The following is a 57,671-nucleotide window of genomic DNA, read 5'->3' as shown; positions in this document are numbered from 1 at the left end:
ATCCACCACGATCAAACCGGTCACACAAACGGCGCTGGTCGAGGTAAAGAGCGCATCCAGGAAAGAAATTCCATCGTGAGTCGCTTTGGGTAACATGAGCAGGCACGCGCCTAATAAAATAATACTTAAAAAACTGATAATGAAAAGCTGGGCGGGATTCAGGTGTTCGTTCCGGAATTTGAATTCCACGGTTGAAAATTCCCTGATAAAGAAGATGAAAAGTGCCAAATAGAGGTAGAACATCTTGTTCAACACTTCGAGAAAGAAAAAGCTTTCCCTAATAAAGTCAATTTTTACCAGGATGAGAATGAAAAAAAGCGCCCCGAGAATCGTGTCAAAAATGCGAACCTTCAACCGAAATTTGATCTTAAAAAAGGCATATCTCAGGATGATCGCCACCACGCCGGTAATGAGCGTGAAGAAATAAAGATGGTTCAGTTGTTCTTCTTCGTATCGCTGATGCCGGAAACCAAGATCGTACACGGCAACAAGAATGGTCACCAGGCTAAGGAAAAAAGCGAATTTATTCAGGAAATCTAAGAATCGCTCGTTCTGTAGCCAGCTTCTGAATCCAGAAAATTTCACAGCAAAGTAGTTTTAAGCATACGCTTTTTTCTTCCGAAGAAATCTTCAAATTTCTCCAATTTAAGGCTACAAAGTTATCCAAATTAAACTGAAGACTGCTAAAATTTCCCTAAAGTCTCTTTACATCTCCTGACCAAAAAAAATGGCATTCATCAGTAACTTGTTGGTTCCAAACCAGAAGGCACGAAAATTAGTATCATCGGTGAACAATAAAATTTCGCCGCGCCCATTTCCAATCTTTTTAAAAGCAACCGTTCCTGCCAGTGCCTCCAGATTCGGTTTGCTGATGTAACCGCTTAACAGCGGATTTTCGGTATACTGCAGCGGGTTGTTGTAACTTTCCTCTTCGGCTTCCATAAAAATGGTATTATCCCTGAAAAGTGGGATGCGGTCACCGGAATAGCCAAAGCCTATTGGGTGCGAACGGTCCAGACGTGCCTCAAAAATAGCGCCGCCAATGACCTGCGCACCCCGGAAATCACCACGCTGTTCAAAACTGATATTTTTGGCGGGTACGTTCGTGCTCTTTAATTTGATATCAACCAGTTTTTGTCGTTGCAGCCAGTTGATGGCCCTTCCGTAGGCGATAAGTGTCCCCCCGTTTTTGGTCCATTCGTCCAGTTTCTTGGCCACATTTTCGTCCAGGCCACCCCAGAGCGGCGGTAAAATAATATCGGTATAATTGGCAAGATTTGCCCTGTTGAGATTACGCGTATCGAGTTTGGTGATCTTCATGTTATAACGCTGGTCGAATAAATGCCAGATTTCTCCCGCATCATAAGAACTGATACCCTCACCAACAACCAGTGCCACTTTTTGAGCTTGCAGCGGCCTGAATTCCCCGCTTCCGAGGTTAATGCCTCCAGACATTCCCGTATTCACCCCGGTGATCTGAACCTTGGTCTCTTCGGAAAGTTTTACCAAAAATTCGTGAATTTCTGAAGGAGTGAGTTGCTGGTTCACGACCGGGATCATGATGCTGCCATAAGTAAATTCTGAAGCGCCAAAACGGAAAGGCTGCATCGCGACTTTTGCCCGCAGGCCTTTTGCCAGAATCTGGTTAAGGGCTTTGGGTGCATAATAGTTGTTCCAGTCTAAAAGGTAGGCATAGGAACTCTTTTCGGGAGCTGAAGGGGAAGGCATTTCAAAATTGGAAATTTCCTTGCCGGCTACCGAAGCGGAGGCGTTTTCCTCGTAATCCAGATTGAAGGCTAGGGGAAAGGTCCAGGCCGAAATGTCGTAAAACAGGCTGTCCTGGAAGCTGGTTCTTTTCTCGAACATGGCTGTTACCAGTCTTTGCTGGCGCTGATTCTTAGGAATGACGAAGGCGGTGCCTTTTTCAAATTTTTTCCCGTTAGAGCTGAAGTCTTCTTTGAGCTCATGGACCTTTATCTGATGTTGCCGCATGATCTTTGCCAGTTCCCAGGCTCTCGCGGGATCGCTGCTACTGCCAAAAACATACGCCCCGTTTCCGGCTGATTTTCGGGATTCCCTATAAAAGTCACGTTGATAATTCAGCAATTTGCTGCGCATTTTTGTAGCTGCTTCGAGCGTGGAAAGGGCAGCTGTAAACTGGTTCCTGATGGTAAATGGGAAAGTCAGGACGCCATTATCGGTTTCCTGTGCATGTCCCCGGGAACTGGCCTGCTCGAATAGGATTCCAATACTTCCATTGATATCGGGGAAAGTGGATCCTTTTCCGTAGTAAAAATCATCATAATTCTCTTCGGTAAAATAGAGAGAGCCAATTTTGTCAAAAGCTTTGGCGTGGTAAGTCCCGATCTCTTTGGTAAGATCCTGGTTCAGTTGAGGCGTAAGGGGATGCGTCCTGGAAGGTATCCCCGGCTGAAAAAAGAAAGTGGAATTTGATCCCATTTCATGATGATCTGTGAGGATATTCGGGTACCACTTATGAAAAGTTTCGATCCGGGCCTGGGATTCAGGCAATTGTACCGGCAGCCAGTCGCGGTTCATGTCGAACCAGTAATGATTGGTGCGGCCGCCCGGCCAGATCTCGTCATATTCGCGGTCCTGGGGATCGGTATTGATGTTGCTGCTTTTATTGGTATTGGCCCAGTAGGCAAATCGTTGTAACCCATCGGGGTTAAATGAGGGATCGAGGAGAATGATCGTGTTCTTCAGTTTTTCTTCGATTGCCGGACCCTGTGCTGCAGCCAGGTAGTAGGCGTAAAGCAGGGCAGCGTTGGAACCACTGGGTTCATTTCCATGAATGGAAAATCCCTGGTTGATCACCACCGGCATATTTTCGGTATCGTTCTGCTTGGATTGGGTCTCCAGCAGCTGCAGGTGTTCCTGCCTGATATTTTCCAGGTTCTGAATATTTTCTTCGGAAGAGATGCGCAGTAATATCAATGGCCGGCCTTCGTAGGTAAAACCTCTTTCTTCCAGACTGATCCTCGGTGATACTTCAGCCAGTTTGCGCATGTACTGCACGAGCCTGTCATGGCTTACATGCCATTCGCCGGGAATGAAACCGATCACTTCCTGAGGTGTAGGAATATTTTGATTGTAGGAGATATCCTGCGGAAGATAATATTTCAGGCTCAGGCTGTCATTTTGGGAATGGCTAAGAAAGCTGATTAGCAGGCAGCAGAGGAAGAGTTTTTTCATGTCCAGAGATTTTCGAAAGTCTAAATATAAAAAAACCGCCCTTTTTTGGAGGACGGTCTTTTCAATATACTAAGATCAAAATTTAAATATCGTCAAAGCTAACATCGGTAAACTTATCAGGATTAGAGCCGGTAACAGCAGCTTCCTGCTCGAAATCGTTCTCATATTCCTTCTTAAAATCTTTTTGATGGCGCTCACTGATCACTTCCTCACCTTTTTCATTGATGATGTAGTTGGTCATTTCTTCCAGAATTTCTCTAAATCCGTCAAAATCTTCTTTGTACAAATAGATCTTGTGCTTTTTGTAATAGAAAGAACCGTCGTCATTTGTGAACTTCTTACTTTCCGTAATGGTTAAGTAATAATCGTCGGCACGGGTTGATCGCACATCAAAAAAATAGGTTCTTCTTCCCGCTCTTAAAACTTTAGAGAATATTTCTTCTTTCTCCATCATTCCCTTGTCGCTCATAAAATTGATTCTTTAATGGTTTGTTTTGTTGAGCTCAAAAATCTAAAAATTTTTAACATCTAACAAAAAATTTTCACATTTCTTTTTCATTTAACTGTTTTGCATAGAGCTCCTTGTAATATCCATCTTGTTTCAATAATTGCAGGTGAGTGCCCTGTTGAATGATCTTTCCGTCTTCGAGAATGATGATTTTATCGGCATTTTTAGCGGAAGAAATTCGGTGACTAACAATAATGGTCGTTTTATTCCTGGTGATCTCGAACAGGTTGTTCAGGATCTCTTCTTCAGTTTCGGTATCTACCGCGGAAAGGCAGTCGTCAAAAAGCAAAATTTCAGGGTCATGAATGATAGCCCTGGCAATGCTTACTCGCTGCTTCTGTCCTCCGGAAAGTGTGATCCCACGTTCCCCCAACACCGTATCATAAGCTTTGCTGAAATTCATGATATTCTTATGTACCGACGCATTTTTCGCAGCCTGTATGATCTCTTCTTCCGTGGCATCGGTTTTTCCGAAGTTGATATTGTTACGGATGGAATCGCTAAAAAGGAAGGCATCCTGCGGAACATACCCAATACTTTGACGGAGGCTTTCCAGGTTCAGCTGCTGGATATTGGTTTGATCAATCAGGATCTCACCCTGTTCAATATCGTATAATCTTCCGATCAATTCCAGGATCGTGGATTTTCCAGATCCGGTTTTCCCAATTATGGCCAAAGTTTCTCCTTTTTTGACGTCGAAGGAAACGTCTTTCAAAGCAGTAATATTCGTGTCGTCGTACGTGAAAGTAACATGCTTAAAGCTGATTTCACCGTTAATTGTATCCGGTTCCTGTTTAGGGCTCGTAATCTCCGGTTGGACACTCAGAAACTCATTGATACGTTCCTGTGAGGCTTCAGCCTGTTGTACCAGCGAAGTTACCCAACCAATGGAAGCCACTGGCCACGTGAGCATGTTCACATACAAAATGAACTCCACCAGGACATCAATATTGGCGATCTCTCCAGAAATAATCCTTCTTCCTCCTATATATATAACGAGAATATTGCTTATCCCGATTAACAGAACCATCAGCGGGAAGAAAAAGGCCTGAACTTTCACGAGGTCAATATTCTTATCACGGCTTCCATTACTCAGTTCGTGGAAATTGTGGTTGGTGTGCGATTCGAGTCCGTAGGATTTGATCACCGCGATCCCGCTGAAACTTTCCTGGGTAAAGGTGTTGAGTTTGGAAAGATATTGTTGAACGACCGTACTGCGTTTATGGATCGCCACACTGAGTTTATAGATCGAAAAGGCCAGAATCGGCAATGGAATTACCGTATATAAGGTCAGGATGGGTGCCGAACGGATCATGAAGATCAGTGTAATGGCGGTAGAGGCAAAGGTTGTGACGCTATACATGATCGCCGGGCCCAGGTACATTCGTACTTTGGAAACATCCTCGCTGATCCTGTTCATAAGGTCTCCCGTCCGGTTCTTTTTATAAAAATTCAGCGAGAGATTTTGATAATGTTCATAAACCTCGTTTTTCAGGTCATATTCCATATGCCTGGAAACCACGATAAATGTCTGTCTCATCAAAAATGTAAAAAAAGCAGCTACCAGCGTGGTTCCAACGATGAGCAGGATATTCCACATCAGCTGGTTTTTCACATAATCCAGGTCTGTAATTTTTCCATTCAGGTATTTTTCAATGATGACAGTGCTTTTCCCGATCAGCGGAACATAATAAATGGCAAAGATCCGGGCAGCGATCGTGATGACGAGTCCCAGCAATAATTTCCATTTATATTTTAAAAAAAGCTTATTGAGATGGCGAAGGTTTTTCATATTTGAAAAGGCAATTTTTTGAGGATCTTTTAATTTAACACCTTTTAAATGCTAATTTTTAAATATTTACTATTTTTGCGCCAGATTTTTGAAGGTTTTCAAAATCTAAAAAACTTTAAATTTCAACAATTATGCAAGTTGACGTTTTAAACGCAAACGAATTAAAAAAATCAGCTCCTGTATTTGGTCAGGTGTCTTTTGATGATCACGAGCAAATCGTTTTTTGCAACGACAAAGATACAGGTTTAAAGGCAATAATCGGTATTCATAATACGGTTTTAGGGCCTGCTCTGGGCGGTACCAGAATGTGGAATTATACCAGCGAATGGGAGGCATTGAACGATGTGCTGAGGTTATCGCGAGGGATGACTTTCAAAAGTGCCATCACCGGTTTGAACCTTGGTGGGGGGAAAGCCGTAATTATTGGTGATGCCAAGAAAGACAAGACTCCGGAGTTGATGAAGAAATTTGGAGAATTCGTGCATTCTCTTGGCGGGAAATACATTACTGCGGAAGATGTAGGAATGGAAACTGCCGATATGGATACGGTTCGCGAAGTGACACCTTATGTTACCGGAATTTCCGAATCAAAGGGTGGTGCAGGAAACCCTTCCCCGATCACGGCTTATGGTGTTTTTATGGGAATGAAAGCTTCGGCTAAATTCAAATACGGAAGCGATGATCTGGAAGGCAAGAAAGTACTGGTGCAGGGAATTGGCCATGTTGGGGAAACCCTGGTAGAATATCTTCGGGAAGATGGAGCTGAAGTTTTTATTACCGATATCAACGAAGATCGCCTGGAAGAAGTAAGTAAGAAGTATGGTGCAAAAATCTTCGATCAGGGTGATATTTACGCAGCTGATGTGGATATTTACGCTCCATGTGCTTTAGGTGCTACCATTAATGACAATACTATCGATCGTTTGCAGGTTGATATTATTGCTGGAGCTGCCAATAACCAGCTTTCCAATGAACTGGCTCATGGGGAAACGCTTCAGAAGAGAGGAATTGTTTACGCTCCGGATTTTCTGATCAACGCCGGTGGGATCATTAATGTGTATGCCGAACTGGAAAATTATGATCGTCAGGAGATCATGAGAAAGACCGAAAATATTTACAATACAACTTTGCGCATTCTGGAAAAGGCCAAAACTGATGATATTACGACTCATTTTGCTGCCTTGCAGATCGCCAAGCAACGAATTTCGGATAGAAAAAATCAGAATTTGAACTAGGCAGTTCTAATTTATTAGATATTTTTGCAGGGCGGAAGTTTAGTACTTTCGCCCTTAATTTTTCAAAAGTTCTTTTACAGCTATGTTGACACGAAGACATATCAGGGTTAAAGCAATGCAGTCTTTATATGCATTCAACCAAAGCCAGAATGATAATCTGAATACCGAGGAGAAATTCCTGATGAAAAGCATGGAAGAAATGTATGATCTGTTTCTTCTGCAATTAAGTCTAATTACCGAGATCAGGGAACATGCTGTAGAATACCTGGAAAAATCCCAGAAAAAACACCTTGCGACCAGCGAGGAAAAAAATCCGAACAGGAAATTTATTGATAATGCGATTTTTGAGATTCTCAATGAAAATGAGAGTTTACAAAATGCGTTAGAAAAGCACAAGGTCAACCAGTGGAAGCAGGATGACGAATATGTGGCGATCATCTGGAACGAGATTCGAAGCAGCCTGCTTTACGAAGACTATATGAGCACCAGGGAGAATGATTTCAAGGAAGATAAGAACTTTATCATCGATATTTTCAAGGAGATCATTGCACCGAACGATAAACTCTATGATTATCTGGAGGATCGAAAATTAACCTGGGTAGACGACCTTCCTTTGGTCAATACTGCAATTCTGAAATTACTTCAGAAGCTCAAGGAAAAGACCGGAAAGGAAAAGAAGATCGCGAAACTTTTTAAGAGTGAGGATGACAAGGAATTTGCCAAGAAACTTTTCAGAAAAACATACCTGAACGACGAGGAACTTTCCGAAGAAATGCTGGGGAAAACACCGAACTGGGATAAAGATCGTATCGCAGAGGTTGACATGATCCTCATTAAAATGGCGATCTGTGAATTTCTTAATTTCCCGAGTATTCCCGTAAAGGTGACCATCAACGAATACCTTGAGATCGCGAAGGAATACAGCACTCCAAAAAGTAGCATTTTTATCAATGGAGTACTGGATAAACTCTCTAAGGAATACCAAACGGAGAATAAATTAAATAAAATGGGCCGGGGCCTGATGTAGTAAAGAAAATTTAGTAATTTTAACCTTTAAAATTCAAAAAACAACTTCACCATGAAAAAAGCAATTTTAATGTTTGCGGCAGTAGGGGCAATGCTGTTTACCGGATGTAAGGATAATGCCTCAGATAAAGTAAAAGCTGAAAACGTGGAAACCGCGGCTGAACGTGATGCGCAGGCAACCGTTTATCCAGAGATCCAATTTGACGAAACTGAATTTGACTTCGGAGAGATCGAAAAAGGAACTGCGGTTGAGCATACTTTCAAATTCACCAACACCGGGAAAGCGCCATTGGTTATCACCAACGCGACCAGTTCTTGTGGTTGTACCATTCCTACATATCCTAAGAATGAAACCATTCAGCCAGGTGATTCAGGAGAATTGCTAGTGAAGTACAATGGTTCAGGAAACGGCCAGGTTACCAAAACCGTAACTGTTACTGCCAATACGGAAACTGGAAAAGAACAAATTCGAATTAAAGCCAACGTAAAGGCTACTGAAGATACAAACAGCTAAATTTATTTATGGAACAACTCACGCAGTTTGCGCCAATTATTTTAATGTTTGTGGTCGTGTATTTTTTTATGATACGCCCGCAAATGAAAAAAGCTAAACAGGAAAAACAGTTTGCCAGTGAGCTGAAAAGAGGGGATCGCGTGATCACCAAAAGCGGAATGCACGGTAAGATTGTGGACTTTAGCGAAAAAAACAATTCAGTAATCATTGAAACCGGAGCAGGGAAAATCACTTTTGATCGTTCTTCCATTTCTATGGAAATGAGCCAGAAGCTGAATGAGCCTGTCAAGGCAAAATAATTTAACAGGCATTTATGTCTAAAAAAAGCAGCCATTTGGCTGCTTTTTTTATTTAACAATTCTTGTATTTATCGTGGAGTCCGCCGCCAGCCTTGATCATGGGGATAATCTTTTCCAGCCGGGAGAGTTTGGTCTTTTCCTGCTTGGCTTCGGAAATATAATCGGCATATTCCCGCTGTTTTCCCCGAGTGAGCTTTTCGAAAGCCTGTTTGAGCTCGTCGTCTACCCGTAACATTTTTCCGAATTCTTCCGGGATGACTAGTTTCTTACTGGTATTGGCTTTGATCTCCTTACCTTCTTTCTGGTTCTGGATCGCTTCCCGGACATAGGGTAAAAGCCGGGAAGTATTCAGTTCGTCCTCTGCTGTAAGCCTGATCTGTCTCATCGCTTTGGTCTTTCCTTCCTGGGCGTTCACGAGCATGGCGGTATGCTCTTTCAGCAACGCGCCATTGAAGAACCAGAGACCGTAGTGATTTTTGAATCCGCTGAGTCCTACCACATTTTTACCATTGAGGGCGTAAACCGGTGAGCCCCATTTAATAGTGGGTTCCAGCTCTGTGGTCAGCATCATTTCATGGAGTTCAAGCAGTTCTTTTTCCCATTTTGTGTGTTTTTGAATATACTCTTCAACGGTCTTGACAGGCATTATTCGTATTTTTTAGCGGTTAATTCAGCTAATTTAACGATTACTTCGGTAGCTTTCTGCATGCTTTCCACCGGTACATATTCATATTTTCCGTGGAAGTTATGCCCGCCAGCGAAGATATTAGGGCATGGCAAACCTTTGAAGCTAAGCTGGGCTCCGTCTGTTCCGCCGCGAATCGGTTTGATGATAGGTTTTACATGAACGGCTTCCATCGCTTCTTTGGCAAGTTCAACGATGTGCATGACCGGTTCCACCTTTTCCCGCATGTTGAAATACTGGTCTTTGATCTCTACCTGGATGCAATCACGATCGTATTGCGAGCAGATCTCACTGGCTAGGTCTTTCATCATCTGCTTGCGCGCTTCAAAATGCGTTTTATCGTGATCCCTGATAATGTATTGTAATTTGGTTTCCTCCACATCACCCTCAATAGAGGTTAAATGGAAAAATCCCTGACGGCCTTCTGTATGTTCCGGTGTTTCCAAACGTGGCAGACTGTTGATGAAATCCTGAGCAATGTACATGCTGTTTATCATCTTATCTTTCGCATAGCCCGGGTGGACGCTTTTTCCTTGAACTTTTACCACGGCACCGGCGGCGTTGAAATTCTCGTACTCCAGCTCGCCAATCTGGCTGCCATCCATAGTGTAAGCCCATTCGGCTCCAAATTTCTGAACATCGAATTGATGCGCCCCGCGACCAATTTCTTCATCGGGAGTGAAGCAGATACGAATTTTGCCATGCGGAATATCCGGATTATTGATCAGGTATTCCATGGCGGTCATAATTTCCGTGATCCCGGCTTTATCATCGGCGCCCAATAAGGTATTCCCATCCGTAGTAATAATGGTCTGGCCTTTATACTGAAGGAGGTCATCAAAATAATCAGGAGACAGGACGATGTCCTTTTCCGCATTCAGCACAATATCTTTTCCGTCGTAATCTTCGATGATCTGAGGATTGACGTTGGTTCCGGAAAAATCTGGAGTCGTATCAAAATGAGAAACAAAACCGATCACCGGTACCTTATGCGGGACATTTGCCGGAAGCGTGGCCATCACATACGCGTGCTCGTCTATCGTCACATCTTCCATCCCGATCTGCTTCAGTTCTTCCACGAGCCTGTTGGCAAGATCCCATTGCTTGGGGGTACTTGGCGTCGTCTCGCTTTCAGGATCACTTTGAGTATCGATCTTCACGTAACCGATGAACCGGTCCATGATATGCTGTTTATTAGTCATTGTTAGTTAGGTTTGCTTCAAAAGTACCTATTTAGGTTGCTGCCTCAAAACCTTTTAAGTTTTCATATAGTTTTTAGCCATAAGCTTTTACTTTTGCAAAAACACAACGGAAATGTACAAATCCCTTATCAGGCCCTTGCTTTTTAAATTTGATCCCGAAAAGGTCCATTATTTCACTTTTGATTTTTTAAGAAACATTTTTCAAATTCCTGGAGCGGCGAAACTGCTGGAGAAGCAATTTCAGCTGAATGATCCCAGGCTGGAAAGAGAAGTTTTTGGGTTGACATTCAAAAATCCGGTTGGCCTGGCAGCAGGTTTCGATAAGGATGCCAAATTATACAGGGAATTGTCTTCTTTAGGATTCGGTTTTATTGAAGTTGGAACCGTGACGCCAAAACCCCAGCCGGGAAATGACAAAAAGCGATTGTTCAGATTAAAAGAAGACCAGGCGATCATCAATAGGATGGGTTTTAATAATGAAGGCGTGGAAAAGACCGTGGAACGACTTCGGAAGAATAACGGCGTCCTGGTAGGAGGTAATATTGGTAAAAATAAGATCACGCCAAATGAGCGCGCGGTCGAGGATTATGTCTTCAGCTTCAACGCGCTTTTTGAACTGGTAGATTATTTTGTGGTAAATGTGAGTTCGCCCAATACGCCAAATCTTCGGGAACTTCAGGATAAAGAACCTTTGACCAGATTGCTGAACACCCTTCAACAGGAAAATCAAAAAAGGCCAAAAAGCAAACCTGTTCTGCTGAAAATCGCACCAGATCTAACCGATACTCAGTTATTAGACATTATCGAGATCGTGCAGGAAACCAGGATCGCCGGGGTGATCGCGACCAATACGACCATTAGTCGGGAAGGTTTGAAATCAGAAAACAAGAATGAAACTGGCGGACTCAGCGGCAAGCCTCTAACCAAAAGGGCCACGGAAGTGATTCGGTTTCTTTCAGAAAAAAGTAACAAGGCATTTCCAATAATTGGGGTGGGAGGGATTCATTCAGCTGAGGATGCGCTGGAAAAACTGGATGCCGGCGCAAGCCTGGTTCAGCTATATACCGGTTTTATCTATGAAGGTCCGGCACTGATCAAAAAGATCAACCAGGCGATTCTGGAAAAAGCTGAAAGCTTTAAACAATAAGCAGGTATTCGGGTGAAACAATTTTTGTTACCAGTTTTCATCACCCTGAACCTGATCCAGGAAGTAGTGAAATTTTAAAATCCTGATAGATCGCGTTTTGGTTGAAGAATGAAATTAATGCCTATTTGTGCGGAAAATTTATAATGATGTCTAAACTATAAATTCTCAAATCTAATCTCTCATATCCTTCATGCTCGAACAATTACTGCCATTTCTTACTGCCTCGATCCTGCTCACCTTAGCTCCCGGCCCTGATATTATATATGTGCTGGTTCGATCGATCGCTTACGGGGCCAAACAGGGAATTGTAACCGCGTTGGGACTGGTTAGTGGTATTATTGTTCATACTACGCTGGTGGCGTTCGGAGTTTCGGCGGTCATCAAACAATCTGAAAATTTATTTCTCATCATAAAGATCTTTGGAGCAGTCTATTTATTATACCTCGCCTGGCAGGTGTATAAAAGCGATGCGAAAATTGCCTTTTCTGCGGAAGGTGTGGCGAATAAAAAACTAGGTTCTCTTTATCGGCAGGGATTTATCATGAACGTGCTTAATCCGAAAGTGGGAATTTTTTTCCTGGCATTTTTCCCGGGTTTTTTATGGAGTAGCGAGCTGGATACCGTCTGGCAATTCTATATTCTTGGTTTAGTTTTTATGTTCCAGGCACTGCTTATTTTCATTTTCGTTTCACTTCTTGCTGATAAGATTTCAGTCTATATCAAATCGCATCCAAAATCTGGTCATTTTCTGAAGTGGATGCAGGTAGTGGTTTTTATGCTGATCGCGCTGCTCATCTTCATTTAATTGAAGAATCTACAGAGAATCAGGGATTTTTAAATCACAGATTTCAGGATTTATAAAGAAAACATAATCTTTTTAGAAGTTCTCTAAAATAGTATCTTTGGTCGTATGGCAGAAATTAAGCTTATCGAATGTCCGCGGGACGCTATGCAGGGAATCAGGGAATTCATTCCCACGGAAAAAAAGGTCCAGTATATCCAGTCTCTTTTGCGTTGCGGCTTCGATACGATCGACTTCGGAAGTTTTGTTTCTCCCAAGGCCATTCCGCAAATGCGTGATACGGCTGAAGTTCTCTCGAAGCTAGATCTTTCTGCTACCCAAAGTAAATTGCTTGCGATCGTGGCCAATACCCGGGGCGCAGAAGATGCTTCCAAATTTGAGGAAATTGACTATTTAGGTTATCCTTTTTCCATTTCTGAAAACTTTCAGATGCGGAATACGCACAAAACCATCGCAGAATCGGTCGAAGTGCTGAAGGAGATCCTGGATATTGCCAATAACAGCGATAAAGAGGTGGTCGCTTATCTCAGTATGGGCTTCGGAAATCCCTATGGAGACCCATGGAACGTGGAGATCGTAGGGGAGTGGACAGAAAAACTGGCAGAAATGGGCGTCACGATCCTGTCACTTTCAGATACCGTGGGAACTTCCACGCCAGATATTATCGATTATCTTTTCTCCAATCTTATTCCGAAGTATCCGAATGTGGAATTTGGTGCGCACCTTCATACCACTCCGTCCAAATGGCATGAAAAGATCCACGCGGCCTACACTGCCGGTTGCCGCAGGTTTGACGGGGCGATCCAGGGTTTTGGTGGTTGCCCGATGGCTAAAGACGAACTCACCGGGAATATGCCTTCCGAAAAAATGCTGTCTTACTTCACACAGGCTAAGGCCGATACGAATATCAAAATGACCAGTTTTGAATCGGCTTACAATGAAGCTTCCAAAATCTTCGGGCAGTACCATTAAGAGAGTTTATGATTTTCCGCAGCAGTATCAATAAATATTATTTAAATTAAATCTAAATAAACTTGCGTCAGCTGAATGTGGATTCTATATTTGCGTCGTTATTTTAAACAAGTCTAAATAAAATATTCGATGAAAAAATCTTTTCTACTACTATTTACCGCAGGATCTTTTATTCTTACTTCCTGTTCAAACGATGACGATACGATCATCGATGAGCAAAGCGAGGTGGAGGTACCTGCTAACTATACTTTTGAAAGAAACGGTGAAACTACCGTAGATTATAACGGGCAAACTACCAGGTTGCAAATGTCTGCTGAAATGCTTTCGGTTTTCAATGATTTTGATAACACTACTGAAGAGCAGCTAATGAATATGTTCGCGAACGAAAATGCTCCTTTCTCGAACGCCGCTTTAAATGAGTCTACAAAAAGTGTAAAGTCCAAAGTTGCCGCTTCGAACCTGTATTTTTCTAATAATTCAGTAGAAAGCGCCGAGATCAAGGCAGATTTTGAGTCTTATATTTCCGGGCAGATGAACGAAGTAAAAGATAATAAAGACCAATTGGCAGAAGCCGGTGTTGCCGGGCAGATCGCGCAGGGAGAAAGAACTCGCTACGTGAGCGGCAAAGGTCTAGAATATAACCAGGCATTTGCCAAAAGTCTTATCGGTGGATTGCTGTTAGACCAGATGGTGAACAATTACCTTTCTCAACCAGTTCTGGATGAAGGTGATAACCAGGTGAATAACGATGATATGGTAACTGAAGATGGGAAGTCTTACACGACCATGGAACATAAGTGGGATGAGGCTTACGGGTACCTTTTCGGCGATCCATCCATTCCAACAGCCGATCCGCTGTCAGTTCTTGGGGAAAGTGATGATCATTTACTGTTCAGTTATTTGGGACAGGTGGCCGCAGATGACGATTTTGACGGACTTGCTGAAAGCACTTACGAAGCATTTAAAACCGGTCGTGCTGCGATCGTTGCGGGAGACTATGATCTTCGTGACGAGCAGGTGGCCATCATTCGTGAAAACCTTTCCAAAGTAATTGGTGTTCGCGCCGTACACTACCTGCAGGGAGGAAAATCGGCATTGGAAGAAGAAAATTACGGTGCTGCTTTTCACGAACTTTCCGAAGGATTTGGTTTCGTGTATAGCTTAAGATTTACTCACAATCCTGCTACCGGAGCACCATATGTTTCTAAAGAAAGCATCGATTCCTATAAAGAGGCTTTGTTGAGCGGGAACGGTTTCTGGGATGTGAACCCGGCAACCCTGGACAGCATTTCTGAAGAGATTGCCGCTGCTTATGGCTTCAGCGTTTCTCAGGCTGCTGAATAAGTAAAAATATAATGACACCGGGAGTGCTTGGAGGGCGTTCCCGGCTTTTTTAATAAATACTGTTATGAAGAAAATTTCAATAATCATGTTACTGGCACTGCTGAGTTTTGCCGCTTGTTCTACGGAAGATGATGGAAGTGGCGACCAAAATGGTGGCCAGACCGATAGTTTTGATCGCGGAGCGATGCTTTCTCACTGGGCAGATGATTTTATCGTTCCTGCTTTTCAGAATTTCAGCACAGCTACCAACAGTCTCAACCAGGCAACTGAAACATTCGCTGCAAACCCTTCGGCGGAAAATCTTACAGCCCTGAGAGCTGCTTACCGTTCGGCTTATATAGATTTTCAAAGTGTTTCCATGTTTGAGATCGGGAAAGCCGAGGAACTGAATTATAGAAATTTCCTGAATACCTACCCTGCAAATACCGAAAATATCCAGAGCAAGATTGCTTCAGGTTCCTATAACCTGGAATTGCCGTCTTCTTTTGCTGAACAGGGCTTCCCTGCGATCGATTACCTTCTTTATGGTTTGGCTGAAGATGATACCACACTCCTGGAATATTATACTTCTGGTGAAAATGCTGAAAATTACCGGGCATATTTAAGCGATGCGGCGGCTAGGATCAATGATCTTACTGCTGAAGTTACTGCGAGTTGGACCGGAAGCTATCGCGATACTTTTGTGGAAAATACCAGTTCTTCCAGCACCGGTTCAGTAGACCGGTTTACCAATGACTTTGTGATGTATTTTGAAAAATTTCTGCGCAGCGGTAAAATTGGCTATCCTGCCGGCGTGTTCTCCGGAACTCCGTCTCCGGTGAATGTGGAAGCGCTATATGCTGGTGATCTTTCCAAAGAATTGTACCAGGAAGCGGTGAACGCTTATAGCGACTTTTATGAAGGTGAAGGCTTCGGAAGTGCGGCTTCAGGCAAAAGCTACAAGCAATATTTGCAATATCTGGATAGCATGAAAGACGGGCAGGACCTGGCCGCTTTGATCAGCACTCAGTTTGCTGCCATTAGTAATCAGTCTGCAGCTTTAGATGCCAACCTGAAAAACCAGGTGGAAACAGATAATTCAGTAATGCTTGCTGCTTACGATGAACTGCAAAAAGCCGTAGTTTTGCTCAAATTAGACATGATGCAGGCTCTTTCAATCAGCGTGGATTATGTAGATTCTGACGGTGACTAAAATTTTTCAATGAATTCAAAGATCTCCAAATATCTGAATTCCTACACGGAAGCCGCCCCTTTGGCGGTTTTTCGTTTGTTATTCGGTATCATGATGTTTGTGAGTATCCTGCGTTTCTGGCTCAATGGCTGGATCGAAAAATTATACCTGCTCCCAAAATTTCATTTTTCCTATTACGGCTTTGCATGGGTCAAACCGCTGGGCAATTTTACCTACGTGATCTTTGCCATTTGCGGCCTCGCAGCATTGCTGGTGGCTGCCGGATTTAAATACCGACTGGCGATCATCACGTTTTTCCTCAGTTTTACCTATATCGAGCTGATGGATAAAACCACTTACCTGAATCATTATTATTTCATTAGTGTGCTGAGCTTCCTGATGATCTTTCTTCCTGCCGGAAATTATTTCTCAGTCGATGCGTGGAGAAATGCCCGTTCAAGGTTTCAGAAGATCCCACGATGGTGTGTAGATGCCATCAAACTGATGCTGGGGATCGTTTATTTCTACGCCGGCTTGGCAAAGCTTAATTCAGACTGGCTTTTTCGTGCCATGCCACTCAAGATCTGGCTTCCGTCGAAGTATGATTTGCCTTTTCTCGGGGACCTGATGCAGCAGGAATGGGTGCATTATGCCTTCAGCTGGAGCGGGATGCTCTACGATCTTTTTATTCCGTTTTTATTGCTTTGGAAGCGCACTCGGATTTTGGCCTTCGCCATGGTCGTCATTTTTCACGTTCTCACGCGAGTGTTGTTCCCAATCGGCATGTTTCCGTACATCATGATCGTGAGCGCATTGATCTTCTTTAGTCCGCAATTTCACCATCGGCTGCTTCAGTGGTTTTCGAATGTATTCGGAATTAAAAAACCAATTTTTGATACAGGCCGGCTGTATTTTCCGAAGCCTCAAAAGCGGAAGATTTTTAGAGGAATAGTTGCCGTTTTTTTTATGATTCAATTGCTATTTCCGTGGCGATACCTGTTATATCCCGGCGAATTGTTCTGGACAGAAGAAGGTTTTCGGTTTTCCTGGCGCGTGATGCTGATGGAGAAGGCCGGTTACGCCCAATTCAAGATCGTGGATGGCAAAACCGGAAAAAGATTTTATGTGGATAATTCTGATTTTCTGACGCCCTTTCAGGAGAAACAAATGAGCTTTCAGCCAGATTTCATACTGGAATATGCCCATTATCTGGCCAGGCATTTTGCCAAAGACGGGCATCAGAACATTGAAGTTTACGTGGAAAATTACGTGGCGCTAAACGGCAGAAAGAGTGCGCCATATATTTCGCCCGACGTAAATTTGCTTAATTTCGCCGACTCGTTCGAACACAAAACATTCATTTTACCATTTAATGATGAAATTAAAGGTCTTTAGTATACTTTTTCTAAGTTCATTTTCGCTTTTTGCGCAATTCAGTATCAGCGGAAAAGTAACTTCTGCGGAAACCGGGCTGCCGGTCGAAAGTGCGGAAGTCTGGAATAAAACCCTGGGAAAGGTGGTTTTGACCGATGCTGCCGGAAATTACCAAATGACCAACCTGAAGCCAGGAGCTTATACACTGGTCGCATTCGGGTATGAATATCAGATCGCTGAAAAACAGTTGGATCTCAGCCAAAATGTGCAGGTAGATTTCAGGCTGTCACCGCTGGCAGAAAGTCTTTCCGAAGTGGTTCTCAACGCGAGAAAAGAGCAACTTTTTGCCCTTCGAAAACTGCGGAAAGTGGAAGGAACGGCCATTTACGCCGGGAAGAAGAGTGAAGTGGTACTGATGGATAAGGTTTCCGGGAATAAGGCGGCCAATAAGGCCCGACAAATTTATAGTCAGGTCGTGGGGCTGAATATTTATGATAATGGGGATGCTGGAATCCAGCTGAATATCGGTGGTCGTGGGCTGGATCCCAACCGAACCCAGAATTTTAATACCAGGCAAAATGGTTACGATATTTCCGCAGATGTGCTGGGATATCCCGAAAGCTATTATACGCCCCCGGCTGAAGCGCTGGAAGAGATCCAGGTGGTTCGCGGCGCGGCTTCCCTGCAATATGGAACACAGTTCGGAGGGCTGCTCAACTTCAAATTTCACCAGCCATCAGATAAAAAGATTGAATTTCTAACAAGACAGTCGGTTGGATCCTACGATCTTTTCACGAGTTTCAATAGTCTGAGCGGGACCTTGGGAGATTTCAGTTATTACACATACTATAATTATAAAGGAGGAAAAGGTTTTAGGCCGAATTCCGAATACGATTCCCATAACGCCTTTGCACATCTTGGCTGGCAGGTTAGCGATAAGACCAAGATCAGCTTTGAATATACCTTTTTAGATTACCTGGCTCAGCAACCTGGCGGATTAACTGATTATCAGTTCTACGAAAATCCCGATTACAGCAACCGGGAACGCAACTGGTTTGATGTGAACTGGAATCTTTTTGCGTTGAAACTGGAGCAGCAGCTATCTGAAAATACCGAGTTCAGCCTGAATATTTTTGGCCTGGACGCGTCCAGAAAAGCGCTGGGTTTTCGTGAAAACAGGGTTTCTATCGTAGACCCGGGCGGGCCACGGGAACTGCTGGTAGATGATTTCAATAACTGGGGTGCTGAGGCACGGATTCTCACCCGGTACCAGCTTTTCGGGGAAGAATCGGTATTGCTTTTTGGTTCCAAATATTACCAGGCTAACAACAACCAGCAACAGGGACCGGGAAGCGACGGAATGGGACCTGATTTCAGTTTTTACAATCAGGAATATCCAAATTACCAGCGGCAGTCTGTCTTCGAATTTCCGAATCAAAACCTGGCATTCTTCGGGGAAAATATTTTCAATATTACCAACGAGTTCTCGATCACCCCGGGTATCCGAGTGGAATATATCAATACCGAGGCCAACGGGAATTATAAAAATATCGTGCTGGACCTGGCGGGAAATGCTTTGCTGGATGAAACTGTAGAGGAAAATCAGGATTTTGAAAGGAGTTTTGTGCTCCTGGGAGTGGGCAGTAGTTATAATCTAAATGCCTCCAATGAATTTTACGCGAACTTTTCCCAGAATTACCGGTCGGTGACCTTCAATGACATTCGAGTGGTGAACCCGAGTTACCAGGTAGATCCGAACATCAGCGATGAAAAAGGCTTTACAGCAGACCTTGGGATTCGCGGTCGTTTGGGTGATTTTTTATCTTATGACGCCAGCATCTTTGGTTTGAAATACCAGGATCGTATTGGTGAAATTCTGAAGGAAGAGGAACGGGTGAATGCCCAGGGAGAACTGGAAGAAACCGGAAGATTGATCCGTTTTCGAGGGAATATCGGGGATGCATTTATTTATGGTTTGGAAACATTTGCTGAATGGAATGTGAAGAACAGCCTGTTTCCGCAGCTGGAAGATTATCAGTTAAACCTGTTCCTGAATTCGGCATTTACCAAATCGGAATACATCCGTTCAGAGGCCAATAATGTGGAAGGAAATCAGGTGGAATTCATTCCCGCGGTGAATTTGAAGACGGGCGTAAATTTTGGTTATAAGAATTTTATCGCTGGTCTCCAGTATTCTTATTTGTCAAAACAGTATACCGATGCCACTAATGCTCCCCAGGATCGTGATGACCGGGTACGGGGAATTGAAGGGAGTATCCCGGCCTATGGAATTATGGATCTTTCGGCCTCTTACAGCTGGAAACGTTTCAGGCTGGAAAGCGGGATCAATAATTTACTAAATAATAGCTATTTCACACGAAGGGCCACAGGTTATCCCGGCCCGGGAATTATTCCCGCGCAGCCGCTGACCTGGTATACCACGCTCCAGTTTAAACTGTAGCTTAAGCGGAAGCTGTTGGAGCCCAGTGATTGCAAAGCATTCCCGGGGCGGCCTTTTGCGGATTCGCGCAGGTTGGACCCTGATATCGCTGGCAATTCAGGCAATTTGGTTCGTTTTTGATCACTTCTCTCATATGAAAGCTGTCGCAGGTGTGCTGGTGACCTACTGATACATCGTGCTGCCGGCAAAAATTTTTGTCGAATTTCTCGCAATTCATGCAGCTGTTTCCAAGTCTGATACTCATAACTAAAATTTTAGCCTTCTGAAAGTACGACAGAAAAGCTTCAGAAACAATATAAATTAGGTTTTGCAGCTTGCGATGAGAGCCTTTATTTGCTGCAAATTTGAAACAGCTCGTTGTTCTTCAGCCAGATGTTTCAAACTATTCATGGGAACGTTTTTATTGAAAATCTGTGATTGAATCTGCGTGGCGGTGCTATGAATTTCATTAAAACCGGCATTTTTAAAAAGGCCCGCATTTTCAGCGGTAATTCCCGCGCCGGGCAAAATCGTAATTTTTTCTGCTGAATTTTTTAGTTCCTTCAGCAGGTTCAATCCTTGTGAAGCTTTAGGCTGCTGACCGGAAGTCAAAACCCTGTTAGCGCCCATTTTTTCCAGTTGCAGAAGGGACTGAAGCGGGTCTGGAACCCAGTCGAATGCGCGGTGGAATGTGAAGGCTAAAGGCTTGCTTGCACGGATAAGTTCTTCGGTTCGGGGAATGTCAATTTCAGAATTCTCCAGTAGGATACCGGAAACAATCCCGCTGCATCCCAGTTTTTGACAGATTTGTATATCTTTTTTCATCGCTTCAAATTCCGCATCAGAATAGGTGAAATCACCACTTCTTGGCCTGATGAGCACAAATACGGGAATACTAAGTTGTTTCACAACTTCAGCAATGAGGCCATAAGATGGAGTGATTCCGCCCACAGCCAGTTCGGCACAAAGCTCAATGCGATCTGCTCCTGCGGCTTCAGCATTAATGGCCGATTCCAGGTTTCCGCAGCAAATTTCAATCGTCATAGAATTTTAAAAATTTGGATTTCTAAGAAAGGCTTAAAGTTAAGGTAAAATATTCCCGATTTTAATTTGTACATTTGCATGCAATTAATTCTTAATTGCAATGACCGCACACGAATCCAAAATCTTAGGAGAAGGCCTTACTTACGACGACGTTTTGCTCGTCCCGGCATTTTCTGAAGTACTTCCCAGGGAAGTTAGCATCACCTCCAAATTTACACGTAACATTCCAATTAATGTCCCGATCGTATCGGCTGCGATGGATACCGTTACTGAATCGCGCATGGCTATTGCCATGGCCAGGGAAGGAGGGATAGGTGTGCTCCATAAAAACATGACGATTGAACAACAGGCGCTGAAGGTACGAAAGGTGAAACGTGCCGAAAGCGGCATGATCATCGACCCGGTGACGCTGCCAATTTCTGCTACTGTGAAAGATGCCAAGGCTTCCATGAAGGAGCATAGCATTGGCGGGATCCCGATCGTGGATGAAGAAGGCAGGCTGCTGGGCATCGTGACCAATCGAGATCTACGTTTCGAAAAAAATAACAACAGGCCGATCGCCGAAGTAATGACTTCTGATAACCTGGTAACGGTTTCTGAAGGAACTTCGCTGGAAGATGCCGAAGATATCCTTCAGGAGAATAAAATTGAAAAACTACCGGTCGTCAACAAAGAAGATAAACTGGTTGGTCTCATCACCTTCCGGGATATTACGAAACTTACCCAAAAGCCGATGGCGAACAAGGATTCCTACGGAAGACTTCGTGTTGCCGCAGCGGTTGGAGTGACCGGTGACGCGGTAGATCGTGTGGAAGCCCTTGTAAATGCTGGCGTAGATGCCGTGATCATTGATACGGCACACGGGCATACTAAAGGAGTGGTTCATGTGCTGAAAGAAGTAAAGAAAAAATTTAAGGACCTGGAAGTGGTCGTTGGGAATATCGCTACTGCGGAAGCTGCAAAATATTTGGTGGAAGCTGGAGCTGATGCCGTGAAAGTAGGAATTGGTCCAGGTTCCATTTGTACAACAAGAGTGGTAGCCGGAGTGGGAGTTCCGCAATTTTCTGCGGTTCTGGAAGTGGCTGCGGCTATCAAAGGTTCTGGTGTGCCGGTAATTGCCGATGGTGGTATTCGTTACACGGGAGATATTCCAAAGGCGATCGCAGCAGGTGCCGATTGTGTGATGCTGGGTTCGTTGCTCGCCGGAACAAAGGAATCACCCGGAGAAACCATTATTTACGAAGGAAGAAAATTCAAGTCTTACCGCGGGATGGGCTCTGTTGAAGCAATGCAGAAAGGTTCTAAAGATCGTTATTTCCAGGATGTGGAAGATGATATCAAGAAACTGGTTCCGGAAGGTATCGTTGGTCGCGTGCCTTACAAAGGTGACCTGGAAGAAAGTATTCACCAGTTCGTAGGTGGTTTGAAAGCCGGTATGGGCTACTGTGGTGCGAAAGATGTGGAAACGCTTAAGGAAAACGGGCGGTTTGTGAAGATCACCGCCGCCGGGGTTCACGAAAGTCACCCGCACGATGTGACCATTACCAAGGAATCTCCTAATTACAGCAGGTAATTCAATAATATATATAGATACTAAAAAAGCCGGTTTTGAAACCGGCTTTTTTAATGAGTTGTTTTTCGGAAAATTATTTTCCCGAGTCGTCTTTTACAACGGTGTTCGGATTGGTTTGCGGAGCTTTCGCTTCGATTCCCAAAATATCCATCACTTTTTCCGTAATATCATCTTCTACCCGTGAAAAAGCGAGTCCGCTGGCGCTGGCGTGAAAGATCTGCGTATATCCTTCCTGCTGGATCACCTGTTTCATGGCAGCATCGATCTTTTCGTAAAGCGGCCCGGTTAGTTCGTTGCGCTTCATCTGGATCATCACACCTGCTTTCTGACGGAAACCTTTGATATCGTTTTCCAGTTCCATGAGTTTACCCTGCTTTTCTTTCAAAGCAGTTTCGCTCAGCGTGTCATTGGTCGCCTGGTAATCTTTTACCAGTGCCTCATAATCAGTAATATTGCCTTGAAGGTCGCCCTGCAACTGCTGGTTATACTCTTCCAGCTGCTTGTTCAGGTCGGCGGTCTCTGGCATTTGCGAGAGGATATATTCGGCGTCTATGGTGCCTATTTTACTCTGGGCGAACGTCGCCAAGCTTACAAAAAGAAATACTACGGCTAAACTTGCTTTTTTCATTTTTTAATTGATTTTTCGCAAATATAAGAGCCTGAAGAGAATATAGCTTCAAAATTTCTGAAAAATGGACTATCCTTCTTTCGGAACCCTGGTTCCATCTTCTGCGAAAGCCTTGAAATCTTTCATAAACTGGGAGGATTGTTTTTTAAAAGCGCCCGGCATGAGCGCACCGATTATTTTCATCATTCCGCTGAATTGGAATTCACTTTCTGAAGTCCATTCGGTATTTCCATTGATTTCCCGAAAATAGTTATGCTGAATATTGTACACGCCTTTTGCCTCGTAGGTTGCTGAAAATGCTTCCGGCAGTTCGTTCCGTAAGACCGTTTCAGTCATTTCGATCTTGCGGTTGTTCATGCGATATTTCAGCATGTTTGTAGAGCCTTCAGATCCCAGTTCTCCTGAAATTTGGTTAAATGAGAGGAAACCTCGCTGCCAGAGCGGGAAATTTTCAGGGTCTGAGAACTTGTCGATAAATTCCTTCCGCGGAATTCTCACGATTATTTGTTGCTGGTATTTCATAGTGAGCTGGTTTTGAAACTGCTAAAGTTAAACTACAGAAAAATAAGCCTTTAAATTATAATTTTTAATAATTCATTTTCGTTAAGGCAATTAGCTTGCAGAACCTTAAAGTATTCTTATTTTTGCGCGATAGGCAGTTGGAATGCAATTAGACTGTAGAGCAGCTGTTTAAACTTTTAGATTTTGAGACACTGTCTTAGAGCAATTTTTGGACTTATGTTGGTGCTGGTGACCAGTTGCCAGTATTTTGAAAAATCAGAAGATCGGGAACCGGTAGTTCGGGTAAACGATTCCTATCTGTATAAAGACGACATCAGTAAACTGCTGAATGAGGATACTTCGCCGCAGGACAGTGCGGTGATCGTTTCGAGTTATATCACCCGGTGGGCGACGCAACAATTGTTGATAGACCGCGCCAAACTGAATCTTCCGGAGCAGCAGCAACAGGAGTTCAACGACCTGGTGGCGAACTACCGGAATGAGCTTTATACCAATGCGTATACTGATGCGCTGGTTTCAAGAGATCTGGACACGACGCTGAACAATACGGAAATTGCCGAGTATTACGAGGCGAACAAGGAAAATTTCATCCTGAACGAAGACCTGGTAAAGTTGAGGTATATCAACCTTCCGAATGAGACGAACAACCTGGATGAGATCATTCAGAAATTCCGAAGATTCAATGAAGATGACCAGGCAGATCTGGCAAATATGGCCATACAGTTCCGGAATTACTCGATGAACGACTCGGTTTGGGTCAAAACCAAATCGGTTTACGATAAAATTGGACCGCTTTCTGCAGATGACAGGCAGACCTTGCTGAAAAAGTCTAATTTTATGCAGTTAAGTGATTCGCTAAACACCTATCTTGTTTACGTGAATGATGTGCTTACCAGAAATGACCAGGCACCGCTGGAATACGCGAAGCCTACGATCAGGGAAATATTGCTGAACAAGCGTAAACAGAACCTGATCAAAGAACTTGAGAAAGATATTACAAAAGATGCAATTGAAAATAATGAATTTGAAATCTACAATTAAATACAGCCTTTTAAGTATTGGGCTTTTGACCTGTTTAGGATCGTACGCGCAGGAAGTGGTGGTGACTGATAGTAGTTCCATCCCAATGAACGAACAGGTAGTAAAAGATACCGTAGTAGAAAAGGGAAAACAGCGACGTAAGGTAGATGGTATCGCCGCCGTGGTTGGGCAGTTTATCATCCTTGACAGCGATATAGACCTGATGTATAAGGATATGCAGAGCCAGGGGATTTCTACTGCTCAGGTTACCGATTGTAATCTGGCCGGTTCGCTGATGGAAAATAAATTATATGCCCACCAGGCCATCCAGGACAGTATCATTGTGACAGACGCGCAGGTAGAGGGTATTGTGGAACAGACCATCCAGGGGTTTTTGCAACAGGCAGGATCGATGGATCGCCTGCTGCAATTCTATAACAAAGACAGTGAGGAAGAACTGCGCACGGAACTCTTCGAACTAACCAAGCAACGCCAGCTTGCCCAGCGCATGCAGCAAAAGATCATTGAAGACGTGACCATTACTCCGGAAGAGGTCAAACAATATTACGATAATATGGAAGAGAAGCCGGTATTTGGTACCGAAGTAGAACTTTCACAAATCGTTATCGAACCGGAAGTGCCGGAAGAAGAAAGACAAAAAGTCATCGACAGGCTCAATGAATTCAAGGCAGATGTGGAAGACAATGGAGCGAGCTTTGCAACCAAAGCGGTATTGTACTCAGATGATCCGGGGACGGCTCCGGGCGGTGGAAAGATCACCATGACCCGTAAAGACCAGTTCGTAAAAGAGTTTAAAGATGTGGCCTTTAGTTTACAGGAAGGCGAGGTGAGTGAACCTTTCGAAACCATCTTCGGGTACCATATTATCAAGATCGATGATATTCGCGGTCAAACGGTAGACCTAAGGCATATCCTGCTCATTCCTGATGTGACCAATGCTTCAGTGGAAGCTGCTCGCAAGGAGATCGATACCGTGCGTAAAAAGATCGTAGATGGCGAGCTGGATTTTGCAGACGCAGCGAGAGAAGTTTCAGACGAAGAGGAGACCAGAAATGAAGGAGGGAAATTAATCAATCCGCGAACCAGTGATACCCGTTTTGAACTAACGAAAATGGATCCGGAACTTTTCCAGCAGGTGGAAGGTTTGGAAGAAGGAGAGATTTCCCAGGTTTTGAGACAGCAAACCAGGACAGGAAGACCTCAGTTCAAGATCATTAAAGTGACTAAAAAAATTCCGGAGCACGCGGCCGATTATGCTACCGATTATCAGAAGATCAAAGACCTGGCGCTTAAAGACAAGCAATTAAAGCGAATCGAAGAGTGGCAGAAAGAGAAGATCAACGATACCTATATCAAGGTGAACGGGAAATACCGTGATTGCGAATATACCAGCGAATGGGTAAAAGATAAAAATCAGTAATCATGAGTGATGTGGCTCTGGTAGAAAAACTGGTTTCCCGGCATCAGGAGCTCAGAAATGAGATTTCCAGGGTCATTGTGGGGCAGGATGCGGTGGTGAATGAAATCCTGATCTCTATTTTTTCAGGAGGACACTCCTTGCTGATTGGTGTTCCAGGGCTGGCAAAGACACTAATGGTCAATACCATTGCCAAAACCTTAGGGTTGGACTTTAAAAGAATTCAGTTCACACCAGATCTAATGCCGAGTGACATCCTTGGTGCCGAAATCCTGGATGAGAACCGAAATTTTAAATTTATCAAAGGTCCGGTTTTCACCAATATTCTTCTTGCTGACGAGATTAACAGAACGCCGCCAAAAACACAGGCTGCCCTGCTGGAAGCCATGCAGGAACGCGCCGTAACAGTGGCCGGCCATCATTATAAACTGGATCAGCCCTATTTTGTGCTGGCAACCCAAAACCCCATTGAGCAGGAAGGAACCTATCCCTTACCAGAGGCACAGCTGGATCGGTTCATGTTTGCGATCACCCTGGATTATCCAAGTTTTGAGGAAGAAGTTGCGGTAGTGAAAAATACCACTACTGATCAGACTGCGGAAGTGCGAAAACTCTTCAATGCGGCTGAAATTTCTGAAATTCAGCAGGTGATCAGGCGTATCCCGGTCCCTGATAATGTCGTAGAGTACGCGGTGCGGCTGGTTGGGAAAACCCGGCCCCACAAAGATTCCCCGGAACTCGTCCGCAATTATTTAGACTGGGGAGCAGGACCAAGAGCCTCCCAAAACCTGATTCTGGCCGCAAAAACTCATGCTGTGATCAATGGAAAGTTTTCCCCAGATATTGAAAATGTGCGTGCCGTAGCCTTCGGGATTTTGCGACACCGTATCATTAAAAATTACAAGGCTGAAGCCGAAGGAATTTCCGAAGAACATATCATCAGGGAACTTTTTTAGTAAAATTCCATTTTAAAAATATTCCGAAGACTTGCCAATTTTTTCAGTTTTGGCGAGATCGCATGAGAATGCCTCTTTTCGGGCTTAAATTTCTTTCCTTTCAAAAGTTTTTTTCGCTAAAAGCAATTCCGAAGAAACTATTTCCACAATTTATCCTGCTCAAAATTATCAAATTCTTAATCTGATCGATATTTTTTGATATTTGATAAATTTTTTAGTTGAAATACTGATTTTTCTGAGATTATTTTCATCTATACTTCATAAACACTTTCAATTTTCAAATACGAGCATAAATTCTTAATTTTGCGAGACTTTAGAATAAAAATTTATACAGGAATATGGCATACGATATTGATATGATCAAGCAGGTTTATAGCCACATGGCCGATCGTGTAAATAAAGCGCGCGAGGTTGTGGGTAAACCATTGACACTTTCAGAAAAAATTCTTTATTCTCACCTTTGGGATGGGGAAGCAAAAGAAGCCTTCAAAAGAGGTAAAGATTACGTAGAATTCGCGCCAGACAGGATTGCCTGCCAGGATGCGACTGCGCAAATGGCTTTGCTTCAGTTCATGCAGGCTGGGAAGAAAAAGGTAGCAGTACCAACAACTGTGCATTGTGATCACCTGATCCAGGCTAAAATGGGTGCGGCCATCGACCTTCAGGCGGCCAATAAGAGCAGTAGTGAGGTTTTTGATTTTCTGGAATCAGTATCTAATAAATACGGAATTGGTTTCTGGAAGCCGGGTGCAGGTATTATTCACCAGGTAGTTCTTGAAAACTATGCATTCCCGGGAGGTATGATGATTGGTACTGATTCTCACACGGTAAACGCCGGTGGTCTTGGTATGGTAGCTATTGGTGTTGGTGGAGCAGATGCTGTAGACGTGATGGCAGGAATGCCTTGGGAACTGAAATTCCCAAAATTGATTGGTGTGAAATTAACCGGATCACTTTCCGGATGGACTGCACCAAAAGATGTGATCCTTAAAGTTGCTGGTATTCTTACCGTGAAAGGTGGTACCGGAGCAATAATTGAATATTTCGGGGAAGGAGCCAGATCGATGTCTTGTACTGGTAAAGGTACCATTTGTAATATGGGAGCTGAGGTTGGAGCAACGACTTCAACTTTTGGTTATGACGATTCTATGGAACGTTACCTGCGCGCAACGAACCGTGCTGATGTGGCTGATGCTGCAAATGCCGTTCGTGAGCACCTGACCGGTGATGATGAGGTGTATGCAAATCCTGAGCAGTATTTTGATGAATTAATCGAAATCAACCTTTCAGAATTGAAACCTCACCTTAACGGTCCTTTTACTCCGGATTTGGCAACGCCAATTTCTGAAATGGGTGAAAAAGCAAAAGAAAATGACTGGCCAATCAATGTGGATTGGGGATTAATCGGCTCCTGTACCAACTCTTCTTATGAAGATTTGACCAGAGCTGCTTCGATTGCAAAACAGGCTGTAGATAAAAAGATCAAAGCGAAATCAGATTTCGGTATCAATCCTGGTTCTGAGCAAATTCGTTTTACTGCGGAAAGAGATGGCCTTCTTCAGATTTTTGAAGACCTGGAAGCTACCGTGTTTACAAACGCCTGCGGGCCATGTATTGGTCAGTGGGATCGTAGTGACCGCAAAGGGGAAGAGAAGAACACGATCGTTCACTCTTTCAACCGTAACTTCTCTAAACGTGCCGATGGTAACCCAAATACGCATGCTTTCGTAGGATCTCCTGAAATGGTTGCTGCAATTGCAATTTCGGGTAGACTGGATTTTGATCCCACACGTGATAAATTGATCAACGAGGATGGGGAAGAAGTGATGTTGGATGAGCCAAAAGGTATCGAATTGCCAACCAAAGGTTTTGCAGTAGAGGATCCTGGATATGTGGAGCCAAAAGAAGATGGTAGCGATGTAGAGGTAAAAGTAGCTTCAGATAGCGAACGTTTGCAACTGCTTACTCCATTTGAGCCATGGGATGGTAAAAACCTGATGGGTGCAAAACTATTGATCAAAGCATGGGGTAAATGTACTACTGATCATATTTCTATGGCTGGTCCATGGTTAAGATATCGTGGTCACCTGGATAATATTTCCAATAACTGTTTGATCGGTGCGGTGAACGCTTATAACAAGAAAACCAACTTCGTAAAAAGCCAGATCACTGGTGAATATGACGGAGTGCCGGCCGTTCAGAGAGAATACAAGGCTAAAGGTATTCCAACAGTAGTGGTTGGAGATCACAACTACGGAGAAGGATCTTCCAGAGAGCACGCGGCGATGGAGCCGAGACACCTTGGGGTAAAAGTAGTATTGGTTAAATCTTTCGCCCGTATTCATGAAACAAACCTGAAGAAACAGGGAATGTTGGGTCTTACTTTCGCCAATGAAGATGATTACGATTTGATTCAGGAAGATGATACCTTTAACTTTATTGATTTGGAGAACTTTGCGCCAGATACACCATTGACGATCGAGATCGTTCATGCTGATGGTAGTAAGGATACGATCAAAGCGAACCACACTTATAATGCGCCACAAATCGAGTGGTACAAGCATGGTTCTGCACTGAACCTTATCAAAAAACAAAATGCAGCATAATTTCTGCTGAAAATTGATACTGAAACTCCCGTGAAAACGGGAGTTTTTTTATGCACTTCCCGTAACTTTGCAGCACTAAAAAAAGGCTTATGAAACTCTTGAAGAATCAGTGGAGCAATATTATTTTTATCGTGATCATTTTGGCGCTGATCATTCCTTCCACTCGCAAACCTATTCAGATATTCGTAAATAAACTTATTAGTTTCGCACCTTCTGTGACCGATGAAGAAGAGCGTGAAACGATCGCCAGCTACAACTGGGCGCTGGAAGATGTGAATGGAAAGCGGGTCGATTTCAATCAGTTCAAAGGCGAAGTAATCGTGGTGAATTTCTGGGCGACCTGGTGCCCCCCTTGTTTGGCCGAAATGCCCTCATTCCAGGAGCTACACGAGGATTATGGCAACAAGGTGCGTTTCCTGTTCGTGTCTAACGAGGAGCATGAAACTGTTGATAATTTCATGAAGCGCAAACGTTTTGATCTTCCAAGTTTTAAAATGCTCAGCCAGGCACCTGCACCAATGGACGGGCGCACGCTCCCAACTACTTATGTCCTGAATAAAAAAGGGCAGATCGTGGTGGAAAAAGTGGGTTCTGCCGACTGGAATAGTGATAAATTCCGGAAAACGCTGGACGGTTTACTCGCCGAGTAATTACAATTTCCTGAAAAAAGATTTTAAAAATTCCCGGTGGTACATCGAAAACATAATGTTCCGGTTTTCTGAAGCGGTGGTTTCTTCATCCAAAAACCTGAAAATATCCGTGATCTCATTCTTGGTATATAACTTCTGAAAAAGGCCTTTTCCAAGATCGTTCCGTCGCATCAATACATCCAGGAAAATCGCATCGAATTTTCTGAATTTTTTATTGATCAGGTCTTTCCCGGGATGGTAACCACTTTTAATATTCTCGATCAACTTTTGGATTTTTTTCTCGGTATTTTTAAAGGAATAACCGGAAGAGGCTTTCACCCAGCCACCAGCCGTCCCGATCTTGGTGAGATAAGCGCTGTTTTCCTTTTCAAAAGGATAATCGGTCATGGGAATAACGCCTTTTTCAGTTTCTAGCACTTGCCATTCTTTCAATAACAGCACCTTCCGAAGATATTGCTCGAGCAATTCGTCATATTCTTCACTTCCGCTCATGTCTGGGGTGAAAAAAGTGAATTCTACCAGTGCTTTTTTTTCAGAAAAAGGAAGAACGTATGTGAAACAGGTTTTATTCTGGTAGGAAATGCGGTAATCCATCATTGTAAAGGCTTCCGGATCAAAAACTGCTTTCTCCGTTTCAATAAGTAAACCTTTAAAATGTTGGTAGATCAGGCTCGTGCGATCGGAAGTTTTGTAGGCTTCGTGCAACCGACTATCGAAAAAATGCGTCGCCGTATAGGTTTTGTTTTTTCCGATGGCCGTGCGCGTGACCAGGTCTATTTTTTCAATTTCATCATTGATAAAAAATACATCGGGTGAATCCTGGAGCAGGTCTTTGATCTTCTCGTAAAAATCAATGGAGCGTACCATTTTGTAGCGATATGGCCCAAGATCAAATTTTTCTGAAATTTCCGGAGTATTGAAATAAGTATAGGCCCACTTATGGTGAACGATATCGTCCCATTTGGCACCGCCATTTTCCCAATAACACCAGGTTTTGTCATTCCGAAGTTTTTCAGAAGGTTCTACAACGGCAATTTTCTTTCCTTTAAAAAAAACGTCCTGAGAAATTTCCGCAGCCAGTTGCAGCCCGGCCAGACCACCGCCCACTATCACGTAGAAATAATCTGGCGTTAGCATAGGGAATGATTATTTTTTGAAGTACTTGAACGGCACCAACAGCATCCCGAAACATTCTCCGTCATCTTTCCCCAGGTGTTTGTGATGCATTTTATGTGCTCTCCTGATGCCTTTTGCGTAGCGATTATTGGCATTTCGGAAGATCTTGAACCGCTGGTGGATGAAAATATCATGAACGGTAAAATAAGTGATCCCGTATGCAAGGATTCCCAGGCCAATTGGCAGGCCTAACCAGAAACCGGCATATTTCCAGCCGAGGAAGCAGCCAATGCTCACCAGTGCGTAAAAAACGAAGAACAAATCGTTGCGTTCCCACCAGCTGCTGTGATCTTTTTTATGATGATCCTGGTGCAGTTTCCAGAGAAAACCGTGCATGATATATTTATGTGTAAACCATGCCATCCCTTCCATGATGAGAAAAGTTCCCAGAAATACTACGATCCATAAAACTGTATTCATTATTCTGAGTTTTTATATGAGGTTTAAGCGATAGGAAAGATACGACTTTGCCAGCAATCCTGCTTTCTCGTAATTCGGCACCCGGATACGACGTTTCCTGATTTCCAGCGAGGGAACCTTTTTCAGTTTTTGAAGCAGTCGTCGATAGTAAATATAAGCGGTGTAGACACCAAATTTGGCTTCGACCGGTAATTCTGCGATACCTTTCAGGCCAAGATGAAAATCATTCTCAATTTCTTCAATGATATTGGTTTTGTTCACTTCGTCAAGTTCTGCAAGATCCACATTTGGGAAATAACTGCGGCTGAGGTCTTCGTAATCGGCTTTAAGATCCCGGAGGAAATTTACCTTTTGAAAGGCAGATCCCAGGCTCATGGCGGCCTGCTTGAGTTTTTGATATTTCTGGCTGTCACCTTTTACAAATACTTTGAGGCACATTAAACCTACAACATCAGCACTTCCGTAAATGTATTTATTGTATTCCTCGACGCTGAGATACGTGGTTTTGTGAAGGTCCAGACGCATACTTTCCATAAAAGAAATATAGAGATCTTCGGAAATTTGGTATTTGTGCACGGTTTCCTGAAAGGCGTTTAAAATGGGGTTCAGGCTTATCTTATTGTCAATCGCCTGGTGCAGGTCTTCCTCAAAATCGTCAAAAAGCTGCTCTTTATCATAATCATGGAAAGTATCCACAATTTCATCGGCCAGACGAACAAAACCGTAAATGTTGTAAATATCCTGCCTTATGGAAGGGGCAAGCATTTTGGTAGCAAGGGAGAAAGAGGTGCTATAGGAATTGGTCACCGTCTGGCTGCAACTTCTTGAGACCTCGTCAAAGATCGCTTTCATATCAATTTTTTTCATTTTTTTCAATCAGTCCGGCGGCCAGTTTTCCTGAAATCAGGGAAGGAGGGACACCGGGGCCGGGCACGGTTAACTGCCCGGTAAAGTAAAGCTGGTTAACTCTTTTACTTTTTATTTTTGGTCGTAAGAAAGCAGTCTGGAAGAGGGTGTTGGCCATTCCGTATGCATTTCCTTTATACGAATTATAGGCTTCTTTGAAGTCGTTAACGCAAAAGGATTTCTTAAAAATAACATTATTTTCGACTTTTTGGCCGGTTAATTGCTCAAACCGCCGAATAATGAGCTTAAAATAATAATTTCTTAATTCTTCTGTGTCTTCCAGGTCTGGTGCTAAAGGAATCAGGAAAATGCCTGCCTCTTTACCTTCCGGAGCGCAGCTGTCATCTGTAAGTGATGGAAAACTAGCATAAAAAAGCGGGTTTTCCGGCCACTTTGGATGGTCATATATATCCTTTGCGTGTTCCTGAAAATCAGAATCAAAGAAGAGGGTATGATGTGACACATTCTGAAGTTTTTTGTCAAAACCCACGTAAAATAGCAGGCTGGACGGGGCGAAGGTTTTTTTGTCCCAGTAAGCTTCGGAATACTGCCTAAATTTCTTCGGAAGTAGTTCTTCGGAATGGTGATAATCTGCGCCGCTCAAAACAATGTCTGAATGATATTCTTTTCCGCCAACGATCACGCCGCAGGCTTTATTATTTTTCAAAATAACCTGGTTAACGGGGCTGTTCAGATGGAAGTGCACTCCCAGTGATTCGGCTAATTGCTGAATACCCTCGATCACGGAATACATTCCGCCTTTAGGGTGCCAGGTACCAAGCCCGAAATCGGCATAGTTCATAAAGCTGTAAAATGCCGGAGTGTCTGAAGGTTTAGCGCCGAGAAATAACACGGGGAATTCCAGTATCTGGCGTAATTTGTCATTTCTGAAATCTTTTCCAACATCAGAACTGATATTGGTGAAAAAACGTCCAAGCCTCGTGATCGTTGCAGGAGTGACCAGTTCGAGGGGCGAAACTCCCGGCCGGTAGACCAGGTCCTTGATGGCGATGTCGTAATTATCCCGTGCTTTGGTGATGAATTCCCGAAGCTTTTCAGAACTTCCTGTTTCAACAGTTTCAAAACTTTGATAGATATTTTCGAGTCCGGCAGGAATAACCACGGAATCATCTTTTCCAAAATAGACTTCGTAAGCAGGATCCAGTTTTTCCAATTGGTAAAAATCAGCAGCACTTTTTCCGAAGTCCTGGAAAAAACGTTCGAAAACATCTGGCATCCAGTACCAGGTTGGACCAATATCAAAAGTAAACCCGTCTTTTTTATACTGCCGGGCACGGCCTCCAACCGTATCGTTTTTTTCAAAAATATGAACTTCATAACCGGCCTGGGCCAGATAGCAGCTCGCGGAAAGCGCTGAAAATCCAGAACCGATGATGTTGATTGTTTTAGGCATGTAGTTTAATCGAGCGTGTTTATAAAATCTTCAATATCGGCGTAAATTCTCACATTCTTGTCCAGTTCCACATTTTCCAGGTCACGGGTCCGGGCACCGAGCAGGTGCAGCGGAAAGGATTTCTCCTGGTTGAGCGTTTCCTGGAATTCCGCAATAAAGTCGGTTACATTGGTATTGACCGGCGATACGGTAAGATAACTTACGAAAGCGAGGTTGTTATGGATTTTCAAAAGATAGTCCATATTGTTAAGCGGGAGGCTTGGGCCAAGATAAATAGCGTTCTTTCCGCGGGAGAGAATCTCGTAGTTCAGATAAAGAATTCCAATATCATGGATCTCATTATCAGGCAGGAACAAAACATATAGTTTTTCAGAATTAAGCTCTTGAGAGGTCTTCAGTTCGGCGATATTGAGATAAATTTTTTGTTTGATCAGTTCCACGATATAATGCTCGTGAATAGGTTTGATTGTATCTGTTTGCCACAGCAGCCCGATCTCCTCTAGCAAAGGCAGGAAAACATCATGAAAGATATCCCGAAATTCCCGGGTCGCACTCAATTTATTATAAGTTTCGTGAAATAGCTTTTCATCGAAATTAAGCATAGAGACCTTAAAAGCGTTCTTGGATCGGTTTTCTTCACTGGAAGAAGCCGTAATGCGTTTTACCAGACTTATGATCTCCTGATCGCTCATCTTCGAAATGCGGGAAATCTTGTAACCATGTTCGTTCAAAAAGGAAATATTCAGCAGCTTTTGAAGGTTCTTGCCATCGTAAGTGCGAATATTGGTCTCGGTACGGTCAGGATTGAGAATGTCATAGCGTTTTTCCCAAATGCGAATGGTATGGGCTTTCACGCCACTGAGGTGTTCCAGGTCTTTAATGCTGAAACTTTGTTTAATATGTTCCATAACTTCAATGAATAGCTAAACAAATCTAAATATTAATTACGTAGAATTTATACAGGATATGTTAAATTGTTTATCTATTCAGTTAAAAAGTTAAACAAAAATTTTCAATAAGTATGGACATTCCTTTTTATCATTCCCGCAGAATGTCTTCCAGTCTTTTAGAAAGATGCTCGGTATCATTGATCACCGACCAAATTTTTCCTTTGGTATCCACGATCATGTGCGTAGGAAACCTGTCAACCTTTAAAGTATCGGAAATGTAATCTTTGGAAACAGCAATCGCCCGGTAGTTATACGTTCTTTCGCTCAGAAAATTCCGAAGTTCTTCTTCCTCATCAAATGCCAGGCTCAGAAAAATAACATTTTCATCGCGATACTTTTCTACCAGCCGATTCATTTCTGGTATTTCTTTCACGCAGGGAAGGCAATGAATGAACCAGAATTTAAATACGATCACCTTACCCAGAAGATCATTTTTTGTATAGGTATTTCCGTCAATATCGGTGTATTTGAAATCAGGATAGTCGTTTTCCACAAGGCGATAATTGCGCTGTTCATCCTGTGCCTGGGATTGTACGGTATTGCCAATGCTTACCGGAGCGTTCGGAATGATGCGCTGCAGCCGGTAAACTCTTTTGGTTTCTTCGGAAATCATCTTTACCGGAAAGTAACTTCCTTCATTCAGTTTATTCAGAAATTGCCTTTTACTGATTTCTTCAGCATTTTCATCCAGTGCGATAAAATTGGCCGAAAGGTCTATATGTGAAATATCGTACTGAAGCCAGGTTACAAAATCTTTCTGAAGGGCAGGAAAATCGATATCAGGATCCTGGTATTTAGGTTTTTGAGAGCAGCCAGCAAGTAACAAAGCACAGATCAGCAGCGAAAAAATCGGTTTCATGGGATTCTTATAATTTTTGCTTAAAGATAGAATATAGAACGAAGTAGGAAAAGTTTCGGGCCTGTGGAATGGCTGAAATACTGGAAATTCAATTCATGCGGCCATTCCCGGTTGTTGTTCTTTTCTACGCAACCGAAGAATGAATAAATAGGCAACCAGTAAATTTGGAACCCAACTGAGCCAGCCTACCATAAGGTATGCTTTGGGGAATTCTCCAAAAACGATGATGAGTAGGGGTAGCCAGATCCTGAGGGTCACGGCGGAAAAGCAGATGGCATAACTATAGATCATCCACTCCTGGTGTTTTCTGATGTGATGCTTTCTGATAGCGGTAAAAGCCAGCATACTGGTCGTTAGCCAAATGAGCGCGCTGAGACTGAATGCGATCTGGTTGGAAACTCCACCGGTCGCAAATTGCGCAATATATAAACCGCAGCTGCCACTTATTAACACCGCCAGCAGGTAGACTCGGCCAATATTCCGATGAATTCTCGGGCGGTTTTTCCGAAGACGGGAATGAAATTGCATCCAGCCAATTAACAGGGCGATACCTCCTAAAATGATATGTCCGTAAAAAGCAAAATTCCAGGTGAAGTCGGTAAGCAGTAACTGGGTCTTGGAAGAAAGAAGGCCAAAATTCCGGTCGATCACAAAATAGAGCAGGGGATAAAGTCCCACGGAAATACTCAGTATGCCGAAAAGTATCCATTTGGAAGAGTGGAGGAATTTTGCCAAAATCAGGAATTTCAAAAAATGATTGATATCCTGAAAGTAATTTAATTTCAGTTGATTATCAAAAAAAATAAAGATGCAATATGCTGATATTCAGCAAAACTTTCAGTAGAATGATAAGAAAATCTTCGGAAGAAGACTGAAAGGATGTGTAATAAGAAATTCGGGAGTTGAAAAAGTGCCCGAGGCGGGAGTCGAACCCGCACGCCCTAATGGACACATGGCCCTCAACCATGCCTGTCTACCAGTTCCAGCACCCGGGCGAAATCAAGGGTTTTCAAGAAGAATTCCCTGTAGAAAAAGTGATCTGGCTGGGGCTCGAACCCAGGACCCTCTCCTTAAAAGGGAGATGCTCTACCAACTGAGCTACCAGATCGTTAAAAACAGTATTATTAAGAACTAAAAAGTGATCTGGCTGGGGCTCGAACCCAGGACCCTCTCCTTAAAAGGGAGATGCTCTACCAACTGAGCTACCAGATCAATAAATACATTCTGCTTTTTTGCGAATGCGGGTGCAAATATACACCCATTAATTTATTTTTCAAGCCTAAATTGGTATAATTTTATCATAGTTTTGCCTTTCACTCATTTTAAGAAGGTTAGAATATGAAAATTTTTCTTTTAGGCTATATGGGATCGGGCAAATCTACGGTTGGAAAGTTGCTGGCTGAACGACTAAAACATCGATTTGTAGACCTGGATCAGTATATTGAAGATCAGGAAGATGAGAAGATCAGTAGCCTTTTTCAGAAGAAAGGCGAAATTTATTTTAGGAAAAAAGAACGGGCGGCTTTAGACGAATTACTGGAGATGGAGGAAGCCTTGGTCATTTCTCTGGGCGGCGGAACTCCTTGTTACGGAGATAATCTTCAGGTCATTCAAAATTCTGCCGAAAACACGACCGTGTACCTGAAATATTCTATACCAATTTTACTGGAACGTCTTTGGAAGGAGAAGGAGCACCGGCCGGTAATCAGTCACCTGGAAGATCGGGAAAAATTAGAGGAGTTTATCAGAAAGCACTTATTTGAAAGAGGTTTTTACTACAACCAAAGCAATTTGATCCTTTCCTGTGATGAGCAGTCACCTGAGCAAATTTGCGCGGCGATTCAGGAAAAACTACGATAATTCCACTCGGTCATTCCCTTCTTCAAAAACCACTTTCACTGTTTCGTTCAGCGAAGTGGAAAGAGAAATGCCTTTAAAATCGGCCTTTACAGGATATTTTTTGTGATTTCTGTCAACAAGGACTGCGGTTTGGAATTTCTTCAGAGGTACTGCCAAAAAATGTCTTACGCCGTAAATGAGCGTCGTTCCTGAATTCAATACATCGTCTACCAGGACGATCGATTTATTGGTGTATTCTTCAGAGGACAGGGAAGTCTCGATAGGCTCTAGCGGGTTTTTCTTATCTACCCGTACTTCGCAGATCGTAGAGTCTATTTCCGAAATCTGGTCGAGATCCTTTTTGATGCGTTTGGCCAGGGTAAAACCGCTGTTGGTAATTCCGGCAATGATGATCTCATTTTCGTCTATGTTGTTTTCGTAGATCTGGTAAGCAATTCTTCTGATTTTATGCTGAATCTGCTCGTTGTTCAAAATGGGGTGGCTCATGCTTCCGGCTTTTTGCTGAATTTAAAAAAGAGTTCTTTTCCCTGTCGCGGCGGGATCGAATTGTAACATTCCTCGAAAATATCGATTTTGAAATACGGACTAAAATACGTCAAATATTCGTCTTTGGAGCCTCCGAAGGGCGGCCCGTCGTTGGTAAATTCAAAATTGAAAAGAATCCCGGCTATTTTCCCATTTTCCTCTAATAATTCGGAAACTTTTTCCGCATAACTGGCGCGGATCTTGGGCTGTAGTGCACAAAAGAACGTTTGCTCCAGGATAAGATCGTACCTCTCCTGGTGGCTGAAGAAATTTTCGTGGTGCAAATGGGATTCCGGAAAATCTGGAACCCGGTTTTTCAGGTTTTGCAGCGGCTGTGAAGCGATGTCGACCACATGTACGTTTTTAAAACCGTTTTGGAAAAGATATTCTGCTTCATAGGAATTGCCACCGCCTGGAATCAAAATTTTCAGATCCTGATCCTGGAGCTGGTCGATGTAATTCTTTAAAGGAGTGGAAATTTCACCAATATCCCATCCGGTTCTATTTTCCTCATATCGCTCTTCCCAAAAATTCTTATTAGAGTCCATCATCTTCTGTATTTTCCGAAGCGTTATCAAACCAGTCATCGATATCACGCCGATCTTTCTTGGTAGGGCGCCCCGTTCCTTTTTTTCGGTAGTAATCTTTGGAATATTTCAGAAGATCAAGTTTTTCAAAGGCTTCTTTCGGGGTTTTATCCTGTACGTAGATATTCACCAGCTTGGCACCTACACGGTTTGGGGGTAGATCCAGGATTTCCAGTTCGTAATTGATCTGGTTCTTTCTCACCACCAGTTGATCACCAGGAAAAACATCTTTTGATGGTTTTAAATTTTCGGTTCCAATCTTCACTTTTCCCTGCTTGCAGGCATTGGTAGCGATGCTTCTGGTCTTGAAATATCGTACACACCATAAAAACTTGTCCACTCTCATAATTTGCTCCCTAAATCAACGTTCATTATTAAGCAAAAATACTAGAATATTGTATCTTGCGCGTCCAAAATAAATTTCTATGAAGATAAACAGACTTGCTGTAATTCTTTTAGTATCGATACTGGTTTTCAGCTGTAAGAAAGACGATGATGGTGACACCACGGTGAACCTTCGGGATAGAGGGGAACAGGCCATTGCTGATGACCAGGCAATTATCGAGTACCTTTCTACTCACTTTTACAATTATGAGGAGTTCGAAAACCCGCCTGAAGGTTTCGATTACGAGATAGTGTATGATACGATCGCCGGCGATAATGCTGGAAAAACGGCAATAATAGAATCTGATAAGCTCTTTACCAAAACCATTAACTACGAAGGTGTAGATCAATTATTATATGTTCTGAAAGTAAGGGAAGGTGCAGGAGAAAAGCCCACTTTTGCTGATTCTACTTATGTTGGTTACCGGGGTGAGCTTTTAGATCATACCGTTTTCAATAGTTATTATAAAGCTTCTTTGTGGTTTGATCTTGGTGGTTACCAGTATATTTCTAACGGAACAATTCGACAGGATGGCGGAACTATTCTTGGTTTTGCAAGAGGACTGGAAGAGTTCGGTGGAGCATCTGGTTATGAGATTCAGGCTGATAATACCGTTAAGTGGAATGATGATTACGGAATTGGTGCTTTATTCATTCCTTCCGGTTTAGGCTATTTTGCTGCACCTCCTACCACCAAGATCGGTGCCTACAAACCTTTGGTATTCAGTTTCAAATTATATAATGTGAACCAGGCTGATCATGACGGGGATGGTATTCCCTCGTATATGGAAGACCTGGATGGTGATAAAGAACTATTTACTGATGATACAGATGGAGATGGCCTGGCCAATAGCTCGGATACAGATGATGATGGTGATGGTACGCCAACGCGCGATGAGATCGAAATTGATGAAGAAACAGGAGCGATCACTCTAACTGACACCAATGGAGACGGAACACCTGATTATCTGGACCCCGACTTCTTTAAGAATGATTAATATTGAAGAATAACAGTATAAAAAAAATCCCCGGGAAAAATTCCCGGGGATTTTTTTTGCTTTAATGGTCTTTTTATAATTCGTAAGCCAGGCTCAGAATAAACTGTGATGGCCTGGAATCAATCCGGAAATTATTATCATTTGCCATCTCTCCAAATGCATCATTTTCAGAAAAAGCTCCTTCGTATCGAGCATCAAATCCTAATCTGCCAAATTGTAACCCCACTCCCAGCTGGTAGCCAACCGTAACCTGCTTGTCTACCTCTCCAATTTCAAAAGAAGTATTTTGCAGCTCGTTTTTCAGAATATACTGAAAGGATGGTCCAGCCTTAATATTTAAAGGGCCAATTACATTTACGCCCACCAGGACCGGAGCGTCGATCTTTTTAAGCGCATAGTCAAAATCCTTATAATCGGTATTCAGTTCAGTGTAGAGTAACTCTGGTCTTATGAAAATTCCTGCCAGCTCAAACTGGCCGTAAAGTCCGGCATGAAACCCGGCTTTTTCCTTCCCTTTTACGATTTGCGAAGCATCTTCAGTGAACATACTGAAATTTTCATAATCTCCGGTCGCTCCGTAATTAAAACCACCGGTGATCCCAAAGGAAGCGTTTTGTGCAAAGACAAAACTTCCGGTCATGAAAATGGCGGCAATCAAAAATTTCTTCATCATAGCATCTAAGTTATTTGTTAGGTTATTATAACGTTTAAAAATCGGCCTTATTTCTGAAACAAATAAAAAAGCCTTTCCTGAAACGGAAAGGCTTGATCTTCAGTTTTAATGCTGAATTATTTTCTCTTCATCACTTTTTCACAAGCGCTGACGATGGCCTTTGCGTTCAGACCGTACTTATCCATTAATTGTGCCGGAGTTCCGCTTTCCCCAAAAGTATCCTGGGTAGCAACGAATTCCTGAGGTGTTGGCTGATGTTGAGAAAGGGTTCTTGCAACGCTTTCCCCCAGACCTCCAAGATAGTTGTGTTCTTCAGCAGTCACGATGCAGCCGGTTTTTTTAACCGATTCTAAAATGGCTTTTTCGTCCAGTGGTTTGATCGTATGCATATCGATCACTTCGGCACTGATACCTTTTTCGTTCAGCTCTACGGCTGCCTGAACTGCTTCCCAAACCAGGTGACCGGTTGCAACGATCGTGACATCGGTTCCTTCATATAATTTTACTGCTTTACCAATCTCAAATTTCTGGTCTTCCGGAGTAAAATTGGCCACTTTTGGTCTTCCGAAACGAAGGTAAACCGGCCCTTCGTGTTCTGCGATAGCGATAGTGGCGGCTTTCGTCTGGTTGTAATCACAGGTATTGATGACGGTCATCCCTGGAAGCATTTTCATCAAGCCGATGTCTTCTAAAATCTGGTGAGTTGCACCGTCTTCTCCAAGGGTTACCCCGGAGTGGGATGCACAGATCTTTACATTTTTCCCGGAATAGGCAATGCTTTGCCTGATCTGGTCGTACACACGACCGGTCGCAAAATTGGCAAAAGTCCCGGCAAAAGGAATTTTTCCGCCAATGGTCAGCCCGGCAGCCATTCCCATCATGTTGGCCTCTGCAATACCAACCTGGAAAAAGCGCTCTGGATTTTCATCGATGAAATCCTGCATTTTTAATGAACCGATCAAATCAGCACAAAGGGCTACTACATTTGGATTCGTGCGTCCCAGTTCGGTAAGCCCATCACCAAAACCTGAACGTGTATCTTTACTTCCTGTATTTTTATATTCTTTCATAATGTTCTTTTTGAAGGGAGATTAATAATCGCCTAAAGTTTCAGGGTTTTGAGAAAGTGCGTTTTCCAGCTGCTCATCATTTGGAGCTTTACCATGCCAGGCATGCGTATGCATCATGAAATCCACACCATGTCCCATCACTGTATGCATCAGGATACAAACTGGTTTGCCTTTGCCGGTTCTGGTTTTAGCTTCCTGAAGCCCTTTGATCACCTGCTCAATATCATTCCCGTCTTCAATTTCCATTACATCCCAACCAAAAGCCTCGAATTTAGCGCGAAGATTACCCATTGGTAGAACGGTTTCCGTACTTCCGTCAATTTGCTGTCCGTTAAGATCTACAGTAGCGATTAGGTTATCTACACCTTTTGCTGAAGCGTACATGATCGCCTCCCAGTTTTGTCCCTCCTGAAGTTCCCCGTCTCCGTGGAGCGAGAAGATCAGATGTTTATCTTTATTCAGTTTTTTTGCCTGAGCAGCGCCGATAGCCACACTCATTCCCTGGCCCAGCGATCCTGAAGCCACCCGTATTCCCGGTAAGCCTTCGTGAGTGGTTGGGTGTCCCTGTAGCCTGGAGTCGATCAGTCTAAAAGTACTCAGTTCTTCTACAGGGAAATAACCGGTGCGAGCCAGCACGCTGTAAAATACTGGTGAAATATGGCCATTTGAAAGGAAGAACAGGTCTTCCCCATTTCCGTCCATATTGAAATCTGGATGGTGATCCATCACTTCTTTATAGAGCGCCGTGAAAAATTCGGTACAACCTAAAGATCCACCGGGGTGCCCCGAATTCACCTTATGCACCATTCGTAAAATATCCCGCCTAACCTGGGTGGCAAAATCCTGTAATTCTTTGATTTCTGGCATTTTTTATCGTGTTGTTTAACTGCAAACAAAAATAGGTTTTCTAAAATCTTTAGCCAAGTGCAACTATTGCAGTTATCAACTTTTTTGTCACTTTACTAACACGAATGCGTTGGTTTCATTCAATTTGCACTTAACTTCAGTATCTTTGCGCCCATTAAAGCGTACTATGAAATTTGAACTGAAAGGCAAAGATACGGGAAGCAAGGCTCGAGCCGGTAAGATCACAACCGATCATGGGGTGATCGAAACGCCCATTTTTATGCCGGTTGGAACGGTGGCTTCTGTGAAAGGAGTGCACCAGACAGAACTGAAAGAAGACATTAATCCTGATATTATCCTCGGGAACACCTATCATCTATATCTCAGGCCGCAAACCAATATTCTGAAAAAAGCCGGTGGACTTCATAAATTCATGAACTGGGACCGTAATATCCTTACTGATAGTGGTGGCTACCAGGTTTATTCCCTTTCCGCCAGGCGAAAGATCAAGGAGGAAGGAGTGAAGTTTAAATCGCACATCGATGGTTCCTATCATACTTTTACTCCAGAAAACGTCATGGAAATTCAGCGCGCAATAGGTGCCGATATTATCATGGCTTTTGACGAATGTACGCCCTATCCCTGCGATTATCACTATGCCAAAAGATCCATGCATATGACACATCGCTGGCTGGATCGTTGTATGACCCATCTAAAAAAGACTCCCGAGCTATACGGCTACAGCCAGACCTTGTTTCCTATCGTTCAGGGAAGCACCTATAAAGATCTGCGGATGGAATCTGCGGAATATATCGCCAATGCCGGAGCTGAAGGAAATGCGATCGGCGGACTTTCAGTAGGGGAACCCGCGGAAGAGATGTATGCCATGACTGAAGTGGTGACCAATATTCTTCCGGAAGATAAGCCGCGCTACCTGATGGGCGTTGGAACACCCATCAATATTCTGGAAAATATCGCGTTAGGAGTCGATATGTTCGATTGTGTGATGCCTACCCGTAATGGCCGAAATGGAATGCTGTTTACGGCTCACGGGACCATCAACATCAAAAACAAAAAGTGGGAAGACGATTTTTCGCCTTTGGATGAAGAAGGAACTTCATTTGTAGATACGATGTACAGCAAGGCTTACGTTCGGCATTTATTTTCAGTAAATGAAATGCTTGGCAGGCAAATTGCGAGCATTCATAACCTGGCTTTTTATCTTTGGTTGGTAAGAGAGGCAAGAAAACATATCTTAGCCGGAGATTTTACCCCCTGGAAGGATAAGATGGTAAAACAAATGGATAAACGATTATAATCCGGGAACTTGAAGATTCTTGACTGGTACATTCTGAAACGCTATCTGGGAACTTTTCTCACGATGCTTTTCCTATTTATTCCTATCGGGATTACCGTAAATCTTGCGGAAAAGATCGATAAGATCCTGGAAAACCAGGTGCCCTTCATGGAGGTGGTGTATTATTATTTCGATTTCATCATCTATTTTGCCAATCTCTTATTCCCAATTTTCCTGTTCCTTTCAGTGATCTGGTTCACGTCAAAACTGGCGATGAATACCGAAATTATCGCCTATCTGAGCAGTGGAGTTTCATTCTATCGTTTTCTAAGACCGTACCTGATCGGGGCGACGATCGTATGCCTTGGAGCGCTGGCCAGTTCCATGTATCTCGCGCCACAGGCGAATAAAGGCTATAATGAATTTATTTATCAGTACCTGAAAAAAGGGAAGGAGGCCCAGGAAACCAGCGATGTTTACCGGCAGATCAATGATCAGGAATTCATTTACGCGAGTCATTTTCAGCCTAAATCACAATCGGCCAGGAATTTCACATTGGAGCATTTTGAAAATAACGAACTGAAGTTCAAGCTCAGCGCATCGACCTTGAAATGGGAAGAAGAAGACAGTTTATATCATTTAAAGCGGGTAGACAAGAGAATTGTGGGGAAGGAGCGGGACAGTATTCTGTATCTACGAACCCTGGATACCCTTCTTCCGTTCGAATTTGATGAACTCACTCCTGAAAATTATATCGCGGAAACCCTTAATTTCACCGAACTCAACGATTTTATTGAAAAAGAACAACGCAGAGGCTCCGGTAACATCAATCGTTATTTGGTAGTGGCCTATAAAAGATGGAGTATTCCCGTTTCAGCTTTCATTCTTACCATTATTGCGGTAGCGGTTTCGTCGTTTAAAAGAAGGGGCGGAATGGGCGTGAACCTGGCAGTGGGGATTTCACTGGCATTTGTCTATGTTTTCTTCGACAAGGTCTTCGGAACTATCGCGGAACAATCTACTTTTTCTCCATTTTTGGCGGTTTGGTTCCCTAATTTTGTTTTCGGGCTCCTCGCAGTAGTGCTATTACTACGAGCCAAGCGCTAATCTCAAAACTTCTGAAGAAATTTAAGACCGAACGGGAATCCATCCCTTTAAAAGTTATTATATTTGTAGGCTGTAAAATTAAATACCATACCCAACTATGGAATATTTAGATTTTGAACAACCTATTAAGGAGTTAGAAGATCAGTATAAAAAAGCTTGCAATATCGGTGAAGAGAGTGAGGTAGACGTAACGGCGACCTGCAAGCAAATCGAGAAGAAACTTAAAGAGAAAAAGAAGGAAATCTATAAAAATCTCACGCCCTGGCAAAGGGTTCAGATCTCGCGCCATCCCAACCGCCCATATACATTAGATTACATTCATGCTATTTGTGGAGACACCTTCCTGGAGCTGCATGGAGATCGAAATGTACGCGATGACAAGGCGATGATCGGTGGTCTGGGGAAAATTGGTGACCAGAGCTATATGTTCATTGGTCAGCAAAAAGGTTACAATACCAAAACCCGCCAGTATCGCAATTTTGGAATGGCAAATCCAGAAGGTTACCGGAAGGCACTTCGCCTGATGAAATCTGCGGAAAAATTCAATATTCCTGTAGTGTGTTTTGTAGATACCCCGGGAGCTTATCCTGGCCTGGAAGCTGAAGAGCGCGGACAGGGAGAAGCCATCGCCCGAAATATCCTGGAAATGACCAGGCTTGAAGTTCCAATTATCGTGGTGATCATTGGGGAAGGAGCCAGTGGCGGAGCATTAGGAATTGGAGTGGGAGACAAGGTGATGATGCTGGAAAATACGTGGTATTCGGTTATTTCTCCGGAATCCTGTTCTTCCATTCTTTGGAGAAGCTGGGATTATAAAGAGCAGGCGGCAGAAGCTTTAAAACTTACCGCCACCGATATGAAAAAGCAGAAACTGATCGATGAGATCATTAAAGAACCGCTTGGTGGTGCGCACGGCAATCGCGACGAGATTTTTGATACGGTAAAATCTTCAATTTCTCAAGCTTATGATGATTTGAAAAACTTATCACCAAAGGAGCGTATCGAAAAAAGAATGGACAAGTACCTGGCAATGGGTGTGTTCGACGGATAGATTCTTTGTTTATAAAACGTCTTTGAAAATCCGGAATTTTCTTTCCGGATTTTTTTATCTTATTAACAGAAAATAAAACTTATCAACATCCAATTTGTTGATGACCTGTGAAGGAAGTTCGGCCGCATTTTTTAAGATTGCATTAACAAATTGGTTACTTTCGTTATATGGAAAAAATCACCTCCCCTCAAAGTATTTCTTATAAAAAGCAAAATGTCGTAAGCCTGGAAAAAGGCAAGATACCTCCGCAAGCTATTGATTTAGAGGAGGTTGTTCTGGGTGCGATGATGATTGATAAGAAAGGGGTCGATGAGATCATCGACATCCTTCATGCGGATGCTTTTTATAAAAACGCCCACAAACTCATATACGGCGCCGTTAAAAAGCTTTTTGATAATTCTGAGGCAATTGACTTATTAACCGTTTCCAACCAGCTGAAAAAGGATGGAAATTTTGATAAGGCTGGGGGAGATTATTATTTGATTCAGCTTACCCAGAAAGTATCCTCTTCCGCGCATATCGAATTTCACGCTAGGATCATTCTTCAGAAATATATTCAACGGAGCCTGATCAAGATTTCCAGTGAGATCATTGAGGAAGCTTATGATGAAGGAACCGATGTTTTTGATCTGCTGGACAACGCGGAGGCAAAACTCTATGAAGTAACACAGGGGAACATTCAGCGTTCCACGGAAACTGCCCAGAGTTTGGTCATGCAGGCGAAGAAAAAGATCCAGGAAATCTCCAATAAGGAAGGTTTAAGTGGTATTCCTTCAGGATTCGAAAAATTGGATGAACTTACTTCCGGTTGGCAACCTTCAGATTTGATCATCGTGGCGGCACGACCAGGTATGGGTAAAACGGCTTTAACGCTTTCGATGGCCAGAAACATGGCGGTAGACCAAAGTGTTCCCGTAGCATTCTTCTCCCTGGAAATGTCCTCGGTACAGTTGATTACCCGTTTGATTTCTTCGGAAACCGGGCTTTCTTCGGAAAAACTTCGTACCGGTAAACTCGAACAGCACGAATGGGAACAATTAAACGTGAAGGTAAAAGATCTGGAAAAAGCACCGCTTTTTATCGATGATACACCTTCCCTGTCTATTTTCGATCTTCGTGCGAAAGCAAGACGTCTCGCTTCCCAACACGGCATTCGCCTGATCGTAATTGACTACCTTCAGCTGATGACCGCCGGAGGAAGCCAGAAGGGAGGAAACAGGGAGCAGGAAATTTCTACGATATCACGTAACCTGAAAGCCCTGGCAAAAGAATTGAGCGTTCCGGTGATCGCTCTTTCACAGCTTTCACGTGCGGTGGAAACCCGTGGAGGGAGTAAAAGACCTTTACTGTCTGACCTTAGGGAATCTGGGGCGATCGAGCAGGATGCGGATATCGTTTCGTTCATTTACCGTCCTGAATATTATAAAATTGAAGAATGGGATGATGAGGAACGAACGCCTACACAAGGGCAGGCAGAATTCATCGTAGCGAAGCACCGTAATGGTGGTTTGGAAAATATCAGGCTGAAATTCATTGGAGAACTCGGTAAATTTGATAATTTAGAAGACTTCAGTTTTCCTTCTGAAATTCCTTCCAGGATGAACAGTGGGGATGATGACGACGGTTTCGGAAATCATAATCTGCCAAACCCGAGTGCAGATGAAGCTTTTGGCAGTTCCATGAACGATTTTGATGATGACAACGACGTACCATTTTAAAGGCTCAGAAAAATTCTATAAGAACATATTGTTTAAAAATAATAGCAGCAGACTTTTCAGTAAAAAAAGTCTGCTGTTTTTGTTTCTATGGCTAACAGTTTTTTCAGCACAGGCTTCCAGGATTCTGATCCCGATGGATGCCGAAAGCCAAGGAGATCACCTGAAAGCTTATGGAATCGTGTATTATGCGCTGGAAAATCAGTTAAAAGTAACCTGGTTGTTGAACTATCGAGGGGGGGCTTTTTTAATTTCCGATGCACAGAACCTTCAGAAGGAATGCCAGATTCGAGGAGTGGATTATGAACAGGTCAGTGATGCTAAGGCCACTTCGATATTAGAAGAAATTAATAGCCCAGCGAAAAATATGGAAGCCGTGGAACTGGAAAAAGCCCCGAAGATCGCAGTCTATTCTCCACAAGGCAATAAACCCTGGGATGACGCCGTAACTATGGCACTGACTTATGCAGAGATTCCGTATAAAACCATTTATGATCGGGAGGTGCTTGCAGATGGTTTGTTATTGTATGACTGGCTGCACCTGCACCACGAGGATTTCACGGGGCAGTACGGAAAATTTTATGCCGCTTTTCGAACGACTCCATGGTATATACAGGATAAAAAAGATGCGGAAGCACTTGCGGCAGACCTGGGATATTCAAAGGTTTCCGAAGAAAAACTGGCAGTTGCAACCAAAATCAGGGATTTTGTAATTGGCGGTGGATTTATGTTTGCCATGTGCAGCGCGACCGATAGTTTTGATATTGCACTTTCAGCAAACGGCGTGGATATCTGTGAGCCTATGTTTGATGGTGATCCAAGCGAACCCGGATACCAGTCAAAAATTGACTTCGGAAATACTTTTGCTTTTAAAGATTTTCAGTTGGAGCGAAACCCGATGGTCTATGAATTTTCAGATATAGATATGACTACGAAAAGAAATATCGCTGCGGAAAATGACTATTTTACCCTAATGGATTATTCGGCTAAATGGGACGTGGTACCAACGATGCTTACGCAAAATCATACCCGTTTGGTCAAAGGATTTATGGGCCAGACAACCAGTTTTGATCCTGATTTAATCAAACCTGGCGTTCTGATTATGGGAGAATGTAAATTGAATGGTGAGGCGCGTTACATACATGGCGTCAAAGGCAAGGGTTTTTTTACTTTTTACGGCGGGCACGACCCGGAAGATTATGAACATCGGGTTGGGGATCCTAAAACCGAGCTCGAGCTGCATCCTAATTCTCCCGGTTATCGCTTAATACTGAATAATGTTCTCTTTCCGGCGGCCAAGAAAAAACCACAAAAAACCTAATAATGCAGTCTATTATAAAACTGGTTGTAATTGGTTTTTTTTTGATGACAGCTCAATATTCTGGCGCTCAGGAATTATATCAAATTCCGGAAAACACTACCACTGGCTGGTCCAGTTTTGAAAACCCTAAGGCTGAAAAGGGTGAGGGAGGTAAAGAGAACAAAGGAGCAAAAGGTCATGCCTTTAATCAGATCAGGGCGGGGGAATCAATAGATCTGCTAAATATTGAAGGGAGCGGAGTGGTAAACCGCATCTGGATGACTTTCAGTGATCGTAGTCCGGAGATATTACGATCTTTGGTGATAGAAATGTATTGGGATCAAAAAGAGAAGCCTGCAGTTTCAGTTCCTATCGGCGATTTCTTCGGAATTGGACTCGGGAAGCGCGTGCCGTTTGAAAGCGTTTTTTTTACCGATCCTGAAGGGCGCTCGTTTAATTGCTATATTCCAATGCCTTTTAAAACTGCCGCGAGGATTGTTGTGAGAAATGAATCAGATAAAGATCTTGGCGCGCTCTTTTATGATATTAATTTCAGTAGAAAGCATTTTGACCATAAGATAAGCTATTTCCATGCTTACTGGCACAGGGAGATGGAAACAGAACTCGGAAAGGATTTTGAAATTCTTCCGAAGATCTCCGGAAAAGGACGTTTCTTAGGAACTAATATCGGGGTGAAAACAGCCGAGTCTTATGAAGATACCTGGTTTGGCGAAGGAGAGGTAAAGATGTATATTGACGGGGACTCAGATTATCCAAGTTTGGTAGGTTCGGGAACGGAAGATTATATAGGTACTGCATACGGTCAGGGTGCTTTTTCACATCAATTCCAAGGATCGCCGATAGCTGATGCGAAAAAGGGTCTTTTTGCTTTTTACAGATATCATCAGCCCGATCCTGTTTATTTCTACAATGACATTAGGGTAACAATTCAGCAAATTGGAGGAGCTCCGAAAGAAAAGGTTCTGGAAATGGCTAACAGGGGAGTCGCTCTAAAACCTATCACGATAGATTCGCGAGATGGTTTTGTGAAATTGCTAGAAGGCGATTTTGACGACCTGGAAGATCCATCTTTACCTGATGGATGGACCAATTTTTATCGAAGTGATGATGTATCAGCCACAGCTTATTTTTATTTAGATAAGCCAGTTTCAGAGTTACCAGCTTTGCAGAAACTTGAGGAGAGATTGATTCAGTCAGAATAAGATGTAAGAATTATGAGAATATTTCAGAAGGAAATACGGTTAAAGGCGAGACCAAGGGGATTCCATTTGGTAACAGATGAAATAGTGAGTCAATTTTCAGAAATATCAAAAATTGAAGCGGGGTTTCTTCAGGTCTTTATCAAACATACTTCAGCAAGTCTCACAATTAATGAGAATGCTGATCCTAGTGTTCGCGAAGATTTTGAATCTCATTTTAATAAAATGGTTCCGGAAAATCAGCCATACTACAAACATACATTGGAAGGTCCCGATGATATGCCGGCACATATCAAAACTGCTTTAACTGGAATTTCTCTACAAATTCCAATAACCAATGGTAAGTTAAATCTGGGAACTTGGCAGGGAATTTATCTCTGCGAACATCGCGATCATGGTGGCGCAAGAAAACTGGTTTTGACGGCCTATGGAAAATAAAAAATCCCGCCGGAGCGGGATTTTTCGATAAGAGAGTATAATCGTTTATTTTACTTTTTCTACAATCGCTTTAAAAGCTTCTGGGTTGTTCATCGCCAAATCGGCAAGAACCTTACGGTTCAAATCGATATTGCTGGCTTTCAATTTCCCCATAAATTGAGAATAAGACATCCCGCTCATTCTTGCAGCCGCGTTGATACGCATGATCCACAAGGAACGGAAATTACGTTTTTTAGCTTTACGGTCTCTGTAAGCATATAACATTGCTTTGTCAACCGCGTTTTTGGCTACTGTCCACACGTTTTTACGACGTCCGAAGTAACCTTTGGCTTGCTTAAGAACTTTTTTTCTACGAGCTCTTTTCGCAACAGAATTTACTGATCTTGGCATAATTTTACTTTTTTTGTAGCAGGCGACCGTTTCCGGTACTTTTAAAACAGTTTTCTAATTTTTAACTGTTTTGCCGCACTCCATGGTTAAACATTAATTGAAACCTGAATTGCTTCAGTTTACTTCAAACGTAACTGAAGTTTCACATTTTCCTTATCTGCATCATGTACCAAAGTACTGTGAGTTAAGGCTAGCTTACGTTTCTTAGACTTCTTGGTTAAGATGTGACTTTTGAACGCGTGCTTTCTTTTAATTTTTCCGGTACCAGTTAGCTTAAAGCGTTTTTTGGCACTGGATTTCGTTTTCATTTTAGGCATTTCAGTCCTTCTTTTATAATTAACTCTCTTATTTTCTTATTTCGTTGTTTTCTTTGGAGCCATGAACATCGTCATTCTCTTTCCTTCCAACTTCGGCATTTGCTCCACTTTTCCGTATTCTTCCAGATCCTGGGCCAGACGTAGCAATAAGATTTCCCCTTTGTCCTTGAATACGATCGAGCGACCTTTGAAAAATACGAAGGCTTTCAATTTGGCACCCTCCTTTAAGAATTTCTCCGCATTACGTTTTTTAAATTCGTAATCGTGATCATCTGTATTTGGTCCAAATCTAATCTCCTTGACCACCACTTTCGTAGCTTTGGCCTTCATGGCTTTCTCACGCTTCTTCTGTTCGTAAAGGAATTTTTTATAATCCATTACCTTTACAACAGGTGGTTCAGCATTTGGAGAAATCTCTACCAGATCAAGTCCCATTTCCTGTGCAAGCGACAGGGCTTGTCTGGCAGGAATTACCTGCATTTCTACATTGTCACCAACCAGACGCACTTTATCGGCTCTGATCTTTTCATTAATTCGGTGTTGCTCTTCTTTTTGTCTCCCGAATTTATTCGGTTTTTTCCTTCTTATTGCTATGGCTATAAATTTTAATTAAACTTCAGTTTCAAAAGGTTTCAAGGTACTATTGATTTCGGTATTTATCAAATTTGCAAAATCTTCTACGCTCATCGTTCCCAAATCTCCTTCGCTATGTTTTCGTACAGAAACCGTACCATCCTTCTCTTCCTGCTCACCTACTATCAGCATATACGGGAATTTTTGCACTTCGGCTTCCCTGATTTTCTTGCCAATAGTCTCATTCCTGTTGTCTACAAGGGCGCGAATTTCGTTATTTTCAAGCAAAGTTAAAACTTTTTGGGAGTATTTTTCATATTTCTCACTGAGAGAGAGAATGATAGCCTGCTCGGGCATTAACCATAAAGGGAAGTTCCCACCGGTGTGTTCCAGTAAGATAGCTACAAAACGCTCCATACTTCCGAAAGGTGCTCGGTGAATCATCACCGGGCGGTGTTCCTCGTTATCACTACCTTTATAGGTAAGATCAAAACGTTCTGGCAGGTTGTAATCTACCTGAATGGTTCCAAGCTGCCAGCTTCGTCCAAGGGCATCTTTCACCATGAAGTCCAGTTTTGGTCCGTAGAAAGCCGCTTCACCGGTTTCTACTACGTAATTCAAACCTTTTTCCTTGGCGGCATTCAGGATCGCATTTTCAGCTTTTTCCCAAACTTCGTCGCTTCCTATATATTTATCCTTATTCTCGGGATCGCGTAATGATACCTGTGCCGTAAAATTTTCAAAACCTAAAGATGAGAATACATATAAGGTAAGATCAATTACTTTTTTAAATTCTTCATCCAATTGGTCTGGTGTACAGAAAAGGTGTGCGTCATCCTGTGTAAAACCACGAACTCGGGTAAGTCCGTGCAATTCTCCACTTTGTTCGTAGCGATAAACTGTTCCGAATTCCGCAAAACGCTTCGGAAGATCACGGTAGCTCCAGGAGGAAGATTTATAGATCTCACAATGATGCGGACAGTTCATTGGTTTCAGCAAAAATTCCTCTCCTTCATTAGGAGTATGAATCGGCTGAAAACTGTCTTCTCCATATTTAGCGTAATGACCGGAAGTGACATATAATTCTTTATGGCCGATATGTGGGGAAACCACCATTTCATATCCGGCTTTTTTCTGAGCTTTTTTCAGGAAATTTTCCAGGCGTTCACGCAAAGCGGCACCTTTTGGCAGCCATAGTGGCAGTCCCTGACCAACCTTTTGGGAAAAAGTGAATAATTCCAGCTCTTTTCCTAATTTACGATGATCCCGTTTTTTGGCTTCTTCTAATAAGGCAAGGTATTCTTTTAAGTCTTTTTGCTTCGGAAAGGAAATTCCATACACCCTTGTTAACTGAGGGTTGTTTTCGTCGCCTCGCCAGTAAGCTCCTGCAACGTTCATCAGTTTAACCGCTTTAATAATCCCGGTATTCGGAATATGTCCGCCGCGACATAGGTCTGTAAAGGTATCGTGATCGCAGAAAGTGATCGTTCCGTCCTCCAGATTTTCGATTAGTTCTACCTTAAAAGGATTGTTCTCTTTTTTATAGAAATTCAGCGCTTCATCTTTGGAAACAGCACGCATTTGGAAATCATGCTTTCCTCGGGCAATCTCCAGCATTCGATCTTCGATCTTTTTAAAGTCGGAATCTGAAATTTTATGCTCGCCAAAATCGACGTCATAATAAAACCCATTGTCGATTGCTGGTCCAATGCTTAGCTTGGCGCCGGGATACAGGTCTTGGATTGCCTGGGCCATCACGTGAGAAGAAGAATGCCAGAATGCCTTTTTTCCTTCTTCATCGTTCCACGTATAGAGTACAAGATCGCCGTCTTCGGTCAAAGGCGTTACCGTTTCAACCGTAGTTCCATTAAATTTTGCTGAAATGACATTTCTGGCCAGACCTTCACTGATGCTTTTTGCTACATCTATAGGAGTGGCTCCGTTTTCAAATTCTTTGATGCTGCCATCAGGCAGGGTGATCTTGATCATTTTTAATAATTTTTGAAGGCACAAAGATAAGGTGTTGGGATTGGTTGCGCAATATTGGAATGACTAATAATATTGTAGGTGTGGAGCCGGTTGAAAATTTATTTTTCTGAAACGCATTTCAGGTTCAGGGAGTTAGCATTAAAACTTAAAAATTTGCTAAAAAAGTTTATTGGAGATTTGGAAGAGTGTCTTTTTCTGTCTTATATTTGCACCCGCTTTCGCAGGAAAGTGTTGTTCATTGAGAGTTGGTTTTTTGCTGAGTTGTTGGGGGTGTAAGGAGAGGAAAGAAGAAAAAACAGCTGCTAAAAATTTTTTCAAAAAAGTTTTGGTGGAAAGCAAAAAACAGTTGTATATTTGCAGCCGCTTTGAAAAACAAGTGGTGTTGAAAAAAAGGAGCTGCCGTCGGGGCATGTAGAGGGGTTCGAGTCCTTAAGTTCTAACAAAGATGAAGATCATTGACATATTGAATTGACAGGGATTATATAGAGGTATATAATTCAGTGTATAAGAATTAAGACGAAACGTCAGACCTGAGCAATTTCTTGGTAGTTGTTACATTATATAAGAATTAACGATGAAGAGTTTGATCCTGGCTCAGGATGAACGCTAGCGGCAGGCCTAACACATGCAAGTCGAACGGTAACAGGAATTAGCTTGCTAATTTGCTGACGAGTGGCGCACGGGTGCGTAACGCGTATACAATCTGCCTTTAAGCGGGAAATAGCCCATGGAAACGTGGATTAATGTCCCATAGTATTATGGATTCACCTGGATTTATAATTAAACATTTATGGCTTAAAGATGAGTATGCGTCCTATTAGCTAGATGGTAAGGTAACGGCTTACCATGGCAACGATAGGTAGGGGTCCTGAGAGGGAGATCCCCCACACTGGTACTGAGACACGGACCAGACTCCTACGGGAGGCAGCAGTGAGGAATATTGGACAATGGAGGCAACTCTGATCCAGCCATGCCGCGTGCAGGAAGACTGCCCTATGGGTTGTAAACTGCTTTTATACAGGAAGAACCACACCTACGTGTAGGTGCTTGACGGTACTGTATGAATAAGGATCGGCTAACTCCGTGCCAGCAGCCGCGGTAATACGGAGGATCCAAGCGTTATCCGGAATCATTGGGTTTAAAGGGTCCGTAGGCGGGACAATAAGTCAGTGGTGAAAGTCTTCCGCTCAACGGGAGAATTGCCATTGATACTGTTGTTCTTGAATTAGTATGAAGTGGTTGGAATGAGTAGTGTAGCGGTGAAATGCATAGATATTACTCAGAACACCTATTGCGAAGGCAGATCACTAATACTATATTGACGCTGATGGACGAAAGCGTAGGTAGCGAACAGGATTAGATACCCTGGTAGTCTACGCCGTAAACGATGGTCACTAGCTGTCCGGCCTAATTGAGGGCTGGGTGGCTAAGCGAAAGTGATAAGTGACCCACCTGGGGAGTACGTTCGCAAGAATGAAACTCAAAGGAATTGACGGGGGCCCGCACAAGCGGTGGAGCATGTGGTTTAATTCGATGATACGCGAGGAACCTTACCAGGGCTTAAATGCAGTCTGACAGGAGTGGAAACACTCCCTTCTTCGGACAGATTGCAAGGTGCTGCATGGTTGTCGTCAGCTCGTGCCGTGAGGTGTCAGGTTAAGTCCTATAACGAGCGCAACCCCTTTCGTTAGTTGCCAGCGAGTCATGTCGGGAACTCTAGCGAGACTGCCGGTGCAAACCGTGAGGAAGGTGGGGATGACGTCAAATCATCACGGCCCTTACGTCCTGGGCCACACACGTGCTACAATGGTAGGGACAGAGGGCAGCTACCCCGCGAGGGGATGCGAATCTTTAAACCCTATCACAGTTCGGATCGCAGTCTGCAACTCGACTGCGTGAAGCTGGAATCGCTAGTAATCGCACATCAGCCATGGTGCGGTGAATACGTTCCCGGGCCTTGTACACACCGCCCGTCAAGCCATGGAAGCCGGGGGTACCTGAAGTCCGTCACCGTAAGGAGCGGCCTAGGGTAAAACTGGTAACTGGGGCTAAGTCGTAACAAGGTAGCCGTACCGGAAGGTGCGGCTGGAACACCTCCTTTCTAGAGCCAAGCTGTACTTATAAACAGCCAGCGCAATTACCAGATAGGGAGTTGTTACTAACAGAGAAGACCTCTTTGGTCTTGATTCTTATACTGTCAATTTGATTATATGTGAGATGTATACTGTATAAAGTATGCTGTATATGGAAGTTTTTTTCTGATACATTATACAATTGACCTTATACATGACACAAAGGACAGTCTCATAGCTCAGCTGGTTAGAGCGCTACACTGATAATGTAGAGGTCGGCAGTTCGAGTCTGCCTGAGACTACTTAAGAAGTAATTTTTTAAGCCTTAGGGCGAAAAGGGAATTACGAAGTTCATTAAAAGATATTGAAAGGAAATTTTAGAAGTTGGGTTTGTTACGAGTTGGAAAGACTCTTAACTCATAACTAAGAACTCATAACTGAAAAATGGGGGATTAGCTCAGCTGGCTAGAGCGCCTGCCTTGCACGCAGGAGGTCATCGGTTCGACTCCGATATTCTCCACCAAGTTTAGATGTTAGATGCTGGACTTGAGATGTTAGATTGTCTAATATCTCATATCTAAGATCTCAAATCTAGACAGAACGTTCATTGACATATTGAAGAAACAAATAATACGAGAGACGCTATTTAATTATAGATAGAATAATCTAAGGTAAATAAATACATTATAAAAGAAAGATCTAGAGATAGATCACGAGCATTAGAAGCAAAACGCATACAAGCTAGATAAGGGCGTATGGGGGATGCCTAGGCTCTCAGAGGCGAAGAAGGACGTGATAAGCTGCGAAAAGCTGCGGGGATTGGCACATACAAGTTGATCCGCAGATATCCGAATGGGGCAACCCACTTAGTTGAAGGCTAAGTATCCGCAAGGAGGCGAACCCGGGGAACTGAAACATCTAAGTACCCGGAGGAAGAGAAAACAATAGTGATTGCGCTAGTAGTGGCGAGCGAACGCGCAGTAGCCCAAACCAATGAGTTTACGGACTTATTGGGGTTGTAGGACTGCAATATAGATTGTATCATGAACTAGAATCATCTGGAAAGATGAGCCATAGACGGTGACAGCCCGGTATGGGTAAGTGCATATAATTTTAGCAGGATCCTGAGTAGTGCGGGGCACGTGAAACCCTGTATGAATCCGGCGGGACCATCCGCCAAGGCTAAATACTCCTGAGAGACCGATAGTGAACCAGTACCGTGAGGGAAAGGTGAAAAGAACCCTGAACAAGGGAGTGAAATAGAACCTGAAACCATACGCTTACAAGCGGTCGGAGCCCCTTTGGGGTGACGGCGTGCCTTTTGCATAATGAGCCTACGAGTTACCGTTTCCAGCAAGGTTAAGCACTTC

At 43.2% G+C, this 57,671-nt stretch carries 53 protein-coding genes, 5 tRNA genes and 2 rRNA genes (2 of these 60 cut by a window edge); 30 read left to right on the top strand and 30 right to left on the bottom strand.

Annotated features, from left to right (window positions below; all coding sequences use genetic code 11):
- The 4 genes from GRFL_RS02505 to GRFL_RS02490 form a co-directional block, all read right to left on the bottom strand.
- On the bottom strand, nt 1–585 hold the start of the coding sequence (locus GRFL_RS02505; RefSeq protein ID WP_083643137.1) for a TrkH family potassium uptake protein. Its footprint begins 1,206 nt before the window's first position; only the first 585 of its 1,791 coding nucleotides appear in the window; it begins with the start codon at nt 583–585; the stop codon falls past the left edge of the window.
- A 120-nt stretch (nt 586–705) separates the two neighbouring features.
- On the bottom strand, nt 706–3,216 hold the full coding sequence (locus GRFL_RS02500; RefSeq protein ID WP_083643136.1) for a M14 family metallopeptidase: 2,511 nt from the start codon (nt 3,214–3,216) through the stop codon (nt 706–708).
- 82 nt (nt 3,217–3,298) lie between these two features.
- Nucleotides 3,299–3,685: a PUR family DNA/RNA-binding protein gene (locus GRFL_RS02495; protein WP_083643135.1), complete on the bottom strand. Its 387-nt coding sequence runs from the start codon at nt 3,683–3,685 to the stop codon at nt 3,299–3,301.
- Between the two features lie 73 nt (nt 3,686–3,758).
- The gene (locus GRFL_RS02490) at nt 3,759–5,516 is read right to left on the bottom strand and encodes an ABC transporter ATP-binding protein (RefSeq protein WP_083643134.1); all 1,758 of its coding nucleotides are present in this window, start codon (nt 5,514–5,516) and stop codon (nt 3,759–3,761) included.
- 131 nt (nt 5,517–5,647) lie between these two features.
- Between GRFL_RS02490 and GRFL_RS02485 the strand changes: the two genes are divergently transcribed.
- The 4 genes from GRFL_RS02485 (at nt 5,648) to yajC (ending at nt 8,590) form a co-directional block, all read left to right on the top strand.
- Entirely contained in the window at nt 5,648–6,751 is a 1,104-nt protein-coding gene (locus GRFL_RS02485) for a Glu/Leu/Phe/Val family dehydrogenase (protein WP_083643133.1), read from the top strand.
- An 82-nt stretch (nt 6,752–6,833) separates the two neighbouring features.
- Nucleotides 6,834–7,778 carry a transcription antitermination factor NusB gene (gene nusB, locus GRFL_RS02480; protein ID WP_083643132.1) on the top strand — a complete coding sequence of 315 codons (945 nt, stop codon included), beginning with the start codon at nt 6,834–6,836 and terminating at the stop codon, nt 7,776–7,778.
- A 51-nt stretch (nt 7,779–7,829) separates the two neighbouring features.
- Nucleotides 7,830–8,291: a DUF1573 domain-containing protein gene (locus GRFL_RS02475; protein ID WP_083643131.1), complete on the top strand. Its 462-nt coding sequence runs from the start codon at nt 7,830–7,832 to the stop codon at nt 8,289–8,291.
- Nucleotides 8,292–8,299: 8 nt separating this feature from the next.
- Nucleotides 8,300–8,590, top strand: coding sequence for a preprotein translocase subunit YajC (gene yajC / locus GRFL_RS02470; RefSeq protein ID WP_083643130.1), 291 nt, complete (start codon nt 8,300–8,302; stop codon nt 8,588–8,590).
- A gap of 52 nt (nt 8,591–8,642) precedes the next feature.
- Here yajC and GRFL_RS02465 read toward each other — a convergent pair whose 3' ends face one another.
- Nucleotides 8,643–9,236 carry a YdeI/OmpD-associated family protein gene (locus GRFL_RS02465; protein WP_083643129.1) on the bottom strand — a complete coding sequence of 198 codons (594 nt, stop codon included), beginning with the start codon at nt 9,234–9,236 and terminating at the stop codon, nt 8,643–8,645.
- Nucleotides 9,236–10,477, bottom strand: coding sequence for a peptidase T (gene pepT, locus GRFL_RS02460; RefSeq protein WP_083643128.1), 1,242 nt, complete (start codon nt 10,475–10,477; stop codon nt 9,236–9,238). The genes GRFL_RS02465 and pepT overlap by 1 nt, the downstream gene beginning before the upstream one ends.
- A gap of 112 nt (nt 10,478–10,589) precedes the next feature.
- Between pepT and GRFL_RS02455 the strand changes: the two genes are divergently transcribed.
- The 7 genes from GRFL_RS02455 (at nt 10,590) to GRFL_RS02425 (ending at nt 19,748) form a co-directional block, all read left to right on the top strand.
- Nucleotides 10,590–11,624: a quinone-dependent dihydroorotate dehydrogenase gene (locus GRFL_RS02455; RefSeq protein ID WP_083643127.1), complete on the top strand. Its 1,035-nt coding sequence runs from the start codon at nt 10,590–10,592 to the stop codon at nt 11,622–11,624.
- Nucleotides 11,625–11,814: 190 nt separating this feature from the next.
- The gene (locus GRFL_RS02450) at nt 11,815–12,429 is read left to right on the top strand and encodes a LysE family translocator (protein ID WP_083643126.1); all 615 of its coding nucleotides are present in this window, start codon (nt 11,815–11,817) and stop codon (nt 12,427–12,429) included.
- Nucleotides 12,430–12,534: 105 nt separating this feature from the next.
- Nucleotides 12,535–13,398: a hydroxymethylglutaryl-CoA lyase gene (locus GRFL_RS02445; RefSeq protein ID WP_083643125.1), complete on the top strand. Its 864-nt coding sequence runs from the start codon at nt 12,535–12,537 to the stop codon at nt 13,396–13,398.
- A 129-nt stretch (nt 13,399–13,527) separates the two neighbouring features.
- On the top strand, nt 13,528–14,742 hold the full coding sequence (locus GRFL_RS02440; protein WP_083643124.1) for a DUF4856 domain-containing protein: 1,215 nt from the start codon (nt 13,528–13,530) through the stop codon (nt 14,740–14,742).
- 64 nt (nt 14,743–14,806) lie between these two features.
- A complete protein-coding gene (locus GRFL_RS02435; protein WP_083643123.1) occupies nt 14,807–15,934 on the top strand; it encodes an imelysin family protein in 1,128 nt (375 codons plus the stop codon).
- 9 nt (nt 15,935–15,943) lie between these two features.
- The gene (locus tag GRFL_RS02430) at nt 15,944–17,308 is read left to right on the top strand and encodes an HTTM domain-containing protein (RefSeq protein WP_083643122.1); all 1,365 of its coding nucleotides are present in this window, start codon (nt 15,944–15,946) and stop codon (nt 17,306–17,308) included.
- Entirely contained in the window at nt 17,289–19,748 is a 2,460-nt protein-coding gene (locus tag GRFL_RS02425) for a TonB-dependent receptor (RefSeq protein ID WP_083645927.1), read from the top strand. Before GRFL_RS02430 ends, GRFL_RS02425 begins: the two co-directional genes overlap by 20 nt.
- 1 nt (nt 19,749) lies before the next feature.
- Here GRFL_RS02425 and GRFL_RS02420 read toward each other — a convergent pair whose 3' ends face one another.
- Complete coding sequence (locus tag GRFL_RS02420; RefSeq protein WP_083643121.1) at nt 19,750–19,992, bottom strand: hypothetical protein; 243 nt, start codon at nt 19,990–19,992, stop codon at nt 19,750–19,752.
- Nucleotides 19,993–20,048: 56 nt separating this feature from the next.
- Nucleotides 20,049–20,771 carry a copper homeostasis protein CutC gene (locus GRFL_RS02415; protein WP_083643120.1) on the bottom strand — a complete coding sequence of 241 codons (723 nt, stop codon included), beginning with the start codon at nt 20,769–20,771 and terminating at the stop codon, nt 20,049–20,051.
- Nucleotides 20,772–20,871: 100 nt separating this feature from the next.
- On the opposite strand from GRFL_RS02415, the gene guaB reads away from it, so the two are divergent.
- Nucleotides 20,872–22,344 carry an IMP dehydrogenase gene (gene guaB, locus GRFL_RS02410; RefSeq protein ID WP_083643119.1) on the top strand — a complete coding sequence of 491 codons (1,473 nt, stop codon included), beginning with the start codon at nt 20,872–20,874 and terminating at the stop codon, nt 22,342–22,344.
- 73 nt (nt 22,345–22,417) lie between these two features.
- On the opposite strand, the gene GRFL_RS02405 is transcribed toward guaB, so the two are convergent.
- Both GRFL_RS02405 and GRFL_RS02400 read right to left on the bottom strand, forming a co-directional pair.
- Nucleotides 22,418–22,972 carry an OmpH/Skp family outer membrane protein gene (locus tag GRFL_RS02405; protein WP_083643118.1) on the bottom strand — a complete coding sequence of 185 codons (555 nt, stop codon included), beginning with the start codon at nt 22,970–22,972 and terminating at the stop codon, nt 22,418–22,420.
- A 69-nt stretch (nt 22,973–23,041) separates the two neighbouring features.
- A complete protein-coding gene (locus GRFL_RS02400; RefSeq protein WP_083643117.1) occupies nt 23,042–23,494 on the bottom strand; it encodes an SRPBCC family protein in 453 nt (150 codons plus the stop codon).
- A gap of 183 nt (nt 23,495–23,677) precedes the next feature.
- Between GRFL_RS02400 and GRFL_RS02395 the strand changes: the two genes are divergently transcribed.
- The 5 genes from GRFL_RS02395 (at nt 23,678) to GRFL_RS02375 (ending at nt 30,164) form a co-directional block, all read left to right on the top strand.
- Complete coding sequence (locus tag GRFL_RS02395; RefSeq protein ID WP_236995865.1) at nt 23,678–24,535, top strand: peptidyl-prolyl cis-trans isomerase; 858 nt, start codon at nt 23,678–23,680, stop codon at nt 24,533–24,535.
- Entirely contained in the window at nt 24,498–25,955 is a 1,458-nt protein-coding gene (locus tag GRFL_RS02390) for a peptidylprolyl isomerase (protein WP_083643115.1), read from the top strand. Before GRFL_RS02395 ends, GRFL_RS02390 begins: the two co-directional genes overlap by 38 nt.
- A 2-nt stretch (nt 25,956–25,957) precedes the next feature.
- A complete protein-coding gene (locus GRFL_RS02385; protein WP_083643114.1) occupies nt 25,958–26,908 on the top strand; it encodes an AAA family ATPase in 951 nt (316 codons plus the stop codon).
- A gap of 338 nt (nt 26,909–27,246) precedes the next feature.
- Complete coding sequence (locus GRFL_RS02380) at nt 27,247–29,514, top strand: aconitate hydratase (RefSeq protein WP_083643113.1); 2,268 nt, start codon at nt 27,247–27,249, stop codon at nt 29,512–29,514.
- An 89-nt stretch (nt 29,515–29,603) separates the two neighbouring features.
- Nucleotides 29,604–30,164: a TlpA family protein disulfide reductase gene (locus tag GRFL_RS02375; protein WP_083643112.1), complete on the top strand. Its 561-nt coding sequence runs from the start codon at nt 29,604–29,606 to the stop codon at nt 30,162–30,164.
- Here the strand turns inward: GRFL_RS02375 and GRFL_RS02370 are convergent, their stop codons facing one another.
- The 10 genes from GRFL_RS02370 to GRFL_RS02325 form a co-directional block, all read right to left on the bottom strand.
- Nucleotides 30,165–31,301 carry a lycopene cyclase family protein gene (locus GRFL_RS02370; protein WP_083643110.1) on the bottom strand — a complete coding sequence of 379 codons (1,137 nt, stop codon included), beginning with the start codon at nt 31,299–31,301 and terminating at the stop codon, nt 30,165–30,167.
- A 9-nt stretch (nt 31,302–31,310) separates the two neighbouring features.
- Complete coding sequence (locus GRFL_RS02365) at nt 31,311–31,760, bottom strand: sterol desaturase family protein (RefSeq protein WP_083643109.1); 450 nt, start codon at nt 31,758–31,760, stop codon at nt 31,311–31,313.
- A gap of 12 nt (nt 31,761–31,772) precedes the next feature.
- Complete coding sequence (locus GRFL_RS02360; RefSeq protein ID WP_083645926.1) at nt 31,773–32,612, bottom strand: phytoene/squalene synthase family protein; 840 nt, start codon at nt 32,610–32,612, stop codon at nt 31,773–31,775.
- Nucleotide 32,613: 1 nt separating this feature from the next.
- A complete protein-coding gene (locus GRFL_RS02355; RefSeq protein WP_083643107.1) occupies nt 32,614–34,080 on the bottom strand; it encodes a phytoene desaturase family protein in 1,467 nt (488 codons plus the stop codon).
- A gap of 5 nt (nt 34,081–34,085) precedes the next feature.
- Nucleotides 34,086–34,988 (bottom strand): MerR family transcriptional regulator, encoded by a 903-nt coding sequence (locus GRFL_RS02350; RefSeq protein WP_083643106.1) that lies wholly within the window; start codon nt 34,986–34,988, stop codon nt 34,086–34,088.
- 130 nt (nt 34,989–35,118) lie between these two features.
- Nucleotides 35,119–35,889: a TlpA family protein disulfide reductase gene (locus GRFL_RS02345; RefSeq protein WP_083643104.1), complete on the bottom strand. Its 771-nt coding sequence runs from the start codon at nt 35,887–35,889 to the stop codon at nt 35,119–35,121.
- Nucleotides 35,890–35,982: 93 nt separating this feature from the next.
- On the bottom strand, nt 35,983–36,624 hold the full coding sequence (locus tag GRFL_RS02340) for a DUF2306 domain-containing protein (protein ID WP_083645925.1): 642 nt from the start codon (nt 36,622–36,624) through the stop codon (nt 35,983–35,985).
- A gap of 176 nt (nt 36,625–36,800) precedes the next feature.
- Nucleotides 36,801–36,884, bottom strand: a tRNA-Leu gene (locus tag GRFL_RS02335).
- 40 nt (nt 36,885–36,924) lie between these two features.
- A tRNA-Lys gene (locus GRFL_RS02330) sits at nt 36,925–36,997 on the bottom strand.
- A gap of 31 nt (nt 36,998–37,028) precedes the next feature.
- Nucleotides 37,029–37,101, bottom strand: a tRNA-Lys gene (locus GRFL_RS02325).
- Nucleotides 37,102–37,227: 126 nt separating this feature from the next.
- On the opposite strand from GRFL_RS02325, the gene GRFL_RS02320 reads away from it, so the two are divergent.
- Nucleotides 37,228–37,749 (top strand): shikimate kinase, encoded by a 522-nt coding sequence (locus tag GRFL_RS02320; protein ID WP_083643102.1) that lies wholly within the window; start codon nt 37,228–37,230, stop codon nt 37,747–37,749.
- Here the strand turns inward: GRFL_RS02320 and GRFL_RS02315 are convergent.
- Genes GRFL_RS02315 through GRFL_RS02305 form a run of 3 tightly spaced genes read right to left on the bottom strand, consistent with a single transcriptional unit; the run spans nt 37,741 to nt 39,207 of the window.
- Nucleotides 37,741–38,235, bottom strand: coding sequence for a phosphoribosyltransferase family protein (locus tag GRFL_RS02315; RefSeq protein ID WP_083643101.1), 495 nt, complete (start codon nt 38,233–38,235; stop codon nt 37,741–37,743). The two genes, GRFL_RS02320 and GRFL_RS02315, sit on opposite strands and share 9 nt — an antisense overlap.
- A complete protein-coding gene (locus GRFL_RS02310; protein WP_341475763.1) occupies nt 38,232–38,825 on the bottom strand; it encodes a class I SAM-dependent methyltransferase in 594 nt (197 codons plus the stop codon). Before GRFL_RS02310 ends, GRFL_RS02315 begins: the two co-directional genes overlap by 4 nt.
- Entirely contained in the window at nt 38,812–39,207 is a 396-nt protein-coding gene (locus GRFL_RS02305) for an RNA-binding S4 domain-containing protein (RefSeq protein WP_083643099.1), read from the bottom strand. Before GRFL_RS02305 ends, GRFL_RS02310 begins: the two co-directional genes overlap by 14 nt.
- A 79-nt stretch (nt 39,208–39,286) precedes the next feature.
- Between GRFL_RS02305 and GRFL_RS02300 the strand changes: the two genes are divergently transcribed.
- Nucleotides 39,287–40,243, top strand: coding sequence for an FKBP-type peptidyl-prolyl cis-trans isomerase (locus GRFL_RS02300; RefSeq protein WP_083643097.1), 957 nt, complete (start codon nt 39,287–39,289; stop codon nt 40,241–40,243).
- Between the two features lie 73 nt (nt 40,244–40,316).
- On the opposite strand, the gene GRFL_RS02295 is transcribed toward GRFL_RS02300, so the two are convergent.
- The 3 genes from GRFL_RS02295 to GRFL_RS02285 form a co-directional block, all read right to left on the bottom strand.
- Complete coding sequence (locus tag GRFL_RS02295; protein WP_083645923.1) at nt 40,317–40,913, bottom strand: outer membrane beta-barrel protein; 597 nt, start codon at nt 40,911–40,913, stop codon at nt 40,317–40,319.
- Between the two features lie 119 nt (nt 40,914–41,032).
- Nucleotides 41,033–41,986, bottom strand: coding sequence for a transketolase family protein (locus GRFL_RS02290; protein ID WP_083643095.1), 954 nt, complete (start codon nt 41,984–41,986; stop codon nt 41,033–41,035).
- Nucleotides 41,987–42,007: 21 nt separating this feature from the next.
- Nucleotides 42,008–42,853: a transketolase gene (locus tag GRFL_RS02285; RefSeq protein WP_083643093.1), complete on the bottom strand. Its 846-nt coding sequence runs from the start codon at nt 42,851–42,853 to the stop codon at nt 42,008–42,010.
- A 166-nt stretch (nt 42,854–43,019) separates the two neighbouring features.
- On the opposite strand from GRFL_RS02285, the gene tgt reads away from it, so the two are divergent.
- The 7 genes from tgt (at nt 43,020) to GRFL_RS02250 (ending at nt 50,960) form a co-directional block, all read left to right on the top strand.
- Nucleotides 43,020–44,150: a tRNA guanosine(34) transglycosylase Tgt gene (gene tgt / locus GRFL_RS02280; RefSeq protein WP_083643092.1), complete on the top strand. Its 1,131-nt coding sequence runs from the start codon at nt 43,020–43,022 to the stop codon at nt 44,148–44,150.
- A gap of 9 nt (nt 44,151–44,159) precedes the next feature.
- Entirely contained in the window at nt 44,160–45,236 is a 1,077-nt protein-coding gene (locus GRFL_RS02275) for an LptF/LptG family permease (protein ID WP_083643090.1), read from the top strand.
- A gap of 97 nt (nt 45,237–45,333) precedes the next feature.
- Complete coding sequence (locus tag GRFL_RS02270) at nt 45,334–46,287, top strand: acetyl-CoA carboxylase carboxyltransferase subunit alpha (protein ID WP_083643088.1); 954 nt, start codon at nt 45,334–45,336, stop codon at nt 46,285–46,287.
- A gap of 167 nt (nt 46,288–46,454) precedes the next feature.
- Nucleotides 46,455–48,005, top strand: coding sequence for a replicative DNA helicase (gene dnaB, locus GRFL_RS02265; protein WP_083643087.1), 1,551 nt, complete (start codon nt 46,455–46,457; stop codon nt 48,003–48,005).
- Nucleotides 47,980–49,323 (top strand): asparagine synthetase B, encoded by a 1,344-nt coding sequence (locus GRFL_RS02260; RefSeq protein WP_236995863.1) that lies wholly within the window; start codon nt 47,980–47,982, stop codon nt 49,321–49,323. The genes dnaB and GRFL_RS02260 overlap by 26 nt, the downstream gene beginning before the upstream one ends.
- A 2-nt stretch (nt 49,324–49,325) precedes the next feature.
- A complete protein-coding gene (locus tag GRFL_RS02255) occupies nt 49,326–50,525 on the top strand; it encodes a glycoside hydrolase family 172 protein (protein WP_083643085.1) in 1,200 nt (399 codons plus the stop codon).
- Nucleotides 50,526–50,537: 12 nt separating this feature from the next.
- A complete protein-coding gene (locus tag GRFL_RS02250) occupies nt 50,538–50,960 on the top strand; it encodes a secondary thiamine-phosphate synthase enzyme YjbQ (protein ID WP_083643083.1) in 423 nt (140 codons plus the stop codon).
- Nucleotides 50,961–51,005: 45 nt separating this feature from the next.
- Here the strand turns inward: GRFL_RS02250 and rplT are convergent, their stop codons facing one another.
- From rplT to thrS, 4 genes are all read right to left on the bottom strand, one after another.
- Nucleotides 51,006–51,350, bottom strand: a complete 345-nt coding sequence (rplT, locus tag GRFL_RS02245) for a 50S ribosomal protein L20 (RefSeq protein ID WP_083643081.1) — start codon at nt 51,348–51,350, stop codon at nt 51,006–51,008.
- A gap of 119 nt (nt 51,351–51,469) precedes the next feature.
- Complete coding sequence (gene rpmI, locus GRFL_RS02240; protein WP_083643079.1) at nt 51,470–51,667, bottom strand: 50S ribosomal protein L35; 198 nt, start codon at nt 51,665–51,667, stop codon at nt 51,470–51,472.
- 36 nt (nt 51,668–51,703) lie between these two features.
- Nucleotides 51,704–52,255: a translation initiation factor IF-3 gene (infC, locus tag GRFL_RS02235; RefSeq protein ID WP_083643077.1), complete on the bottom strand. Its 552-nt coding sequence runs from the start codon at nt 52,253–52,255 to the stop codon at nt 51,704–51,706.
- A gap of 21 nt (nt 52,256–52,276) precedes the next feature.
- Nucleotides 52,277–54,229: a threonine--tRNA ligase gene (gene thrS / locus GRFL_RS02230; RefSeq protein WP_083643075.1), complete on the bottom strand. Its 1,953-nt coding sequence runs from the start codon at nt 54,227–54,229 to the stop codon at nt 52,277–52,279.
- Nucleotides 54,230–54,800: 571 nt separating this feature from the next.
- Between thrS and GRFL_RS02225 the strand changes: the two genes are divergently transcribed.
- From GRFL_RS02225 to GRFL_RS02210, 4 genes are all read left to right on the top strand, one after another.
- Nucleotides 54,801–56,330, top strand: a 16S ribosomal RNA gene (locus tag GRFL_RS02225).
- A gap of 199 nt (nt 56,331–56,529) precedes the next feature.
- A tRNA-Ile gene (locus GRFL_RS02220) sits at nt 56,530–56,603 on the top strand.
- A 144-nt stretch (nt 56,604–56,747) separates the two neighbouring features.
- Nucleotides 56,748–56,824: transfer RNA gene (locus GRFL_RS02215), tRNA-Ala, on the top strand.
- Between the two features lie 210 nt (nt 56,825–57,034).
- Nucleotides 57,035–57,671, top strand: a 23S ribosomal RNA gene (locus GRFL_RS02210) (it continues 2,194 nt past the right edge of the window).
- The 16S and 23S rRNA genes sit together here with 2 tRNA genes alongside, the layout of an rRNA operon.

This window comes from Christiangramia flava JLT2011 (assembly GCF_001951155.1).
In the GTDB taxonomy this organism is placed as follows: Bacteria; Bacteroidota; Bacteroidia; order Flavobacteriales; family Flavobacteriaceae; genus Christiangramia; species Christiangramia flava.
Note: the sequence above shows the minus strand (reverse complement) of the source record. Positions and strands in the feature narration are given on the sequence as shown.

What these genes read in the sequence shown, in the direction of transcription:
- GRFL_RS02500 (WP_083643136.1), bottom strand. Translation starts at nt 3,216, where the DNA reads ATGAAAAAACTCTTCCTCTGCTGCCTGCTAATCAGCTTTCTTAGCCAT.
- GRFL_RS02495 (WP_083643135.1), bottom strand. Translation starts at nt 3,685, where the DNA reads ATGAGCGACAAGGGAATGATGGAGAAAGAAGAAATATTCTCTAAAGTT.
- GRFL_RS02490 (WP_083643134.1), bottom strand. Translation starts at nt 5,516, where the DNA reads ATGAAAAACCTTCGCCATCTCAATAAGCTTTTTTTAAAATATAAATGG.
- GRFL_RS02485 (WP_083643133.1), top strand. Translation starts at nt 5,648, where the DNA reads ATGCAAGTTGACGTTTTAAACGCAAACGAATTAAAAAAATCAGCTCCT.
- nusB (WP_083643132.1), top strand. Translation starts at nt 6,834, where the DNA reads ATGTTGACACGAAGACATATCAGGGTTAAAGCAATGCAGTCTTTATAT.
- GRFL_RS02475 (WP_083643131.1), top strand. Translation starts at nt 7,830, where the DNA reads ATGAAAAAAGCAATTTTAATGTTTGCGGCAGTAGGGGCAATGCTGTTT.
- yajC (WP_083643130.1), top strand. Translation starts at nt 8,300, where the DNA reads ATGGAACAACTCACGCAGTTTGCGCCAATTATTTTAATGTTTGTGGTC.
- GRFL_RS02465 (WP_083643129.1), bottom strand. Translation starts at nt 9,236, where the DNA reads ATGCCTGTCAAGACCGTTGAAGAGTATATTCAAAAACACACAAAATGG.
- pepT (WP_083643128.1), bottom strand. Translation starts at nt 10,477, where the DNA reads ATGACTAATAAACAGCATATCATGGACCGGTTCATCGGTTACGTGAAG.
- GRFL_RS02455 (WP_083643127.1), top strand. Translation starts at nt 10,590, where the DNA reads ATGTACAAATCCCTTATCAGGCCCTTGCTTTTTAAATTTGATCCCGAA.
- GRFL_RS02450 (WP_083643126.1), top strand. Translation starts at nt 11,815, where the DNA reads ATGCTCGAACAATTACTGCCATTTCTTACTGCCTCGATCCTGCTCACC.
- GRFL_RS02445 (WP_083643125.1), top strand. Translation starts at nt 12,535, where the DNA reads ATGGCAGAAATTAAGCTTATCGAATGTCCGCGGGACGCTATGCAGGGA.
- GRFL_RS02440 (WP_083643124.1), top strand. Translation starts at nt 13,528, where the DNA reads ATGAAAAAATCTTTTCTACTACTATTTACCGCAGGATCTTTTATTCTT.
- GRFL_RS02435 (WP_083643123.1), top strand. Translation starts at nt 14,807, where the DNA reads ATGAAGAAAATTTCAATAATCATGTTACTGGCACTGCTGAGTTTTGCC.
- GRFL_RS02430 (WP_083643122.1), top strand. Translation starts at nt 15,944, where the DNA reads ATGAATTCAAAGATCTCCAAATATCTGAATTCCTACACGGAAGCCGCC.
- GRFL_RS02425 (WP_083645927.1), top strand. Translation starts at nt 17,289, where the DNA reads ATGAAATTAAAGGTCTTTAGTATACTTTTTCTAAGTTCATTTTCGCTT.
- GRFL_RS02420 (WP_083643121.1), bottom strand. Translation starts at nt 19,992, where the DNA reads ATGAGTATCAGACTTGGAAACAGCTGCATGAATTGCGAGAAATTCGAC.
- GRFL_RS02415 (WP_083643120.1), bottom strand. Translation starts at nt 20,771, where the DNA reads ATGACGATTGAAATTTGCTGCGGAAACCTGGAATCGGCCATTAATGCT.
- guaB (WP_083643119.1), top strand. Translation starts at nt 20,872, where the DNA reads ATGACCGCACACGAATCCAAAATCTTAGGAGAAGGCCTTACTTACGAC.
- GRFL_RS02405 (WP_083643118.1), bottom strand. Translation starts at nt 22,972, where the DNA reads ATGAAAAAAGCAAGTTTAGCCGTAGTATTTCTTTTTGTAAGCTTGGCG.
- GRFL_RS02400 (WP_083643117.1), bottom strand. Translation starts at nt 23,494, where the DNA reads ATGAAATACCAGCAACAAATAATCGTGAGAATTCCGCGGAAGGAATTT.
- GRFL_RS02390 (WP_083643115.1), top strand. Translation starts at nt 24,498, where the DNA reads ATGCAATTGAAAATAATGAATTTGAAATCTACAATTAAATACAGCCTT.
- GRFL_RS02385 (WP_083643114.1), top strand. Translation starts at nt 25,958, where the DNA reads ATGAGTGATGTGGCTCTGGTAGAAAAACTGGTTTCCCGGCATCAGGAG.
- GRFL_RS02380 (WP_083643113.1), top strand. Translation starts at nt 27,247, where the DNA reads ATGGCATACGATATTGATATGATCAAGCAGGTTTATAGCCACATGGCC.
- GRFL_RS02375 (WP_083643112.1), top strand. Translation starts at nt 29,604, where the DNA reads ATGAAACTCTTGAAGAATCAGTGGAGCAATATTATTTTTATCGTGATC.
- GRFL_RS02370 (WP_083643110.1), bottom strand. Translation starts at nt 31,301, where the DNA reads ATGCTAACGCCAGATTATTTCTACGTGATAGTGGGCGGTGGTCTGGCC.
- GRFL_RS02365 (WP_083643109.1), bottom strand. Translation starts at nt 31,760, where the DNA reads ATGAATACAGTTTTATGGATCGTAGTATTTCTGGGAACTTTTCTCATC.
- GRFL_RS02360 (WP_083645926.1), bottom strand. Translation starts at nt 32,612, where the DNA reads ATGAAAGCGATCTTTGACGAGGTCTCAAGAAGTTGCAGCCAGACGGTG.
- GRFL_RS02355 (WP_083643107.1), bottom strand. Translation starts at nt 34,080, where the DNA reads ATGCCTAAAACAATCAACATCATCGGTTCTGGATTTTCAGCGCTTTCC.
- GRFL_RS02350 (WP_083643106.1), bottom strand. Translation starts at nt 34,988, where the DNA reads ATGGAACATATTAAACAAAGTTTCAGCATTAAAGACCTGGAACACCTC.
- GRFL_RS02345 (WP_083643104.1), bottom strand. Translation starts at nt 35,889, where the DNA reads ATGAAACCGATTTTTTCGCTGCTGATCTGTGCTTTGTTACTTGCTGGC.
- GRFL_RS02320 (WP_083643102.1), top strand. Translation starts at nt 37,228, where the DNA reads ATGAAAATTTTTCTTTTAGGCTATATGGGATCGGGCAAATCTACGGTT.
- GRFL_RS02315 (WP_083643101.1), bottom strand. Translation starts at nt 38,235, where the DNA reads ATGAGCCACCCCATTTTGAACAACGAGCAGATTCAGCATAAAATCAGA.
- GRFL_RS02310 (WP_341475763.1), bottom strand. Translation starts at nt 38,825, where the DNA reads ATGATGGACTCTAATAAGAATTTTTGGGAAGAGCGATATGAGGAAAAT.
- GRFL_RS02305 (WP_083643099.1), bottom strand. Translation starts at nt 39,207, where the DNA reads ATGAGAGTGGACAAGTTTTTATGGTGTGTACGATATTTCAAGACCAGA.
- GRFL_RS02300 (WP_083643097.1), top strand. Translation starts at nt 39,287, where the DNA reads ATGAAGATAAACAGACTTGCTGTAATTCTTTTAGTATCGATACTGGTT.
- GRFL_RS02295 (WP_083645923.1), bottom strand. Translation starts at nt 40,913, where the DNA reads ATGAAGAAATTTTTGATTGCCGCCATTTTCATGACCGGAAGTTTTGTC.
- GRFL_RS02290 (WP_083643095.1), bottom strand. Translation starts at nt 41,986, where the DNA reads ATGAAAGAATATAAAAATACAGGAAGTAAAGATACACGTTCAGGTTTT.
- GRFL_RS02285 (WP_083643093.1), bottom strand. Translation starts at nt 42,853, where the DNA reads ATGCCAGAAATCAAAGAATTACAGGATTTTGCCACCCAGGTTAGGCGG.
- tgt (WP_083643092.1), top strand. Translation starts at nt 43,020, where the DNA reads ATGAAATTTGAACTGAAAGGCAAAGATACGGGAAGCAAGGCTCGAGCC.
- GRFL_RS02270 (WP_083643088.1), top strand. Translation starts at nt 45,334, where the DNA reads ATGGAATATTTAGATTTTGAACAACCTATTAAGGAGTTAGAAGATCAG.
- dnaB (WP_083643087.1), top strand. Translation starts at nt 46,455, where the DNA reads ATGGAAAAAATCACCTCCCCTCAAAGTATTTCTTATAAAAAGCAAAAT.
- GRFL_RS02260 (WP_236995863.1), top strand. Translation starts at nt 47,980, where the DNA reads ATGATGACAACGACGTACCATTTTAAAGGCTCAGAAAAATTCTATAAG.
- GRFL_RS02255 (WP_083643085.1), top strand. Translation starts at nt 49,326, where the DNA reads ATGCAGTCTATTATAAAACTGGTTGTAATTGGTTTTTTTTTGATGACA.
- GRFL_RS02250 (WP_083643083.1), top strand. Translation starts at nt 50,538, where the DNA reads ATGAGAATATTTCAGAAGGAAATACGGTTAAAGGCGAGACCAAGGGGA.
- rplT (WP_083643081.1), bottom strand. Translation starts at nt 51,350, where the DNA reads ATGCCAAGATCAGTAAATTCTGTTGCGAAAAGAGCTCGTAGAAAAAAA.
- rpmI (WP_083643079.1), bottom strand. Translation starts at nt 51,667, where the DNA reads ATGCCTAAAATGAAAACGAAATCCAGTGCCAAAAAACGCTTTAAGCTA.
- thrS (WP_083643075.1), bottom strand. Translation starts at nt 54,229, where the DNA reads ATGATCAAGATCACCCTGCCTGATGGCAGCATCAAAGAATTTGAAAAC.